Origin of the sequence: Rhodanobacter ginsengisoli, assembly GCF_042657065.1 — a bacterium.
GTDB classification, from domain to species: domain Bacteria; phylum Pseudomonadota; class Gammaproteobacteria; order Xanthomonadales; family Rhodanobacteraceae; genus Rhodanobacter; species Rhodanobacter ginsengisoli.
The window spans coordinates 589,492-647,162 of sequence record NZ_JBHSNF010000002.1 but is presented as its reverse complement, the minus strand read 5'-3'; the positions used below and the strand labels follow the sequence as shown (position 1 = coordinate 647,162).

Sequence of the window (57,671 nt, the reverse complement as noted above, 5' to 3'; positions counted from 1 at the left end):
CATGCCCGGCAGCAGCCACAGGCCGCTGGCGTCGATCACCTGTTCGCCGGAGCGGCCATCCAGGTCGCCGGCGATCGCCTCGATCCGGCCGTCCTTCACGCGCAGGTCAGCGTGGAAACGGCGGCCCTCGTTGACGAGTTCGGCGTTCTTGATCAGCCAGTCAGTCGGCATCGGTGGAATCTCCTGGACAGCGACAGCGAGGGAAATGGATCCGTTCAGGCACCGGATCTTCGCCGCCGGTACACAGGGGCTGGCAACGCAGCAGCCGCCAACCGGCCAGCAGGCTGCCGCGCCACGGGCCGAAGCGGGTGACGGCAATCCGTGCATAATCAGAGCAACTGGGGTGGAAGCGGCAACTCGGGGCCAGCAGTGGGCTGATCCAGCGCTTGTACAAACGGAGCAACCACAGTATCAATCGGGTCAGGGCATTCACGTTGCCGGAGCGGCTTGCAGCATGTAGTGGTACAAGTATTCCAGAAGCGGGCTTGCTGGTGTAGAACACATGGGATATAACACCCGGCCGTCATGGCCAACCACGGTGAAGGGATATGGCGAAAACTACAGGTAGTTCCAACGCCGCCAAGGCGCAGAAGGGCAAGACTGCGGCCAGGGCGCACGCCGCCAGGGCCGGCACGTCGAAAACAGCTGCCACAAAGGGACGGATCGTGAAGAACGCCAGCAAGGCACCCGCAAAGACCAGTCGAGCCGCAGCCAAGCCAGCCAGCAAGGCGGTGGCGAAGAAGGTCGTAGCCAGCAAGAAGGCCGCCAGCAAGCCGGTGGTCCGGAAGGCAGCTGCCAAACCGCAGCCGAAGAAGGCCAGTCCTGCAGTCAGGAAGGTGGTCGCGAAGAAAGCCGTGGTCAAGAAGCCGGCAGTGAAAAAGCCGGCGGTCAAGAAGCCGGCGGTCAAGAAGCCGGTAGCAAAGAAGCCCGTGGCAAAGAAGGTCGCGGCGAAGAAGCCGGCGCCGAAGAAGGTCGCCGTCGGGAACAGCAAGATCAAGAGCGGTAAGCCGGCAGCGAAGCCCCAGGCCAAGCCGGCCCCCAGCAAGAAAGTGGTCAAGTCGGCCAAGCCGGTGGCGAAACAGGCCGTCAAACCGGTGACAAAACCGAGCAGCAAACCGAGCAAGCCGGCGAAACCGGCGAAGCCGGCCAAGGTCTCCACCAAGCCAGTTGCCAAGCCGGCACCGGCACCGGTAGTCAAAAGCGTATCCCCGTCACCCGCCAGCAGGCTCTTCAAGGGCAAGGTAGCGAGTGCAACCGCCATGGTGACACCGCAGGCAGCTCCGGCCGCTGCGCGTCATGCTCCCCCTCACGCAAATCAGAAAAATTCGTCGTCCTCAATGAATAAACTCGCTACAAAAAAACTCGATAACGGTGTCACCCGTGAAGACGGGCGCTACGCATTGCCTTCCACCAGCACGATCACGTTGCCCAAGGGATATCGCCCCTCGAACGACGAGGAGTACATGAATCCGCAGCACCTGGCCTACTTCCGCAACAAGCTGCGCGATTGGCGCGACCAGTTGGTGGAAGAGTCGCGCCAGACCATGGACAACCTGCGCGATGAAGTGCGCGACGTCGGCGACGAAGCCGAGCGCGCCACGCGTGAAACCGAAAACTCGCTGGAACTGCGTACCCGCGATCGTTACCGCAAGCTGATCTCCAAGATCGACAAGGCCCTGCGCCGGATCGAGGAAGGCAGTTACGGTTTCTGCGAGGAGACCGATGAGGAGATCGGCATCGACCGGCTGGATGCGCGCCCGATCGCGACGCTGTCGCTGGATGCGCAGGAACGTCGTGAGCATCTGCAGAAGCAGATGGGCGACTGATTTCGGCCGTTGGCCAGTGCCAGTCGACGAAACCCCGCCGCGTGCGGGGTTTCGTCTTTTCGGAGTCGCGGGCCGTGCACGCGAGGCGGGCGGCAAGAGCCCCGGTTAGGGCGGTGCGGGTTCCCGGGGCGCCGCCTCGTTACGCCTGCCGCCCTGCCTTCGTCGCGGTGTCTTCCAGGGCCCGTGCCGCGTAACCCTTCAACTTCGCCAGCATGGCGGCCAAGCCGTTGGACCGGGTCGGCGACAGGTGCTTGGCCAGGCCGATCGTGGCGATGAAGCGCGGCTCGGTGGCGACGATTTCCCGTGCGGAACGATCCGAATACACCCGCAGCACGAGGGCGATCAGGCCGGAGACGATGGCCGAGTCGCTGATCGCCTCGAAATGCATTTTTTCCGCATCGCCGGTAGGGACCAGCCAGACCATCGACTGGCAGCCGTGCACGCGATATGCCTCGGTCTTGCCTGCTTCGGGAAACGGCGGCAGCTGCTTGCCGAGATCGATCAGGTACTGGTAGCGCTCGGTCCAGTCGCCGAAAAAGGCGAATTCCTCGGCGATATCCTGCTGCGCCTGCTCGATGCTGGTTGTGACGGGTGTGTTCATGCCGGCCATTATCGCCCGAGCGGACCGATTTAACGAACGCGCACGAACGCCGCTCAGCTTTGCAGCACGCTCCAGCGCGTGCCCTGGGCACCATCCTCGATCGCGATACCCATGGCGGTGAGCTCGTCGCGGATCGCATCGGCGCGGGCAAAATCGCGGGCGGCGCGGGCGGCACGGCGTTGCTGCAGCAGATCTTCGATGCGTGCCTCGTCGACCGCGCTCTCGCCACGTTTGAACCAGGCCTCCGCATCCTGTTGCAGCAGGCCGAGCAGGGCGCCTCCCCCGAGCAGCGCGGCCTTCGCCTCGGCACTGCCCGACTGACGCGCGGCATCGGCCAGCACGGACAGCTCGGCCAGTGCCTGTGGCGTATTGAGATCGTCGCACAGGGCCTGCTCGACCCGCTCGGGAATCGGCAGATCGCCGGCCGGCAGTTCGACGTGGGCCAGGTCGCGCAGCACGCGATACCAGCCGTCCAGCGTGCTCACGGCTTGCTGGATGGCGCCGCCGGACCAGTCCAGCGGCTGCCGGTAGTGACCGCTCAGCAGGCGCAGGCGCAGCGCTTCGGGCGGGTGCGATTGCAGCAATTCGTGCACCAGCAGCACGTTGCCCAGCGACTTGGACATCTTGCGACCGTCGAAGGTCAGCATGCCGTTGTGCATCCACCAGCGCGCGAAGACCTTGCCGCCGTGGGCGCAGGTGGACTGGGCGACCTCGTTTTCGTGGTGCGGAAACAGCAGGTCGATGCCGCCAGCATGGATATCGATGGTCTCGCCCAGATGCGCCGCGCTCATCGCCGAGCATTCGATGTGCCAGCCGGGGCGGCCGAGGCCCCACGGGCTGTCCCAGCCCGGCAGCTCGGGTGTCGAGGGCTTCCACAACACGAAGTCGGCCGGATTTTTCTTGTACGGTGCCACTTCGACCCGCGCGCCGGCGATCAGCTCCTCGGTATCGCGACCGGACAGGTTGCCGTACGGCGCATACGAACTGACGTCGAACAGCACGTGCCCTTCGGCCGCGTAGGCATGGCCACCGGCAATCAGCTGCTCGATCATCACGATGATCGGCTGGATATGCGCGGTTGCATGCGGCTCGAGATCGGGGGGGGCGATGCCGAGACCAGCCATGTCCTCGCGATAGGCCTGGGTGAATTTCCCCGTGATCGTGCCGATCTCCACGCCCTGTGCCTGGGCGGCGGCGTTGATCTTGTCGTCAACGTCGGTGATGTTGCGGGCATAGACCACTCGCGGGTAATGCCGGCGCAGCAGCCGGGCCAGCACGTCGAACACCACCGGGCCGCGGGCGTTGCCGATGTGCACGTAGTTGTAGACGGTCGGGCCGCACAGATACATGGTCACCCGGTCGGGATCGAGCGGGCTGAACGGTTCGGTGCGTCGGGTCAGGCTGTTGTAGAGCGATATCGGCATCGGTGAAAAATCCGCGGCGTGGGGCCGCGCACCGGCAGGGCGTGACCAGCCACGCATCTTAACAAGGTGTGAGCGGGATGGTGGGAAAGCGGCGCCTGCCTTGATCCTAAAGGATGTATTCAGCGTGAATTTGTTCCAATGCAGTCAGCCCGCGCACAAGCGCATCGAAGTTCGCAATGGGAGCTCGCAATGACCAAGATATGGTTCTCTGCACTGGTAATGGCCTTGATGGCCACCGGTGTGGTCCACGCACAGGACGCGCGCTATCCCGGCAATGGCGATGACAATGCCCATTACGGCTGGGCCGATGTGCTGCGTGCGGATCCCGTGCAGGGCGTCACCCGCACCAATGTGCCGCAGCAGCAGTGCTACGACCAGCAGGTGGTGCAGCGTGATCGCGGCAACAGCGCCGCCGGGACCGTGCTGGGTGCGGTGATCGGCGGCGTGCTCGGCCACACCGTGGGCAAGGGCGACGGCCGCACGGCTGCCACCGTGGTCGGTGCCGTGGCCGGCGGTGCGGTCGGCAACCGGGTATCGGACCATGGCGGCGATTACGCGACCACGCAGACCCGTTGCCGTGAGGTCGATACGGTCAGCGAGCAGCGCCGGATCATCGGCTATGACGTCGAGTACCGTTATCGCGGCGAGGTTTACATGTCCCGGCTCAGCTACGACCCGGGCGAGCGCCTGCGCGTTCGCGTGCGGGTCGACCCGGCCGATTGAGTCGCCGTGTGCCATCCGACGCCGCCGCCCCGGGGCGGCGGCGTTGTTTTCAGGCTTCGAATTTTTTGTTGCATGGCAGCGGAATTATCGCCATCATGCGAGCCAACTACCTGGAATCTGCATGTCCGCAGCCGTCTATACCGCCACCGTACTCACCAGCGCCCGCGCGGCTGCTGGCATGACGTCGCGTGCGCGCCGACCGTTGTATCGATACTCGGCCGGGTAGGCTGTCGCACGCGTTTCATGTGTATCGACGATAAAACCCGGCCTGCGTGCCGGGTTTTTTGTGTTCTGGATCGGGATAAATCATGACCATCAGGCATTTCATCACTACGCAGGACTGCAGTCGCGCCGAGATCGACGCGTTGCTGGCACAGGCTGCCGAATTCAAGCGCTCGCCGCGCGGGGCCCAGCTTGCCGGCCGGTCGATCGCCCTGCTGTTCTTCAATCCCTCGATGCGCACGCGGACCAGCTTCGAGCTGGGCGCCTTCCAGCTCGGCGGGCACGCGATCGTGCTGGCGCCCGGCAAGGATGCATGGCCGATCGAATTCGAGGTCGGCAGCGTGATGGACGGTGATACCGAAGAGCACATCGCCGAGGTGGCGCGGGTGCTCAGCCGCTATGTCGACCTGATCGCCGTGCGCGCCTTTCCGAAGTTCCAGGACTGGGCGGTGGATCGCCAGGACACGGTGATCAAGGCGTTCGCCCGATACGCCACGGTGCCGGTGATCAACATGGAGACGATCACCCATCCCTGTCAGGAGCTGGCCCATGCGCTGGCCCTGAAGGAGCACCTGGGCGACCTGCAGAACCGCAAGTACGTGCTGACCTGGACCTACCATCCGAAACCGCTCAACACCGCCGTGGCCAATTCGGCGCTGCTGATCGCGACCCGGATGGGCATGGACGTGACCCTGCTGTGCCCGACGCCCGACTACGTGCTGGACGAGCGCTACATGGCGTTCGGTCGCCAGAATGCCGAGGAGAACGGTGGTTCGCTGAAGGTCAGCCATGACATCGAGGAGGCCTATGCCGGCGCGGACGTCATCTACGCGAAGAGCTGGGGCGCCTTGCCGTTCTTCGGCCGCTGGGAACAGGAGAAGCCGATCCGCGAGGCCAGCAAGCACTTCATCGTCGACGAGGCGAAGATGGCGTTGACCAACAACGGCCTGTTCAGCCACTGCCTGCCGCTGCGCCGGAACATCAAGGCCACGGATGCGGTGATGGACTCCCCTGCCTGCATCGCCATCGACGAGGCGGAGAACCGCCTGCATGTGCAGAAGGCGGTGATGGCTTCCCTGCTCGGCGCCGGAGTCTGAAATGTACCTGCCGGGCTCTTTTCGCGAGACACGCAGCGAGGCGCTGCACGGGCTGATCCATGCGTACCCCTTCGCCACACTGGTCGTCCACACGGTGGACGGACTGAGTGCCAACCACCTGCCGTTCGAGCGGGTGGGCGAGGTGCTGCGCGGCCATGTGGCCCGCGGCAACGAACTGGCGCGGATGGATGGCGCCGAGGTACTGCTGATCTTCCGCGGCCCGGACGGCTACGTCAGCCCGAACTGGTACCCGAGCAAGCACGAGACCGGGCGCGAGGTGCCGACCTGGAATTACGCGGTGGTGCACGTGCATGGGCGGCTGAAGGTGATCGACGATGCCGCCTGGTTGCGCCGCCTGCTCGAGACGCTGACCGATCGCCATGAGGCGGCTCAGGCGCCGGCATGGAAAGTCAGCGATGCGCCGGAAGACCATATCGAAAAGTCGCTGCGGGCGATCGTCGGCCTCGAGGTCGCGGTCGAGCGCATCGAGGGCAAGTTCAAGCTCAGCCAGAACCATCCCGCACGCAATCGCGCGGGCGTCATCGACGGCCTGCGCGCGCGGGACGGCGACGGCGACACGGAGCTGGCTGCACTGATGGCACAGCAGGAGGATTCCGCGCCGTGACCCACCAGCATCGTTATCGCGTCGACGTGGAGTGGACCGGCAATCTCGGCAGCGGCACCGACGGCTATCGCAATTACAGCCGGGATCACGAGATCCGCATCGCGGGCAAGCCGACCCTGGCCGGCTCGTCCGATCCCACCTTCCGCGGCGACGCCGCCAGGCACAACCCCGAGGACATGCTGGTGGCCGCGCTGTCGACCTGTCACATGTTGTCCTACCTGCACATGGCGACCGTGGCCGGCGTGGTGGTGACGGGCTACAGCGACGCCGCCGAAGGCCGCATGGCGACCGAGGGCAACAGCGGGCGCTTCGTCGAGGTGGTGCTGCGTCCCACCGTGACGATCAGCGCCGCCAGCGACCCGGCGAAGGCCGAGGCGGCCCACGCGGATGCGCACCATGCCTGCTTCATCGCCAACTCCGTCAATTTTCCGGTGCGCTGCGAACCGCGCATCGTCGTCGCTTCCGTCTGACCGACTTCTTCAGGATCTGCAAACCATGAGCAAAGACATCGTCCTCGCCTTTTCCGGTGGCCTCGACACCAGCTTCTGCGTGCCTTACCTGCAGGAGCGCGGCTGGGCCGTGCACACGGTGTTCGCCGATACCGGTGGCGTCGATGCCGAGGAGCGTGCCTTCATCGAGCAGCGTGCGGCGGAGCTGGGCGTCGCCTCGCACGTTACCGTCGATGGCGGTCCGGCGATCTGGGCCGGTTTCGTCAAGCCGTTCGTGTGGGCCGGCGAGGGGTACCAGGGGCAATACCCGCTGCTGGTGTCGGATCGCTACCTGATCGTCGAAGCCGCGCTCAGGCGCGCCGCCGAACTGGGTACCCGGGTGATCGCGCACGGCTGCACCGGCATGGGCAACGACCAGGTGCGCTTCGACCTGGCGGTGAAGGCGCTGGGTGACTACGAGATCGTGGCGCCGATCCGCGAGATCCAGAAGGAGCATACGCAGACCCGCGCCTACGAGCAGGCCTATCTGGAAGAGCGCGGCTTCGGTGTGCGCGCCAGGCAGCAGGCCTACACCATCAACGAGAACCTGCTCGGGCTGACCATGTCCGGCGGCGAGATCGATCGCTGGCAGGCGCCGGGCGAGGGCGCGGTGGGCTGGTGCAAGCCGCGCGCCGAATGGCCGTCCGAAACGCTGCGGGTGAAGATCGGCTTCGTCAACGGCGAGGCGGTGACGCTGGACGGCGAGACGATCGCCGGGCACACCATGCTGGCCCGGCTCAACGGACTGTTCGCAGAGTACGGGGTCGGTCGCGGCCTCTACACCGGCGACACCACGATCGGCCTGAAGGGCCGCATCATCTTCGAGGCGCCGGGCCTGACCGCGCTGCTGGCGGCGCATCGGGCGCTGGAGGAGGCGGTGCTGAGCAAGCAGCAGAACCGCTTCAAGCCCGACGTGGCGCGCAAGTGGGTGGAGCTGGTCTACGAGGGTTTCTTCCACGATCCGCTGAAGACCGACCTGGAAGCGTTCCTGGCGTCGAGCCAGTCCACCGTCAACGGCACGGTGACGCTGGAGACGAACGGTGGCAGCGTCGGGGCGGTTGCGGTCGAGTCGAAGCACATCCTCAATGCCAAGGGGGCTACCTACGCGCAGTCGGCCGACTGGGGCGTGGCTGAGGCCGAGGGCTTCATCAAGCTGTTCGGCATGAGCAGCACGCTGTGGGCGGAGGTCAACCGCGGATGAGTGCCTTGCTCGACGCCACGCTGGAGCACCTGCGGGCGCTGGTCGCGTTCGACACGCGCAACCCGCCGCGGGCGATCGGCACCGGCGGGCTGTTCGATTACGTGCGTGCGCAACTGCCCGGCTTCGATGTCCGCGTCACCGACTACGGTGCTGGCGCGGTGACCCTGCACGCGGTGCGCGGGGAGCCGAAGTACCTGTTCAACGTGCACATGGACACGGTGCCCGATTCGCCGCACTGGAGCGCCGATCCGCATGTGCTGCGGGTGACCGGCGACCGTGCGATCGGCCTCGGCGCCTGCGACATCAAGGGGGCGGCGGCCGCCTTGCTGGCGGTGGCGCGGGCCACCGACGGCGACATGGCGCTGCTGCTGTCCACCGACGAGGAGGCGAACGACGCGCGTTGCATCGCCGGTTTCCTGGCTCGTCCGTACGACTACGAGGCGGTGATCGTGGCCGAGCCGACCCGCGGCGAGGCGGTGCTGGCGCATCGCGGCATCCAGTCGGTGCTGATGCGTTTTGCCGGACACGCCGGGCATGCTTCCGGCGAACAGAAGCCCAGCGACAGCGCGCTGCACCAGGCCGTTCGCTGGGGTGACGCGGCGCTGGATTTCGTGGCGGCGCAGTCGCATCAGCGCTTCGGCGGGCTCACCGGACTGCGCTTCAACATCGGTCGCATCGAGGGCGGCATCAAGGCGAACATGATCGCGCCGAGCGCCGAGCTGCGCTTCGGTTGCCGGCCGCTGCCGTCGATGGACCCGGAGCTGTTGCTGGAGAACTTCCGCACGCTGGTCGAGCCGTTGCCGGTGGAGTTCTCCGAAACTTTCCGCGGCGCCTCGCTGCCGGCCGGCGACATCGCCAATGCCGAGGCGAACCGGTTGGCCGCGCGTGACCTGGCCGACGAACTGGACATCCCGATCGGCAACGCGGTGGACTTCTGGACCGAGGCGGCGCTGTTCTCCGCCGCCGGCTATACGGCCTTCGTCTACGGCCCCGGCGACATCGCCCAGGCGCACGCCGCCGACGAGTGGGTGTTGCTCGACCAATTGCAGAATTACGCAGAAACCATCTACCGGATCGTCAATCGTGCAAGCGCATAAGAATACCCGTCAGACCATCGTGCGCCTGCTCTCGAGCATGGGCAGCGCCAAGGAAATCCAGCAGTACCTCAAGCGCTTCTCGCAGCTCGACGCCAAGCGCTTCGCCGTGGTCAAGGTCGGCGGCGCGGTGCTGCGCGACGAGCTGTCGGACCTCACCTCGTCGCTGACTTTCCTGCAGCAGGTCGGGCTCACCCCGATCGTGCTGCACGGCGCCGGTCCGCAGCTGGACGAGGAGCTGGCCGCCGCGGGGATCGAGAAGCAGACCGTCAACGGCCTGCGGGTGACCTCGCCGCGCGCGCTGGCGATCGTGCGCAAGGTGTTCCAGGAGCAGAACCTGCGCCTGGTCGAGGCGCTGCAATCGATGGATACCCGCGCCACCTCGGTGCCGTCGGGCGTGTTCACCTCCGAGTACCTGGATCGCGACGTCTACGGCCTGGTCGGCAAGGTCAGCAGCATCAACCTGGCGCCGATCGATGCCAGCCTGCGCGCCGGCTCGATCCCGGTGATCGCCAGTCTCGGTGAAACGGAGGAGGGGCAGATTCTCAACATCAATGCCGATTTCGCCGCCAACGAACTGGTGCGGGTGCTGCAGCCGTACAAGATCGTGTTCCTCACCGGCACCGGTGGCCTGCTCGACGACAAGGGCGAGGTGATCGACTCGATCAACCTCAGCACCGAGTTCGAGCACCTGATGGCGCAGCCGTGGCTCAACGGCGGCATGCGCCTGAAGATCGAGCAGATCGCCGAGCTGCTGGCCGACCTGCCGCTGACCTCGTCGGTGTCGATCACGCGGCCGGCGGAGCTGGCCAAGGAGCTGTTCACCCACAAGGGCTCGGGCACCCTGGTGCGGCGCGGCGAGAAGGTGTTCACCTTCGACTCGTGGGACGGCATCGACCGGGAGCGCATGCGCGAGCTGATCCAGTCCAGCTTCGGCCGCACCCTGGTGGCGGACTATTTCGAGCGCACCCGGCCGCACCGCATCTATGTCAGCGAGAACTACCGCGCCGCGATGATCCTGGTCGAGGCCGAAGGCCTGATCTACCTGGACAAGTTCGCCGTGCTCGACGACGCGCAGGGCGAGGGCCTGGGTCGCGCCGTGTGGCAACTGATGCGCGAGCAGAATCCGCAGCTGTTCTGGCGCTCGCGCCATGGCAACACGGTCAACCCGTTCTATTACGCCGAATCCGACGGCTGCCTGAAGCAGCCGCGCTGGAAGGTGTTCTGGTACGGACTGGACAGCTTCGACACGATCGCCCGCTGCGTGGCGCACTGCGCCGTGCGTGAACCCACCCTGCAGGACTGAAGCTCATGAACGTGAACAGGAAACGCGTGGGGATCGTCGGCGCGCGCGGTCATGCCGGCGCCGAGCTGATCAAGCTGGTGGCGGCACACCCGGCACTGGAGCTGGCGTTCGTCTCCTCGCGCGAACTGGATGGACAGCGCGTGGATGCGCAGGTCGCCGAGTACGTTGGCGAGCTGCGCTACAGCGCGCCGGCGCACGAGGCGCTGCCGCAGCTGGGTGCCGACGTGGTGGTGCTGGCCCTGCCCAACGGCAAGGCGGCGCCCTGCGTGGAGGCTTTCGATCGGGCCGGCGTCGATCCGCTGATCGTCGACCTGTCGGCCGACTACCGCTTCGACGAGCGCTGGTACTACGGACTGCCCGAGCTGACCCGCGGGCGCTGGCGCGGCCAGCGACGCATCAGCAACCCCGGCTGCTATGCCACCGCGATGCAGCTGTCGATCGCCCCGCTGAAGGATGTGCTGGCCGCGCCGCCGGTGTGCTTCGGCGTATCCGGTTATTCCGGTGCCGGCACCACGCCGTCGGACAAGAACGATCCGGACAAGCTGCGCGACAACCTGATGCCGTATGCGCTGACCGGCCACCTGCACGAGAAGGAGGCCAGCCGCCATCTCGGCGTGCCGGTGGAATTCATGCCGCATGTGGCGCCGCACTTCCGCGGCCTCACGGTGACCACCAACCTGTACCTGGCGCACAAGATGACGCGTGAGGAAGTGATGGCGCGCTTCCGCGGCGCCTATGGCGACGAGCCGCTGGTCAGGGTGGTCGACGACGCACCCTGGGTCAGCCGCATCGCGCACCGGCACCACGTCGAGATCGGCGGCTTCCCGGTTTCCGTCGACGGCAAGCGGGTCGTGATCGTGGCGACCCTGGACAACCTGCTCAAGGGCGCCGCCACCCAGGTGATGCAGAACATCAACCGGGCGATCGGCGTCGACGAAACCACCGCCATTCCGCTGGAGCGAGGAGTGAGCGACAAGGGGTGAGAAATGAGAGGACGGCCGGCAAGCGCCGCGTTCTCTCGACTCCCACTCCTCTCCACTCACTTCTCCAAGCCGTACCACGATTGCGAAGGACCCTCCCCATGACCCAGCCGCTGTGGCAGAAATCCGACATCAAGATCGACGCGAAGATCATGCAGTTCCTCGCCGGCGACGACGTGCTGCTTGACCGCGAATTCTTCCTGCACGACATCGCCGCCAGCCAGGCGCACGTCGAGGGACTGGCGAACATCGGCGTGGTCGGTGCCGACGAGGCGATCGCGCTGAAGCGGGAGCTGGACGCGCTGGCCGAGGATTTCCGCAGCGGCGCGTTCGTGCTCGACGATCGCTACGAGGACGGCCATTCCGCCATCGAGGCCCGGCTCACCGAGCGACTCGGCGATGCCGGTCGCCGGGTGCACACCGGGCGCAGCCGCAACGACCAGATCCTGGTCGCCACGCGGCTGTGGCTGAAGGAGCAGCTAGCCACGCTGCAGACGCATTGCCGTGCGATCGCCGAAGTCTGCCTGGCGCGCGCGGCGCAACCGGCGCTGCCGTTGCCCGGCTACACCCACCTGCAGCGCGCGGTGGTGTCGTCCACCGGGATGTGGTTTGCCGGTTTCGCCGAGGGCTTCATCGACAACGCGCTGCGTGCGCGGCAGACGTGCGCATGGATCGATGCCAACCCGCTCGGCACCGCGGCCGGCTACGGCGTCAACCTCAAGCTCGATCGCGAACACACCACCCGCACGCTGGGCTTCGCCCGGATGCAGATCTCGCCGATCTATGCGCAGCTGTCGCGCGGCAAGTTCGAGATGGCGGTGCTCGAGGCGATCGCCAGTGCCTTGCTCGATCTGCGCCGGCTGGCGTGGGATTTGTCGCTGTTCACCACCGCCGAATTCAACTTCGTGCAGCTGCCGTCCGAGTACACCACCGGCAGCTCGATCATGCCGAACAAGCGCAATCCCGACGTGATCGAGCTGTTGCGCGCCAGCTACGCCAGCGTGGCGGCCGCGCGCACCGAGATCGAGCAGCTGCTGTCGCTGCCCTCGGGCTACCAGCGCGACCTGCAGTTCTCCAAGGGTTCGCTGTTCCACGGCTGCCGCCATGGCCTCGGCGCGCTGGCGCTGGTGCCCGACCTGCTGGCGCGGATGCAGTGGAACGCGCCGGCGATGCGCGCGGCGATCGAGCCGGCCATGTACGCCACCGACGTGGCGATCGAGCAGGCCGCCGCCGGCGTGCCGTTCCGCGATGCCTATCGTGCCGCGGCCGAAACGGCAGGCTCGGCGGGCGAAGGGCGCACGCCGGAAGACAGCCTCGCCGCGCGCACGTCGCCCGGTGCCGGCAATGACCTGCGGCTGGACGAATTGCGCAGCCGCCTCGAGCAACTGGACGTCTGACCGGAGCGACACATGGGCGCCAATGACCACATCGCCGCGCAGCCGCTGCCAGCATGGCGACGCGCCGTGCTCAAGGTCGGCAGCAACCTGCTGGCGGCCGATGGCGGTGGCCTGACCCCACGTTTTGCCGAGGCGCTGGCCGCCTTCGTCGCGGCCAGCCACGCCGACGGGCGGCAGGTGGTGCTGGTGTCCTCCGGTGCGGTCGCCGCGGGCCGGGCGCTGTTGCATGCACGTGCGACGGTGGGTCGCGATCTCGCGGCGCGGCAGGCACTGGCGGCGCTGGGCCAGGCGCCGATGATCGCGTTGTGGCAGTCGCTGTCGTCGCGGCCGGTGGCGCAGGTGCTGCTGACCCATGACGACCTGCGCAACCGCCGCCGTTACCTCAATGCGCGCGCCACCCTGCACGGGTTGCTGGCGCTGGACGTGCTGCCGGTGGTCAACGAAAACGATACCGTGGCAGTGGACGAGCTGAAGCTGGGCGACAACGACAACCTGGCGGCGATCGTTGCCGCGCTGATCGACGCCGACCTGTTGCTGATCGCTTCCGACGTGGCTGCGCTTTACGCCGCCGATCCGCGCCGCGATCCGGCAGCGGCACCGATCGCCCGGGTCGAGGCGATCTCGCCGGCGGTGATGGCGATGGCCGGCGGCAGCGGCAGCACGGTCGGCACCGGCGGCATGCGCACCAAGCTGGAAGCGGCGGAAAAGGCCGGTGCGGCGGGCATTCCCACTGTGCTGTTCGATGGCCGTGACGCGGCCACGGTGCAGGCGCTGGGGCGGGGGAGCCTGCACGGCACCCTGGTCTGCGCGCCCGGCACGCGCATGCAGGCGCGCAAATACTGGTTGCGCCACGCACCGCCCGCGGGCGGAAGGATCCGCATCGATCACGGTGCGGCACGTGCGCTCGGGGGAGGACGCGCCTCGCTGCTTCCGGGCGGCATCCTCGGTGCCGAGGGCGAGTTCCAGCGTGGCGACCTGGTGGAGATCGTGGATGATGCCGACCGCGCCGTGGCGCGCGGCCTCAGCCAGTATGCCGTGGCCGAAGTGCGTCGACTGGTCGGGCGCCACAGTCGCGAGATCGAAACGGTGCTCGGCTACAGTCACGGTGCCGAAGTCGTGCATCGCGATGACCTGGCGACGGTGCTCGGGCCTCCCGCTCCAGCCTCCCCGTGAGCGGGATGAAGCGGTTTTCCATGGTTCGTTTGTTCGCATCGTGTTCCGCGCTGGCTTGTATTTCGATAGCGGCGCCCCCATCTTTCGAAGGATAAGCCACCCGCGTTGACCACGTCAGAGGACGATGACCCAGCTCAGAAAGTTTCGCCAGCAAACCGTGCCGCCATGGCGGCGTGCCGTCCTGAAAGTCGGAAGCAGCCTGCTTGCCGCCGACAGCGGCGGACTCAGTACCCGTTTCGCGCTGGGCCTCGCGCAGTTCATCTCGTCCTGTCATGCCTCCGGCCGCGAGATCGTGCTGGTCTCCTCCGGCGCGGTCGCCGCCGGACGGATGCTGTTGCAGGACCACTCCCCGGAAGACACCAGCAATGCCGCGCGCCAGGCGATGGCCGCGCTGGGGCAGACACAGACGGTGGCCTTGTGGCAGCGCCTGTTCGACCGCCCGCTGGCGCAGGTGCTGCTGACCCATGACGACCTGCGCGACCGTCGGCGTTATCTCAATGCACGCGCCACCCTGACCGAGTTGCTGCGTTACAACGTGTTGCCGGTGGTGAACGAGAACGACACCGTGGCGGTGGACGAGCTGACCCTGGGTGACAACGACAACCTGGCCGCGATCGTGGCCGCGCTGATCGACGCCGACATGCTGCTGATCGCCACCGACATCGACGGCCTGTACACCGCCGATCCGCGCAGCAATCCCGATGCCGAACCGATCGACGAAGTGCACGAACTCACCGCCGAGATCATGACCATGGCCGGCGCCGCCGGCAGCAGCGTGGGCACCGGCGGCATGCGCACCAAGCTGGAGGCGGCGGAGAAAGCCGCGGCGGCGGGTATCCAGACGATCCTGTTCAACGGTCGCGATGGCGAGGTGGTCAGCCTGCTGGCGCGCGACCTGTTGCACGGCACCTTGCTGCGCACCACCGCCACCCGCATGCAGGCGCGCAAGTACTGGCTGCTGCACGTGCCGGCCGTGCCCGGATGCATCCACGTGGATGCCGGCGCGGTGCGGGCGATCAGCGACGAGGGTGCCTCGCTGCTGCCCAAGGGCATCATCGACGCGGTGGGCGATTTCCAGCGTGGCGACATGGTCGAGATCGTGGGCGACAGTTGCTCGGGCGAACCCTACGTGGTCGCCCGCGGCATCACCCAGTACGGCGCGGCCGAGATGAACCAGATCGCGGGCAGCCATACCCGCGACATCAAGGAGCGGCTCGGCTACAGCTACGGCGAAAACGTCGTGCACCGCGATGACCTCGTCATCACCACCGACTTTGGAGTGAACCCATGAACGCATCCGTGCGCGATTCCGCGCTGCTGTGCCAGCAGGCGGCCATCCAGATCGCCGAGCTGTCCACCGACAGCAAGAACGCCTTGCTGCGCTCGATGGCCGATGCGCTGCAGGCGCAGTCGGCGACGATACTGGCGGCCAATGCCGAAGACATGAGCGCGGCGCGCGTAAAGGGCATCAGCGAGGCCATGCTCGATCGCCTGGCGCTGGACGACAGCCGGGTCGGCGGCATCGCCGAGGCCTTGCGCCAGGTCGCGGCACTGCCCGACCCGGTCGGCCAGGTGACCCGCAGCGAGCGCTCGGACAAGGGTTTCAGCATCGAGCGCGTGCGCGTGCCGCTGGGCGTGATCGCGATGATCTACGAGGCTCGCCCCAACGTCACCGCCGATGCTGCCGCACTGTGCATCAAGGCCGGCAACGGCGTGATCCTGCGCGGCGGCTCGGAGGCGGTGCGCTCGAACCAGGCGATCGCCGCCTGCCTGCGCGGCGCGCTGCGCGATGCCGGCCTGTCCGAGCATGCACTGATGCTGCTGGACGACCTCAGCCGCGAGGCGATGCTGGAACTGATGCAGCTGTCCGACATCGTCGACCTGATCATTCCGCGCGGCGGCGAAGGCCTGATCCGCTTCGTCACCGAGAACGCCCGCGTGCCGGTGATCAAGCACTACAAGGGAGTGTGCCATCTTTACGTGGACGCCCGCGCCGATCTGGACAAGGCGCTCGATATCCTGGTCGACGGCAAGGTCTCGCGGCCGTCCGCCTGCAACTCGCTGGAAACCGTGCTGGTCCACGCCGACGTGGCCGCCGGATTCCTGCCGCGCGCGGTCCGCGCATTGCGCGAACGCGGCGTGGAACTGGTGGGCGACAGCCGCGCCCGCGAACTGTGTCCGGACATGGCGCCGGCCACCGACGAGGATTTCGCCGCCGAATTCCTCAGCCTCAAGCTGGCGGTGGGCATCGTCGACAGCGAGGATGCCGCGATCGCGCACATCCGCCGTTTTGGCTCCGACCACACCGAAGTCATCGTCACCGAGGACAAGGTCGCGGCCGACCGCTTCATCCACGCGCTGCGTTCGGCCGTGGTGATGGTCAACACTTCCTCGCGTTTCAGCGACGGTGGCGAACTGGGCCTGGGCGCCGAGATCGGCATCTCCACCACGCGCCTGCATTCCTACGGTCCGATGGGCGCCGAAGCGCTGACCATCGAACGCTTCGTGCTGCGCGGGGACGGGCAGGTGAGGCACGCCGAAAGCCGGGTGTGACGTTGTCGGGCTTCCTGACAGCAGGTGCCTGAAGGCGCACTCTGGCCATACGTCCTGACTTCCTGGTTCGTCACTCCCGCGACTCTCGACAGCTGAAGGGCTGGTCAAACTGGGGCCGGCGTCTTGGGCGGTTCCGTGGTTTTCGGTGCATTGCAGAGCCAGACAGCAAGAGCGTTTCGACCCGCTTCGCGGCCCGGGGTAATTCCCTTTTGCTTGTCCACATGCGCGTGGGAGCGTGTGTGGACAGCGAAGCTGGCCCGAAGAGTGGAGGGCAGGATGCCCGGAGTAAAAGAGAAGTACCCGGGAGAAACCGACACCCTCGTCTGGCGCTTGCCGGGTAGAGCACGCACCATCCTGGCCCGCCACCCTGCGCGATGACCAGGGTCGAAGAGCCAAGAGAGTTATCCCGCTTCGAGCGGGATCTTCGAAAGTTGCGACTGTCTCAATTCGGCGGCGGCAATGGCCTGTCGGCTGCCGCAAATACGCACTGAAAAGCGGTCACTCCGCTAGCGCGGCGCACTTCAAGCGGTAGCACGTACAGAGCGCCCAAGGCAGAGACTCAACAGGCACGTCGGTGGAGCTCTGTAACAGGACAATAGGTTGCGACCATCAGTCAACTTCGACAGGTCTTGGTTTGCTCGTGCCCATTACCGTGAGCCACAAGCAAATCCCAATTTCCCCCAGCGCCGCTGGCAGCGTGACAACACCCGGTACAGAGTAGTGAGGGATGAGCATCCGGACGAAGAAGTCGATCAGGTAGCTGAAGCAACCCAACATCAATAACACGCCGAGGAATTTGGGAAGAAAGCCTGACTTGAATACGAGATAGCCGAAGGGAAGTAGCCACAGTCCCCAGAAAAGTTCAGACACGAAGACCAGATTTTCGTAAGCGCCCATCAGCAGCATGACGCGCGCGCGCAATTCGTCGGGTGTGAACAGCTTTTGGTAATGGGCTCCCTCCAGCAGCGACAGGACATCAAGCTGGTTCGCGAGAGCAACAAAGTAGATGGGTACCTGGACCACGGCAAGCGCCACCATTAGCACAGCAGCATCCTTGTTCACCGGGCCGAGCAATTTGTAGAGCGCCAAGGGCAGAATCAAGAAGGCGACGTAACCTAGAGCACCTATGGCGATGCCAAAGCGAAATAGCGACTCAAATGTCGCGATGTTGGCGACCGCCAGCGTTGCGTCGCCGTGTGCGCCGATACGTGACGGAACGTACATGAGGCTGAATATGCCGGTCACTACGGTGAACAAGTACAACAATCCAGCCACTCTCGCCGTCTTGCTGCTCGTATTCATGTTCCAGGGCTCCCCAAGTGCTGAAGAACAGAAAATATGATCGTGTTGGCTATGCCGGGATTGAGTGACGGGCCCAGCGCTTGGCCTGGTTGCCAAGCTCGACGTAACCGCCAAGCGGATATCGAATGTTCCATTTTCCTATCTGACGTTACGCGTGCCAGAAGTATCAACATGCCATTGGTCATCGCCGCACGACAAAAACGGGGTCACCAAAAACGGGGTCAGGTTCAGTTACTCACCAAAAACGGGGTCAGGTTCAGTTACTGAAATATCCGCTTCGGGTCGACCTCTGACCCTCGTCAGCTTGCCCGGCTGTCATTGAGCCCGCAAGGACAACATGCATTCAGTCGCCGCCGTTGGGAGTCATGAAAGCGATCTGCAGGCGAGCCGCAGGTTGTGACTTCTTCCAGGTCAATTCCGGGCCATTCACCTGCTCGTCGCCACTCATGCGGTGAAGTAAGCGGGAGGTGTGTAAGCGGACGCCCTTCTATTTTGTAGGCGAATGCTTACTCACTCGGATAAACTGTCATTTCCCACTCACTGCCAAAGAGCGCAATCATGTCCATTAGTCTTGAAACGCTGTCCCCCGCCGAACTGAAGGCTCTCATCGCAAATGCTCAATCGCAGATGCAGGCCGCGCATGCCAATCACGTCCAGGCGGTGCGGGAAAAAATCGAGCGCTTGCTGAAAAGCAGTGGTCTGACCCTGGCCGACGTGTATCCGACCCGTGGTGGCAAGGGTGCCAAGGGGCCGAAGTCGGTAGTTGCCCCCAAGTATCGCAACCCCGAGAATGCGACCCAGACGTGGTCGGGTCGTGGCAAGCGCCCGCTGTGGTTCGTGCAGGCCCTGAAGAAGCGCGGTGTCACCGCCGAGAGCCTGCTGATCGAAGGCGCAGTCAAGGCGGCTGCTCCGGCGAAGGCCGTCAAGAAGGCCGTGAAGAAGGGTACCGCCAGGAAGGTGGCAAAGACCGCCGCCAAGAAAGCGGGCTGAGACCTGGGCGCACCACGTTCCGCGGCGCAGATGAAGGTCTGCGCCCGGAATGCGGGCCTCTTTCCCGGGGGCGGACAGCGTCTGAATCGAGATTCCGATAGCTGCTGGCCCTTGTCGGGCGACGCCATTTACTGGCTACAATTCCGTTCCTGCGCTGGATGACCGGCAGCCATGACCGCGAAAGGTTCCGTGGGGGCGACATTTGCAGCCCTGGCCGTGGAGCAGGCCGACAAGGCCGCGCGCGCGCTGGCGAGGCGACGGGACCGGCACCTCGCGGTGCACGCCGCGCGCAAGGCGATGCGAAGGTTGCGCAGTATTCTGTGTCTTTGCCGGGATGCGCTCGGACCGGATGTCGCGGGCATCGATCGCAAGTGCAAGCGCCTCGCCGCGGGTCTGTCGGATCTGCGTGACGCCCATGTCGTGGCGAGCACTGCCCGCGGGTTGGCGAAGAAACACGACGACGATCTCTGGCGCGAGGTGGCGACGCAACTGGAAGCTCGGCGCAGGAGACTGCTCGAGGACGTATTGTCCCGGGATCCGGACTTCGGCAAACGGCGCGCGCGACTCGGTGTGCTGGCGCAGGCGATCGCCGCGCTCCCCTGGGACAACCTCACCATGGACGATCTGCGCGAGGGGATCAGGCGCAGCAGGCATCGTGTCGCCAGGGCGCAACGTGCCAGCGAGCAGGTGTCGAGCCTCGCCCATCGTCATCGTTGGAGACGCCGTCTCCGTCGCCTGCGCATGCAGTTGCAGGCGATCCAGGCCGCGGGAGTGCCGGCACCGGTATTGAAGAAAATCCACGCCGGCAAGGGGCATGCTTCGATCCGGGCGTTGAGCAAGCTGTCGGACGAGCTGGGGCGACGTCAGGATCTGCGGATGCTCGGATCGAGCCTGAAAGTGCTGGACAAGTCCTTGCCGCTGGCGCTGTTGCGCAGCCGCATCCGAACCGAGATGCGTCGCGCATCGCATTGACGAGTGCACGCAGAGTCGCTACGCCATGCCACGTTGAATCGCCGTGGCGTCAGCCGGCCTGGCGCCATGCCCGCACCGCTTCGGCAAAGGCCAGGCAATCGGCGAAGCGGTTGTACAGCGGCGCGGGCGAGATGCGGATCACGTCCGGTTCGCGCCAGTCGCCGATGACGCCGTGTTCCATCAGGTACTCGAACAGGGAACGGCCGCGCGCGCGGCCACCGCTCACGCGGATGGACAGCTGCGCTCCGCGGCGGGCCGGGTCGGCCGGCGTGACCACTTCCAGCACGTCCGGCAGCTGGTGGTTCACCAGCCACTCCAGGTAGCCGGTGAGCTGCAGCGACTTCGCGCGCAGGCGATCGATGCCGGCGCGGCGGAAGATTTCCAGCGACACGCGCAACGGGGCCAGCGCCAGGATCGGCGGGTTGGACAGCTGCCAGCCATCGGCGCCCGCGGTGGGCACGAACTGCGGCCCCATCTGGAAACGGGTGACCTTGTCGTGGCCCCACCAGCCGGCGAAACGCGGCAGCGTGGCGGTGGCGTGGCGTTGATGCACGAACGCGCCACCGACCGCACCGGGGCCGCTGTTGAGGTACTTGTAGCTGCACCAGATCGCGAAGTCGGCGCCGCTGTCGTGCAGCTGCAGCGGCAGGTTGCCCACGGCATGGGCGAGGTCGAAGCCGACCACGCAGCCGTGCTGGTGAGCCAGTGTGGTGATCGCCTTGAGGTCGAAGGTCTGGCCGTTGCGGTATTGCACCCCGGGCAGCATGACCAGTGCGATGCGCGAGCCGTGTTCGGCCAGGGCGCGCTCGATCGCCTGCAGCGAGATCGTGCCGTTCGGTTCGTCGGCCTCCAGCTCGATCAGCGCGGTGGCCGGGTCGAAGCCGTGGAAACGGACCTGCGACTCCACCGCGTAGCGGTCGGTGGGAAACGCGCCGGCCTCGATCAGGATCGCCGGACGCTCGGCGGTGGGGCGGTAGAAGCTCACCATCATCAGGTGCAGGTTCACGCCCAGCGTGTTCATCGCCACCACTTCGCCGGGCTGCGCGCCGACGATGGCGGCGAGGTCGTCGCGCACGTACTCGTGGTAATCCATCCACGGCAGGCGGCCCTTGAAGTGGCCTTCCACCGCCAGTTCGCCCCAGTAGTCCAGTTCCGCGTTGACTGCGTCCCTCACGGCGCGCGGCTGCAGGCCGAGCGAATTGCCGCAGAAGTAGACGCTGTCGCGCCCCTCGTGCGGCGGGATCAGGAACTCGTCGCGGAACGCGCGCAGCGGGTCGGCGGCGTCCTGGGCGCGGGCCCAGTCGGCGGTGGCCTGGTAGTTGGGCATGGTGATTTCCTGCGGGGAATTATTTCAGGCTGGCGGCGATCGCTTCGCAGCCCTTGTCGAACTCGGCCGTCCATGCGGCGCCGGCCAGGCTCCGGCTGGGACGCACGCAGCGCAGCTGGATCGCGTGACCGTTCTTGAACCAGTAGTGTTCGGTGTAGCTGAATTCGGCGCCGTTTTCCTGTGCGGAATAGACATTGCTGTTCGGGCCGGGCGGCAGCTCCGACGCCTTGTAGCCGGGCAGGGTCAGCGCCTTGGCAGTGGCTTCGGCCATGTACTGGTGGAAGCTGCTGATGTCGGGCACCTGCTTCACCGTCACGGTGACGCGGGCCAGGCTGCTCTTGCCGGTGGGCGAGGGATCGGGCACCTGGAACACACGCGCTTCCGGGTCGCCCTGGGTTTCCATGATGCCGAGCCAGTTGTTCGGCGTGCTGAAGTTGACGCTGCCGTCGGCCATGCTGACTTCGGTGGCGTGGACGTGGCCGGCCAGCAGCAGGGCGGTGGCCAGGGCGAGGGCGATCATGGTCGTGCTGCGCAGGAAACTCATGCTGATTCCTTGGAGATGGGGTCGGGGACGAAGCGATGCCTGGGCAGGCCCAGCCATTCCAGCGCGGTGCCGTGAAACAGCCGCGCCCGCGCGCTGTCACTGAGGCCGAGTGCCTCGATACCGCTGCCGGGTTCTTGCTCGCCCAGCGGGAAAGGATAGTCGGTGCCGAGCATCACCTGCTCGACGCCCGTCACATCCAGCAGATAGCGCAGCGCCTGATCGTCGTGCACGCAGGAATCGAAATAGAACCGCTTGAGGTATTCGCGCGGGTTGCGCGGGTTGTCGGTGGCGACCAGATCCGGGCGCATCTTGAAGCCGTGCTCGATGCGGCCGATCGTCGAGGGAAAGCTGCCGCCGCCATGGGCCAGCATCACGCGCAGTTTCGGCAGCCGTTCCAGCACGCCGCCGAAGGCCAGGCAGCAGGCGGCGCGCGCCTGCTCGGCCGGCATGCCGACCAGCCACGGCATCCAGTACTTCGGCATGCTCGCCGCACCCATCATGTCCCACGGATGCACCAGCACCGCCGCGCCCAGGTCGGCGGCCGCCTCGAAGAACGGGAACAGCTCCGGCGCATCCAGGTTCCAGTCGCCGCAATGCGAGCCGACCTGGACGCCCTGCAGGCCCAGCTCGTCGATGCAGCGTTCCAGTTCGCGGATCGCCAGCTCCGGTGCCTGCAGCGGCACCGTGCCGATGCCGGCGTAATGACGCGGATAGTCGCGGCACAACTCGGCCATGTGGTTGTTCAGGTGGCGATGCAGCTCCAGTGCCTGATGGCCCGGCGCCCAGTACGAGAACAGCACCGGCACGGTCGAGATCACCTGCACATTGACGCCGAAGCGCGCGTAGTCGTCGATCCGCTTCTGCGGGTCGAACGCGGAATCCCAGACCTCGCGAAAGAACCGGCCATCCTTGTAGATGCGGTGCCGGTCGTCGGTATGGGTCATCACCGGAAAGCGATCGTCGCCGTACTTGGCCGCCAGGTTCGGCCAGTCGCGGGGGAGGATATGTGCGTGGGAATCGATCTTCAGCATCCCCGCAGTGTAAAACCTCTGCGCCACGGCGTCGCGCCCGGGCGCCATGCGCGTCGCCGGGGCATTTCAGGCGGGTGACGGTTGCGGACCGGGCGGGGCAGCGTAAGGTCCCTTGCGCTGGATCACGTGCGCCAGCGTGTCCACGTTGTCGACCAGGCGGTCGCTGATGCGTTCCAGCAGCTCGGTCGCCGAACGATCGCCGGACCGGTGCGCCGACGCCACCAGCGCGCGCTGCAGGCCGCGCAGGTCGGGCAGGGGATCGGGTGCACGGCGCTCGCGCAGGGCGGTGGCGAGCTGCTGCACGGTGTCGGCCACGGTATTGATGAAGTGTCTGATCTCGTCCTGCACGGGCAGGGCGGCCAGGTCGTCGAGCAGTGCCTCGAGCGTCATCGCGCTGCGCGCCAGGCGATTGCCGTTGGCAAACAGGGCACGGGCCAGTGCCAGCAGCGCCGCCGGGGTGGCCGGCTCGCTGCGCATGCGCTCGATCGAGGCCTGCGCATTGGTGCGCGCGGTCCGCGCCGCGGTACGGCTGTCGCGCCGGGCATGCACGCGTGCGGGGAGTACCAGGGCATGCAGGTAGCCGGCATAGGCTTCCAGCATCCGCACCAGTGCTTCCCGTGCATGGGTACGTTCCCAGGTCGGCCAGGCCACATAGGCGAGCAGGGCCATGCCACACCCCAGGCCGGTGTTGATCACCCGGTCGACCACGGCGGTACCGGGATTGACCCCTTCGAACGACAACAGGATCACCACGGTGCCGGTCAGCGCGGCCACGGCGAAGCCGTAATGGGCGGTGGCCAGGTAGCGGAAGCCCATGCACAGCACCGTCATCAGGGCCAGGTGCGCCCACGGCTCATTCGGCGTGATGTGCAACAACACCGTGGTGAGCACCAGTCCGAGCACGGTGCCGAGCACGCGCAGCAGGCCGAAATTGAAGGTGGCGGCGAAGTCGGGACGCAGCACGATGGCGGCGGTCATCGGCAGCCAGTAACCGTGCGGCAGTTGCAGGACGCGCGAAAGCCACAGCGCGGTGCTGAGGCACACAGCGGTGCGCACGGCATGCCGGAACGCTACCGAGCGCGGGGTGATGCTGGCCCGCAAGGTGGCCCACGCCGAGCCGCTGCGCAGCGACTGTGGCAGTGCGGTTTCCGCCGTGCTGGCGCGCAGTTCGCCGCGACTGCCGGCCCAGTCGGCGTTGCGCACGGCCGCGGCCAGCTGACCGGTCATGGCGTGGATGTGCGCGGCGAGGCCATCGGTACCGGCACTGCCGTCGAGGACCGCCTGTTCGCTGGCGCGCAATGCCTGCAGCATGCGGCCGGCCTGCTCGGGCGAGTCGCCATGCTCCAGTGCGTCGGCGATCGCCGCCAGCACACCGGCCGCGTCGTCGCGGAACATCGCGTGGATCGCCGGGTCGGCGTGAAGCTCGGCCATCGCAGTGAGTTCAAGCCGGATCCGTTCGGCCAGTTCCAGCAGTACGCCGAACGCTTCCATCGCGCGGCCCTGGGCGCGATGGCGGCCCAGCAAGGTCTGCTGCAGCGTGGTCATGGCTTCGCTCATCGCCGGCGCATCGGTGTCGTCGTGCGTCCGTTGCCGGGCCAGCGCGGCCAGGCCCTTGTACACCACGGCCAGCGCGTGGCGTTCGGGCCAGTAGCGTTGCAGTGGCCACCCGGCCAGCGAGAACGCGGCGAGCAGCAAGCCGCCACAGAAGATCAGTGCGGCACCGTCCAGGGCGCCGCTCAGCGACGTGGGCGTGGAAGCGGTGACCACCAGCAGGATCATGCTGGTCATGCCGACGCGGGCGGTGTCCGTGCCGAAGACCACCAGCAAGCCGCCGAGGAACCCGCATGTGGTCGTGGCGGCCAGCATCGGCAGCAACTGGCCGCCGATGAGGAAGCCCACCAGGGAGGCCAGTGCGGCGGCCAGTGCGGCCAGAAGCAGCTGGCGCAGGCGCTGGCGATACGGTCCGGGCTGGTCGGAGAACATGGTGTTCAGCGCACCGGCTCCCACGCCCAGTCCGATTTGCGGATGACCCGTGAGCAGGCCGATACCCAGCGGCAGGATCACTGCTGCGGTATTGCGCAGGACCACCCGCAACGGCACGTCCGGCCGCTTGATGCCGGTCAGGCTCTCGATCGCATGGGTACGTAGCGAATAGTCGCTGGGGGGCATGGGGGGGGAGAAACGAGTGGAGAGGAGTGGGAAAAGAGAGTAGAGCAAAGTGGTGCGTGGTTCCCGCCACTTGCGCCTCTCCCTCCTCTTCGCTCACTCCTGCCCTCAGGCGCGGCCGGCGAATTCGCCGGTGAGCGTATTCACCCAGACCTTCTCGTCGTTGCTGATGTACTCGGGCACCTGCACTTCGATCCCGGTGTTGAGTCGGGCCGGCTTGTTGCGCTTGGTGGCGCTGGAGCCCTTCATTTCCGGTGCGGTGTCGACCACGGTCAGGACCACGCTGGTCGGTACCTGCAGGCCCACCGGGGCGTCGTCGATCACCTGCACGTAGTAGCCCTCGATGCCTTCCACGATATAGCCGGCGTTGTCGCCGACCAGCTCGGGCGAGAGCAGGTACTGGGTATAGTCCTCGGCGTCCATGAACACGAACGCGTCGCCGTCCATGTACGAGAAGTTCGCGGCGCGGCGTACCAGATCCATTTCCCTGAGTTCATCGTCGGCGCGCAGGCTGAGGTCGAACTTGCGCCCGCCGGGGATCGAATACAGGGTGAAGCGGAACGTGACGTTGCCGCCACGGGCGCTGGGCGAGCTGCGTTCGATGTCACGCACCTGATAGACCGTGCCGTCGTGTTCGACCACGTTGCCTTTCTTGACGTCGGAAGCTTTCATAGGGCCAGGAGTGAGTTGAGAGGAGTGATAGGTGAGAGAAGTGCTGCGGATTCGGAGCGAGGCGAGCCTTGACTCGTTTCTCACTCCTGCCCGCTCACTCCTCGTTACCTGGGCTGCAAGCGTACCGCGCCGTCCAGGCGGATGGTCTCGCCGTTGATGTAGCGGTTGCCGAGGATGAACGCGACGGTGTCGGCGTATTCGCTCGGCTGCCCCAGCCGCGACGGAAACGGGATCGAGGCAGACAGCGACTGCTGCACGGCTTCGGGCATGCCGTCGACCATCGGGGTCCAGAAGATGCCCGGCGCGATGGTCGCCACGCGAATGCCGAAACGGGCCAGCTCGCGCGCCATCGGCAGGGTCATGCCGACCACGCCGCCCTTGGAGGCGGAGTACGCGGCCTGACCGATCTGGCCCTCGTAGGCGGCGATGCTGGCGGTGTTGATGATCACGCCGCGCTCGCCGTCTTCGCCCGCTTCGTTGGCCTGCATCAGCGCCGCCGCCGCCTTGGCCACGTTGAAGCTGCCGACCAGATTCACCATCACGGTGCCGGAGAATGTGGCCAGCGGCATCGGCCCCTCCTTGCCCAGCACGCGGCCGGCGCCGAGGATGCCGGCGCAGTTGATCAGCACATTGAGCCCGCCCATCGCGTGGTGCGCGGCAGCCGCGTTGGTGGCCACGCCATCCTCGGAAGTGACGTCGGTACGGAAAAAGCGCGCGGTGTCGCCCAGTGCCTTCGCGGCGGCGTGACCCTTTTCCTCGTTGACGTCGAACAGCGCCACCTGGCCGCCATGGGCGACGAAGTGCTGCGCCACCGCATGGCCGAGACCGGAGGCGCCGCCGGTGATGATCGCCTTGACCTGATTGAGCTGCATGAGGGGTTTCCTGCCAAAAACCTGAATGGTAGCCCAGTGGCACGGCGACGGCGAAGCTGCCGGGAGTTAAACGTGAAACCCGCGGCACTGGAACGTTCACATGGCGTTCCATGTGGAATGGTGATGGTGCACACAGGGCATCAATGCCGCGATCGTCGCGGCTGTCCTGACAATCCGGAAGTCTCAAGCAACGGGATGCCGGCACTTGTCTTGCCATCGAAGCAGGAGTGGACAGCTTGTGAAAAAGCAAATGAAGGTATGGATGGTCTGCGGAGCGATGCTGTTGACCGCCAGCGTCGCGGCAAGCGCCCAGCCCATGGGGCAGGACCATCACGGGCAGGATCAGGGCGACCACGGCAAGCATGGCGACAAGCACAGCGACAGGCGTGGCCATGATGGCGGCGGCGATCATTCCAGCCGGGATCGGGGCGACCACGATCGTGGCTACAGCGAGCGGGATAATCGCCATCACGGAGATCGCGATCATGGCTATGGCTATCGCGATCGCGGCTACCGCGATCATGACCGTCGCTACTATGGCCACGGTCATGCGTATGCCTATGGTCATGACCGCGGTCATCGCGGCATGTACGACCGGGGTCGCGAGGAAGGCTGGTACCGCCGCGGTGGCTATGTGCCGGTCGAATACCGGCGTGGTTCCTACGTCGTGAACGACTGGCGTGACGAGCATTTGCGCCGGCCGCGTCGCGGCTACCACTGGGTGCGCAGCGACAACGGCGATTTCCTGCTGGTCGCGATCACCACCGGCGTCATCGTGGACCTGCTGCTGCATCATTGAGCGACGGTTCGTCTGCTCTGCAAACAGAAAGCCCCGCCCTCACCGGCGGGGCTTTCTTTTTCACGTTCCGTCCTTGTGCTCAGCGGGTCCCCGATCTGGAGTGCCGAGCAGATCCTGCAGGCTGCGGGAGTCCAGCAACTGCGGAAACGGGATGAACGGCGGCGGTGGCGTGGCGGCGGGTTGCAGCTGCATCTGCCAGACGCCCACATCCCACCATCGCCCCAGCTTGTAGCCGGATTGGCGCCACACGCCGGCGGGGCGGAAACCGATGCGCTCATGCAGTGCCACGCTGGCCTCACCGGGCAGGGTGATCACGCCGACGGCCTGGTTGATCCCTTGCAGGCGCATGACATCCAGCAAGCAGCCGTAGAGCTGGCGGGCGATGCCCCGGCGCTGCGCATCGGCCCGCACGTAGATCGAGGTTTCGGCGATCCAGTCGTAGGCGGCACGCTCGCGGAAGCGACCGGCATAGGCATAGGCCAGGATCTCGCCGGCGTCTTCCCATACCAGCCAGGGGTAGTGCAACAGACGCGTACGCAGGCGTTCCTGCATCGTGTCGATGGCCGGCACGGCGGTTTCGAAGGTGGCGACGCCATCGGTGACCGACGGCGCATAGATGTCCCGCATGGCTGCGGCATCTGATGCCTGGGCAATACGGATCATCGAGGGGGTGCCTTCAACATTTCTGGTACTTCCAGTGGCGTGACTTGCCCTCGGCCAGCCATTCCAGCGCCGTGGCGATACGCTTCCGGCGGGTGGCGTCGGTTTTCGCCTCGACGATCCAGTCGACGTATTCGCGCTGCGCACCGGGGCCGAAGTCCTGGTAGGTCTTGCGGGCTGCCGCATGCTGCTTCTGCGCGAGCAGCGCGGCGAAATCGTCGGGCAGGACCGGGGCCGGCTTTTCGACCCTGGCGCGTGCCGGCTTCACGCCCGTCTCGTTCAGCACCATCGCCTTCTTCACGTAGGCGACGAGTTCCTTCTTCGGCGGCAAATCCTTCAGCGAGGCAAGCTTGCCGAACTGGCCCATGCCGTCTTCCGCCGTGTCGCCGACGACTTGCCCGGACAGCCAGAAGCCAAAGCCACAGTGCTGCTTGAACGCGGCCATCATGCACATCGGTGCGCCCTTGTAGCTGAAGAACGGCATGCTCCATTTCAGGCCCTCCTCCACCTCGGGGCAGGCCATGTGGATCACGCTGCGCAGGTGTTCGAGGATGGGTTGCGCGAAGGCGGCGGACTTCGCGATATAGGCATCGATGCGTGGGTCGCGGGTCGCCATGGCCTGCCTCACAGGTTGCGGATGAAGTAACGGTCGCAGCCATGGTGGCCGGTGCCGCCCATCGGTGCGCACAGCGGCGTGAAGCCGCTGCGCCGGTACAGCGTCTGTGCCGCATCCATGCCGGTCAGTGTCTCCAGGTAGCAGCGCCGGAAACCGTGTGCACGCGCCGCGTCGAGGCAGTGCTGCATCATCGCGGCGCCGGCGCCGATACCGCGTGCCCCGGGCAGGAAGTACATCTTGCGCAGTTCGCAGACATCGTCGTCACCACCTTCGAGCGGTGCGACGCCGCCACCACCGATCACCACGCCGTCGCGCTCGACCACGAAGTAACTGCAGCGCGGTTGCGCATACGCCTGGTACATCGAGTCCACTTCGCTGTCGTGGATCGCGAAGCCGGGGCCATCGGCGCCGAATTCGGGCATCACGCTGCGGATGATCGCGGCCATCGTGGCGTCGTCGCCGGGGGAGATCGGGCGGATCAGGAACGTGTCGGTCATGGGGTGGTTTCGGGCGTGAGGTAAGGGAGGCCATTCTTCATCACGAAGACCGGATGCCGCAGGGCGTCGATCTGCCGGGCCGGGTCGCCGGTGAACGCGGCGAGGTCGGCATCCATGCCAGCAGCGATGCGACCCAGATGCCGCGACTGGCGCAGGATCTTCGCCGCCACATCGGTGGCCGCGTGCAGCGCCTGTGCCGGCGTCATGCCGTAAGCCACCATCGCGGCCGGCTCACGCCAGTTGTCGCCGTGGCGGAACACGCCGACGTCGCTGCCGTTGCCGATCGTCACGCCGAGCTTCAGCGCGGTGCGGAACGCGCGCTCCGCTTCGCGCATGCGTTCGGTCGGTGCGCTCTTGCCCGGCACGTAGTGCTCGAAGTACCCGGCGGTGGATTCGACCGCGGTCAGCGTGGGCTCGTAGGCGATGCCGTGCTGCTTGAGTAGCCTGAACGTCGCCGCGCTGGCGCCGTAGCCGTGTTCGACGCTGTCCACGCCGGCCTCCACCGCCATGCGCACCCCGGCGTCGCTGGCGGCATGGGCGGCGACCGGGCGGCCGATCTGATGGGCGGTATCGACGATCGCTTGCAGCTCGCTCGCATTGAGAGTCGGCTCGGTGTCGCCGTCAGGGCCGACGCGGTAGTCCGCATAGAGCTTGATCCAGTCGGCCCCGCGCGCGGCCTGCTCGCGCACGGCCGCGATCGCGGCGTCGACGCCACTGACCTGCTGCGCACCGCTGGGCAGGTCCAGGTCCGGACGAAAGCCCCGTGGGCCGGGGCCGTAGCTGGCGGTGGCGACGATCGCGCGGGTGGCCACGAACAGCCGCGGGCCGGGAATCAGGCCCTGCTCGATCGCACGCTTCACCGACACGTCGGCGTAGCCGGCGCCTTCGGTGCCCAGGTCGCGCAGGGTGGTGAAGCCGGCCAGCAGGGTGGCTTTCGCGTGCGCGGCGGCTTCCAGCGTGCGGTAGTCCTGCGGCTCGGTCAGCACCTGGTCGTTCCACGATGTCTCGTTGTACGGGTGCAGGAACAGGTGCGAGTGCAGATCGATCAGGCCGGGCGTGAGCGTGGCGCCGGGCAGGGCCACGCGCTGCGTGCCAGCCGGTGCGTCCAGCGACGTGGCGGGCCCCACGGCCGCGATCAGGCCGTCGTGCACCAGCACGGCCCAGCCGCGGTGGGCGACATCGCCGTCGCCGGTCCATACCCGGTCGGGCAGCAGCAGCCAGTCGCCCTTCGGCGTGGCCGCGATCGCGGGCAGGCTGCACAACAGGATCAGCAGGACGGCCGCCGGGGACCACCAAGTCATCAGGTTCTTGCGCATCGCTTCACCCCTCAGCCGAAAGCCGATGATAGCGAGCGGGCAGGGGGTTCCGCGAGACGCTCAGGCCGTGGCGGTACGGGCGCGGGTGACCCGACTGGCGGTCTCCTTGTGCAACTGCCCCGAGAGCCACGCGCCGGTGGCGATCAGCAGGTCGAGATTCACGCCGGTGCTCATGCCCATGCCGTGCAGCATGTACACCACATCCTCGCTGGCCACGTTGCCGGTGGCGCCTTTGGCGTAGGGGCAGCCGCCTGTGCCGGAGACCGCGCTGTCGACCACGCGCACGCCTTCCTCCAGGCACGCCAGGATGTTCGCCAGCGCCTGGCCGTAAGTGTCATGGAAGTGCACGGCCAGCGCCGCCATCGGCACCTCCTGCGCCACCGCGCGCAGCATCGCGCGGGCTTTCGCCGGCGTGCCGACACCGATGGTGTCGCCCAGCGAGACCTCGTGGCAGCCCAGTTCGTACATGCGGCGCGCCACGCGCACCACGTCGCTCACCGGCACCTCGCCCTGGTACGGGCAGCCCAGCACGGTGGAGACGTAACCGCGCACCTGCACGCCATCGGCCCGGGCCTGTTCGATCACCGGGATGAAGCGCTCGATCGATTCGTCGATCGAGGCGTTGATGTTCTTGCGGTTGAACGCCTCCGAGGCAGCGGAGAACACCGCGATCTCGCGGGCGTCCACTTCGCGGGCACGCTGATAGCCCTGCAGGTTCGGCACCAGCACCGGATAGCTCACTCCCGGCAGCTTGCGGATGCCGCGGAACACCTCGGCGGCATCCGCAAGCTGCGGCACCCATTTCGGGCTGACGAAACTGGTCGCCTCGATCGTCTGCAGCCCGGTCGAGGAGAGGCGATCGATCAGCGCGATCTTCACCTCGGCCGGCAGCAGCGTCTTCTCGTTCTGCAGGCCGTCGCGGGCGCCGACCTCGACGATGCGGACGTGATCAGTTCCGGCGGACAAGGGGGTGTTCATGGTGTGCTTCCGTGATGTTCGCGATCAGGAGTGATCGCCGGTAACGAAGGTAACCAGCACGGCGTCGGCCTCGACGAACTCGCCCTGCACGGCGCTCACGCTTTCGATGGTGCCGGCGCGCGGCGCCTTCAAGGCCAGCTCCATCTTCATCGCCTCCATCACCAGCAGATCCTGGCCTTGCTCGACCGTGTCGCCGGGGCTGGCCTTGACCAGCACGATGCGGCCGGGCATCGGCGCGATGAGCTGGTGGCCGCCGGCGGCATCGGTCGATTCCCACGCGAACGCGGCGGCGCGGGTGAAGCTGTAGCGCTGGCCGTTGACGTCGTGCAGCAGGACCCTTCGCGCATCGCTGCGCAGCGGCAGCCGCCACGACTCGCCGTCGAAGCGGGCGCTCAGCGTGGCGCCGTCGTGGCGGGCGCCGCGCACGTCGCAGTCGGTGCTTCCATGGCGCAACTGGTAGTCGCCATCGTGGCCGCGCGCCTCGACTTCGAAGCGCTGCTCACGCCACGACAAGGCCACGATGCGCTTGCCGGCGTGGCCGATGCGCCAGGCGTCGCCCAGCGCCCACGGCGAATGCGGGTCGCTGCTGGCGGCGACCTCCTCGCGTGCCGCGTGCTCGTCCTGCAGCAGGGCTGCCACGGTGGCGGCGAACAGCACGCGGTCGGTCGGCGCGGCGTCGCCGGTGAGGAATTCCTCGAGATGGCGATCGAGGTAACCGGTGTCGATGCGGCCCTCGACCACGGCCGGGTGCCGCGCCAGCCGTTCGAGAAAACCGATGTTCGATTTCGGGCCGACGATCTCGCATTCGGCCAGCGCCCCGCGCAGGCGTTGCAGTGCCAGGTCGCGATCGGCATCGAACACGATCAGCTTGGCGATCATCGGGTCGTAGAAGATCGTCACCGTGTCGCCTTCGATCACGCCGCCGTCGATCCGCACGTGGGCCGAAGGCGCGGGCAGGCGCAGCATCTGCAGCTTGCCGGAGCCGGGCAGGAAGTTCTGGTCCGGGTCCTCCGCGTACAGGCGCACCTCGATCGCATGGCCACGGGCCTGCACCTGCTCCTGGCGCAGCGGCAACGGCTGGCCGGCCGCCACGCGCAGTTGCCATTCGACCAGATCCAGCCCCAGGGTCAGTTCGGTGACCGGGTGCTCGACCTGCAGGCGCGTGTTCATTTCCATGAAGAAGAATTCGCCGCTCTGCGCCACGATGAATTCCACCGTGCCCGCACCGACGTAGTCGACGGCCCTGGCGGCGGCGACCGCGGCCGCCCCCATGCTGGCGCGCCGTGCTTCGTCGAGGAACGGCGAGGGGGTTTCCTCGAGGACTTTCTGATAGCGGCGCTGGGCCGAGCATTCGCGCTCGTTCAGATGGATCACGTGGCCCAGGGTGTCGCCGAACACCTGGAACTCGATGTGCCGGGGATGTTCGACGTAGCGCTCCAGGATCACCCGGGTGTCGCCGAACGCGCTGGCCGCCTCGCGCTGGGCCGAGGCCAGCGCATCGGCGAATTCGTCGGCGTTGCGCACGATCCGCATGCCCTTGCCGCCGCCGCCGGCGGTCGCCTTGATCATCAGCGGGAAGCCGGTGAGGCGGGCTTGTTCGGCCAGGTGCGCGGGCTCCTGGTTTTCGCCGTGATAGCCGGGTACCAGCGGCACCTGGTGGTTCTCCATCAGTGCCTTGGCGGCGGCCTTGGAGCCCATCGCGTCGATGCTCTCCGGCTTAGGCCCGACGAAGGCGATGCCGGCCTCGCTGCAGGCACGGGCAAAGCCGGTGTTTTCGGAGAGGAAGCCGTAACCCGGATGGATCGCCTGGGCGCCGGAACGTTTCGCCACGTCCAGGATCACCTCGCCGCGCAGATACGAGTCCGCCGGCCGCGGACCGCCGATCGGCCACGCCTCGTCCGCCAGCCGCACATGCTGCGCATCGCGATCGGCTTCGGAGTACACCGCAATGGTGTGGATGCCGAGCCGTCGACAAGTGCGGATGACGCGGCAGGCGATCTCGCCACGGTTGGCGATCAGTACGCGTTCGAACATGCAGGATCCTTGAGGCATTCGTTGCGATGCAGGCCGATCAAACTAACAGATCAGCCGATGGCGCCGAAGCGCGGGGGCGGGGCATCGGCGCGTCGAATCGCCCGGCCTCGGGTGGGGCCGATGAACTCCGGCCGGGTCACCGGGCGCCGACCCATGCCGGCGCGCGCTTGTCGAGGAAGGCGGTCAGGCCGTGCTGGCCTTCCGCCGAAACGCGCAGCCGGGCGATCAGCTCGGCATTTGCGGCATCGATGCGTGCGGCCTGGGCCGGATCCGCCCCGCCGATGCGCAGCGCCAGCTGTTTCGCCTCGCGCTGGGCCTGCGGGCCGGCCTTGGCCAGCAGGTACAGCTGGCGCTCGATCGCCTCGTCCAGCTCGGTGGCCGGCAGGCATGCATGCAGCAGGCCGATGCGTGCCGCCGTGGCGGCCTCGAAGACCTCGCCCGTGATGAACAGGCGGCGCGCCTCGCGCAGGCCGATCGCGGCGATCACGTAGGGCGAGATCACGGCGGGCACCAGGCCCAGCTTCACTTCCGACAGCGCGAACTTGGCCGTATCGACGCCGATGGCGATGTCGCAGCAGGCCACCAGGCCGACGCCGCCACCATAGGCGGCGCCGTTGACCCTGGCGATGGTCGGCTTGGACAGGAATTGCAGGGTGCGCATCAGTTGCGCCAGCCGCAGCGAATCGTCGCGGTTCTCCTGCTCGCTGGCGCCGGCCATGCCGCGCATCCAGTTGAGGTCGGCGCCGGCGGAGAAGCAACTGCCGTTGCCGGTCAGGACCACGCTGCGTACCGCGGGATCGGCGTCGGCCTGTTCGAGCGCGCTGGTGAGCGCGGCGATCAGGGTGTCGTCGAACGCGTTGTGGATCTGCGGGCGATTGAGGCTGAGCCACAGGACCTGCCCGCGGCGCTCGCTGAGAATGGAATCGGTCATCGATCGTCCCTGCAAATAGCCCCATCATAAACGCAGCCTGTGTCGGGAGTTCCTGCGTGGTGCAGGGCGGCGGGCAAAGCATTACAATGCGAACAATTCTTATTTGAGAAACCGCCCGTGCGTCTGTCCGATTTACCCAGAGGAGCACCTGCCGTGGTCGTCCGCGTGGACGATGCGCATGCGGCGGATCCGATCGCCCAGCGGCTGCGCGACCTGGGTTTCGTCGACGGCGAGCCGGTGCGCGTGGTGGCGGTAGGGCCGATGGGTGGCGATCCGGTGCTGATCCAGATCGGCTTCACCCGGTTTGCCCTGCGTCGGGCCGAGGCGGCGCGGGTCAGTGTGCGGGAGGAGGCTGCATGAGCGCCTCAACCAAGGGATGGCCTGATCTACTCAGCGCAGGCGGCATGATATCCAGAAGGTTCGCAGGTGGGAGTGCGCGGCGCAGGCAAGGCTGGCCGCCTTGGCAAGCCGCGCGCTGCCGCCTGCGGGACTTCTGGATATCACCCCATCATTTTCTTATGGTCGTTGCGGCCGGCTCTGTCTGTCCGCATCTTCGCGGCGCGCCTCCTCGTCAGGCGGACGCCTGCCTTCGTCCACGCACCACGAATCTGCGAACAGACAGAACCGGTGACGCCTGTGCTGAGTAGGTCAGGACACCCCTTGCGTATCGCCCTGGTGGGCAATCCGAACTGCGGCAAGACCGCGCTGTTCAACCAGCTCACCGGCGGTCGGCAGAAAGTGGCGAACTACGCCGGCGTCACGGTGGAACGCAAGGAAGGCCGGTTCACCGCGCCGTCGGGCCGGGTGCTGCAGATCCTCGATTTGCCGGGTACCTACAGCCTCGAGGCGAACAGCCCGGACGAGCAGATCACCCGCGACGTCTGTGCCGGCAATTTCCCCGGCGAGGCGGTGCCGGATCTGATCGTCTGCGTGGCCGACGCCACCAACCTGCGCCTGCACCTGCGTTTCGTGCTCGAGGTGAAGCGCCTCGGCCGGCCGGTGGTGCTGGCACTGAACATGATGGATACCGCCCGTCACCGCGGCATCGTCATCGACGTGCCCGAGTTGCAGCGCCGGCTGGGACTGCCGGTGGTGGAGACGGTGGCGGTGAAGCGTGGCGGTGCGCGCGCGCTGATCGAGCGCGTGGACGGCGAGGTTCCGGTGGCGGCCCCGGCGCAGGCGGACGACGCGGCCAGCCGTGCCGACCTGCACGGGCAGGTGCGCGCATTGCTGGCGGCCACGGTGACCATGCCGCGCACCACGGCGGCACTGGACGATGCGCTGGATCGCTGGGCGCTGCATCCGGTGTTCGGCCTGGCGATCCTGGCGGTGGTGATGTTCCTGGTGTTCCAGGCGGTGTATGCGGCCGGCAAGCCGATGAGCGACCTGATCGGCGGCGCGTTCGGCTGGATGGGCGAGCACGTGGCCGTGCTGATGCCGGCCGGCCCGCTGCAGAGCCTGGTCGTCAATGGCCTGTTCGGCGGCCTGGGCACGGTGATCGGCTTCCTGCCGGTGATCCTGGTGCTGTTCCTGTTCATCCTCACGCTGGAGGAATCGGGTTACCTGCCGCGCGCGGCGTTCCTGCTGGACCGGCTGATGCTGTCGGTGGGCCTGACCGGGCGCTCGTTCATTCCGCTGCTGTCGAGTTTTGCCTGTGCCATCCCCGGCATCATGGGAACGCGCAGCATCCAGGACCCGCGCGATCGCCTGGCGACCATCCTGATCGCGCCGTTGATGACCTGTTCGGCCCGGCTGCCGGTGTACGCGCTGCTGATCGGCGCGTTCATCCCGATGCACAAGGTGTTCGGCATCTTCAACCTGCAGGGCATCGTGCTGTTCGCGCTGTATTTGGCCGGCATCCTGGGCGCGATGGCGGTGGGCTGGGTGATGAAGCACATCCGCCGCGACAAGAGCGAGCATGCGCTGCTGATGGAGTTGCCGTCGTACCGGTTGCCCAGGATCCGCGACGTGGCGATCGGCCTGTACGAGCGCGGCGCGATTTTCATGAAGCGGCTGACCGGCGTGATTCTCGGCCTGACCGTGCTGATGTGGTTCCTCTCGACCTTCCCGGGGCCGCCGGAGGGCGCCACCGGCCCGGCCATCAACTACAGCTTCGCCGGCTATCTGGGGCGCGGCCTGCAGTACATCTTTGCGCCGATCGGTTTCAACTGGCAGGTCAGCCTGGCGCTGATCCCGGCGTTTGCCGCGCGCGAAACCGCGGTGGCCGCGCTGGCCACGGTCTATCTGGTCGGCGGCGATGCCGCGGGCGGGCTGGGGCACGCGCTGGCCGGTCAGCTGTCGCTGGCCAGCGCGCTGTCGCTGCTGGTGTGGTTCGCCTATGCGCCGCAGTGCATGTCCACCCTGGCGATCATCCGCCGCGAGACCAACTCGTGGCGCAACGTGGCGATCTCGTTCGGCTACATGTTCGCGCTGGCTTACACGGCGTCGTTCATCGTCTATCAGGTCACCAGGATGCTGACATGAGCACGGGTCTGCTGGCGCAATATCTGCTGATCGGCCTGGCCGTGCTGGGCAGCGTGCTGATCGTGCTGCGCAAGCTGGCACCGCAACTCACCAGCCGCTGGCTGGCCGCCGCATCGATCCGCTGCAACCAGCCCGGACGCGCGGCGTGGCTGCGCGCCGTCGGTCGGCGGCTGCAGCCGAAGCAGGCCACCGGCGACTGCAGCGACGGCTGCAGTACCTGCGGTGCCTGCGGAACGAAGCCGCCGGCAGGGGCGAAGGTCGAGGCGACACCGCTGGAGTTTCGTCCGCGGAAGTAAGGCGCTCCGGTGCCCACGGGAAAAAGACACTTCCGCAGGAAACACAAAAAAAGCCGGCTTGCGCCGGCTTTCCAGTCAACCCGAATCGCGCCGCCGGCTTACGCCAGCTCGCGGATCTTCGCGTTGAGGCGGCTCTTGTGGCGAGCGGCCTTGTTCTTGTGGATCAGGCCGCGGGCGGCGTAACGATCCATCACCGGCTGGGCGATGGTGAACGCGGCGATCGCACCGGCCTTGTCCTTGGCCTCGATGGCCTTGACGACCTTCTTCAGGGCGGTGCGGACCATGGAACGTGCGCTGATGTTGCGCAGGCGGCGCTGTTCGGACTGGCGCGCGCGCTTCTTCGCGGACTTGATGTTGGCCAAGGTAGAACTCCGGAATGCAGTGTTAAGGGTGGAAAAAGACGCCAATTATGCGGTCGATTCGCCGTTGCGTCAATCATTTAGCCGGCGACGGATGACCGGGGGATGGGCTTCACTCCATCCGGGCGGCGGCGGTGTCCCCATTCTGCCACATCGCGGGCTGTCATCTTGCCGCTGGCGACTGTCAAACTACGCGCCCCGCGCCCGATCGCCACAGAAGGTATCGACAGTCACATGAAGTCCCCCAGCATGTTCCGCGGGCTGCTCTCATTCAGCGGCATGACGATGATCTCGCGGGTGCTGGGGCTGGTGCGCGATATCTCGATGAGCCATGTGTTCGGCGCCAGCGCCGCCACCGATGCGTTCGTGATCGCGTTCCGCATCCCCAACTTCATGCGCCGGCTGTTTGCCGAAGGCTCGTTTTCCACCGCCTTCGTCCCGGTCTTCACCGAAGTGAAGGAAACCGGCACGCATGAGGATCTGAAGCAGCTGATGGCGCGGGTATCCGGCACGCTGGGCGGGGTGGTGCTGCTGATCACCGCGCTGGGGCTGATCTTCGCGCCGCAGGTGGCCGGAACGTTCGCGCCGGGCGCGCTCGACCAGCCGCACAAGTTCGATCTCACCACCGACCTGGTTCGCCTGACGTTCCCGTTCATCCTGTTTGTCTCGCTCACCGCGCTGGCCGGTGGCGCCCTGAACAGCTTCCACCGCTTCGCCCTGCCGGCGCTGGCGCCGGTGATCCTCAATGTCTGCATGATTGTCGGGGCGTTGTGGGTGGCGCCGCGGCTGGGCACGCCGATCATGGCGATGGGCTGGGCGGTGCTGCTGGCGGGCATCCTGCAGTTGCTGTTCCTGCTGCCGGCGCTGCGGCGCATCGACCTGCTCAGCATGCCGCGCTGGGGCTGGAACCATCCGGCGGTGCGCCGGATCATGCGGCTGATGGTGCCGACCCTGTTCGGTTCGTCGGTGGCGCAGCTCAACCTGTTGCTGGACACGGCGGTGATCTCGCTGCTGATCACCGGCTCGCAGACCTGGCTGTGGCAGTCGACCCGCTTTCTCGAGTTGCCGCTGGGGGTGTTCGGGGTCGCGCTGGGTACGGTCATCCTGCCGGCACTGTCGCGCCACCACGTGGGCACGGACCGGCCCGGATTCTCCAGGGCGCTGGACTGGGGGCTGCGGCTGACCCTGCTGATCTCGTTGCCGGCGATGCTTGCGCTGCTGCTGCTGGCGGGGCCGCTGGTGACGACGCTGTTCCAGAATGGTCACTACACGGCGTTCGACGCGCACATGACGACGCTGTCGACCGTTGCACTGAGCTTCGGCTTGCCGGCATATGCCATGGTCAAGGTGTTGTTGCCGGCGTTCTACGCGCGGCAGGACACCCGCACGCCGGTGAAGGCGGGCGTGGCGGCCTTGATCGCGAACATGCTGTTCAACGGCCTGTTCATCGTGCTGCTGTTCGAGCTGTGGGCACCGCCGGCTGCGAAGCAGGCCGGCTGGCTGGACGGCATTGCCCAGGTGCCGGGACTGCACGTGGCGCTGGCGGTGGCCAGCAGCCTGTCCAGCTATCTCAATTTCCTGCTGCTGTGGCGCTGGCTGAAGCGGGCGGGGGTCTATCAGCGCGAGCCGGGCTGGGCCCGGCACTGGTCGCGGCTGGCGCTGGCCTGCGCCGCAATGGTAGCGGTCCTGCTGCTGGGACGCTGGCTGTGGTCGGACTGGGCCACTGTGCGGGTGCTCACCCGGGTCTGGCATCTGGCCGTGCTGGTGCTGGCCGGGGGGCTGAGCTATGTCGGGATGCTGTTTGCCAGCGGCTTCCGCTTGCGCGATCTGCGCAGCGCGTGACGAGGCCGGTCGGCGGGTGCGGCGGTCCTGACCGGCACCGCGCGCCCGTTATACTCGGCGCCATGATGAAACTTTCCAGGGATGTCGGCGGCCCCTGCCTGGCGCCGCGCGGCAGCGTGATGGCGGTCGGCGCGTTCGATGGCCTGCACCGCGGGCACCAGGCGTTGCTGACCCAGGTGCGCGAACGGGCGCAACTGCTCGGTTGCAGCCCGGTCGTGGTGAGCTTCGAGCCGTTGCCGCGCGCATTTTTCTCCGCCGAGCCGGTGCCGCGGTTGTCCGGCATACGCGAAAAGCTGCTCGGTTTCGCGGCGGCCGGGATGGAGCACACCCTGCTGTTGCGCTTCAACAAGGCGTTGACGTCGATGCCCGCCGAAGACTTCGTGCGGCGCGTGCTGGTCGATCGGCTGGCCGCGCGCGAGGTATGGGTCGGCGGTGATTTCCGCTTCGGCCACAAGCGCGGCGGCGACATGGCCCTGCTGGAGCGGATGGGCGCGGAACTCGGTTTTGCCGCCTGCGCCATGCCGCCGGTGCAGCTCGATGGTGCCCGCGTCTCGGCCAGCCGGGTGCGTGCCTTGCTGGCGGCCGGCGAGTTTGCCGGCGCCGAGCCCCTGCTGGGCCGGCCCTTCGTGATCGAGGGCAAGGTGGAATACGGCAACCAGCTCGGTCGCACGCTGGGCTATCCCACCGCGAATATCCACCTGCGCCAGCGGGTCACTCCGATCCACGGCATCTTCGCGGTGCGCGTGGGGCTGGGCGATGGCGAGTGCAGCTGGCCCGGCGTGGCCAGCCTCGGCGTGCGTCCGACCGTGAATCAGGTCAGCGAGCCGCTGCTGGAAGTGCACCTGTTCGATTTCGACGGCGACCTGTATGGCCAGCGCATGGCGGTGGAGTTCGTGGCCAAGTTGCGCGACGAGCAGAAATTCGACGGACTGGAACCGCTCAAGGCGCAGATGGCGCTGGATTCCCGCCTGGCGCGCGAGCTGCTGGGCATGAATCCGCGGCTGGTCGGCGCGTGAGCCATTCCTGTGCGCGCGCGTATCGTTTAACGTTGCATCCTTTGTCCGCCAGCTGGCGGACCGCAATACTCCAGTGATGGCATCCAGGCAATGACCCACGACTACAAGAGCACGATCAACCTGCCGCAGACGGCATTCCCGATGCGCGGCGATTTGCCGAAGCGCGAGCCGGTCTGGCTGGCCGAGTGGGAGCGGGTCGACCGCTATGCGCAGATCCAGCAAAAGACCGCCGGTCGCGACAGCGTGTTCGTGCTGCACGACGGCCCGCCGTATGCGAACGGCTCGATCCACATCGGTCACGCGGTCAACAAGATCCTCAAGGACATGGTGGTCAAGTCGAAGCTGCTGGCCGGCCACCGTGCGCCGTACGTGCCGGGCTGGGATTGCCATGGCCTGCCGATCGAGATCGCGGTGGAGAAGAAGTTCGGCAAGCCGGGCGACAAGCTCGACGCGGCCGGATTCCGGCAGAAATGCCGCGAGTACGCCGCCGAGCAGGTCGATACCCAGCGCACCGATTTCAAGCGGCTCGGCGTGCTCGGCGACTGGCAGCGGCCGTATCGCACGATGGATTTCAGCTACGAGGCGGACATGTTGCGCGCGCTGGCGCGGATCGTCTCGAACGGTCACGTGGTGCGTGGCGCCAAGCCGGTGTACTGGTGTTTCGATTGCGCCTCGGCGCTGGCCGAAGCGGAGATCGAGTACGGCGACAAGGTGTCGCCGGCGGTCGACGTGGCCTATGACGCGGTCGATCCACAGGCGTTGGCGAACCGGTTCGAGGTGGAGGCGGGCGACGCCATCGTGGCCATCCCGATCTGGACCACCACGCCGTGGACGCTGCCGGAAAGCCAGGCGGTTTCGCTGGGCGCGGAGCTGGAATACGCCCTGATCGAAGGCCCGTCGCGCGAAGGCCGGCGCGTGTTGCTGGTGATCGCCGGGGCGCTGGCCGACAAGTGCGCCCAGCGCTTTGGCCTGGAGCAGGCCACCATCCAGGGCCATGCCACCGGGCGGGCGCTGGAAGGGCTGCTGCTGCGCCACCCGTTCTACCCGCGCGAGGTCCCGGTGATCCTCGGTGAGCACGTCTCGGCCGAGGACGGTACCGGTGCCGTGCACACCTCGCCCGATCACGGCGTCGAGGATTTCGTGGTGGCGCGCGAGTACGGCATCGACCTGCTCAACTACATCGAGCCGCGCGGCACGTACCGCGCCGGCACGCCGGCCGCCGACGGCACCGAACTGGGCGGCATGCACATCTGGAAGGCCAACGACGCGATCGTCGACGTGCTGCGCCGGCGTGGCGTGCTGCTCGCGTTCGCGAAGATCGAGCACAGCTATCCGAACTGCTGGCGGCACAAGACACCGGTGATCTACCGCACCACGCCGCAGTGGTTCATCTCGATGGAGCAGGCGGACCTGCGCGAGACCGCACTGACCTCGATCAAGACCGTGCGCTGGGTGCCCAGCTGGGGCGAGGAGCGCATCGCCGGCATGGTGGCCGGGCGGCCGGACTGGTGCATCTCGCGCCAGCGCACCTGGGGCGTGCCGATCGCGCTGTTCGTGCACAAGGTCAGCCAGGAACCCCATCCGCATTCGGTGGAGTTGCTGGAGCAGGTCGCGCAGCGAGTGGAGCAGGGCGGCGTCGATGCCTGGTTCGCGCTGGATCCGGCCGAACTGCTGGGCGACGAGGCCGCGGAGTACGAGAAAGTCACCGACGTGCTGGACGTCTGGTTCGATTCGGGGGTGACGCACTTCGCGGTGATCGGCGAGCGTCCTGAACTGCATCAGGGCACCGCGAGCCACTACAAGGTGATGTACCTGGAAGGCTCCGACCAGCATCGCGGCTGGTTCCAGTCGTCGCTGCTGACCTCGTCGGCGATCTTCGGTCGCGCACCCTACCGCGAAGTGCTCACGCACGGTTTCGCGGTGGACGCGAACGGCCGCAAGATGTCCAAGTCGCTGGGCAACGTGGTGGCGCCGCAGAAGGTGATGGATACCCTCGGCGCCGACGTGCTGCGCCTGTGGGTGGCCTCGGCCGACTACCGCAACGAGATGACCGTTTCCGACGAGATCCTCAAGCGCGTTTCCGATACGTACCGGCGCATCCGCAACACGGCGAAGTTCCTGCTCGGCAACCTGGACGGCTTCGATCCTCAGAAGCACCTGCTGCCGGTCGAGGACAGCCTGTTGCTGGACCAGTGGGCGGTGCAGCAGGCCTACGACGTGCAGCAGGCCGTGCTGGCGGCGTATGAGCGCTACGACTTCCCGGAAGTGGTGACGCGCGTGCAGAACTTCTGCACCAACGAGCTGGGCGCCCTGTATCTGGACATCACCAAGGACCGGCTCTACACCATGCCCGCCGACAGTCGCGGCCGGCGCAGTGCGCAGAGCGCGATGTTCCGCATCGCCGAGGCGCTGGTGCGCTGGCTGGCACCGGTGCTGAGTTTCACCGCCGAGGAAATCTGGCAGGCGATGCCGGGTCAGCGCGACGAAAGCGTGCTGTTCGAAACCTGGTACGACGGTCTGGCCGCCACGCAGGGTTCGCCGGAGCAGCGGCGCTACTGGGCCGATCTGCTGGCGATCCGCGACAGCGCCTCGCGCGTCCTCGAGGGCATGCGCAAGGCCGAGCAGATCGGCGCAGGGCTGGAGGCGAAGCTGGTGATCCATGCCGACCAGGCCATGGTCGAGCGCTATGCGCCGGTGGCGGACGAGCTGCGCTTCTTCTTCATCACCTCGGAGCTGCGGCTGGATCTGGCCGGTGGCCAGCCGGACAACGCCGTGCTGACCGAAGTGGAGGGCGCCGATGCCTGGGTTTCGGCTACGGTCAGCGAGGCTGCCAAGTGCGTGCGTTGCTGGCACCGCCGTGACGACGTCGGCAGCCACGCGGAGCATCCCGAACTGTGCGGTCGCTGCGTCAGCAATGTCGAAGGCCCCGGCGAGGATCGGCGCTGGTTCTGAGCTCGATCCCCATTTTCTTCGGGCCCTTCTTCCCTTACGCATGAGCACGATGACTACCAAACCCAATGCACTCGTCTGGCTGTGGCTGTCCGCCGCCGTCATCGCGCTCGATCAGCTCAGCAAGTGGTGGGCGGTGCACGCGTTGCAGCCCGTCGGGCTGCCGCATGCGGTGATCCCGGGGTTCCTGAACTGGACGCTGGCGTTCAACAGCGGTGCCGCCTTCAGTTTTCTGGCCGGCGGCACCGGCTGGCAGCGCTGGTTCTTCGTGCTGCTGGCGCTGGTGATCAGCGCGGTGCTGGTGGGGTGGCTGGCACGCACGCCGCGGCGTGACTGGCGCACGGGCGTGCCGCTGGCTTTCATCATCGGCGGCGCCATCGGCAACCTGATCGATCGCCTGCACGCCGCCCGGGTCACCGACTTCATCCAGGTCTACTTCCACCAGTGGAGCTACCCGGTGTTCAACCTGGCCGACTGCGGCATCACGGTCGGTGCGGTGATGCTGATCGCATTCGGCCTGTTCGCCGGCAAGCCCGCGGACAGCGTGCGATAATTCGAGGAACGAGACAGACAGCGGAAGCGAAAGACGAGTGACGGCCTGTTCCCGTTTCCCGCTTCTCTCCACTCATTCCCGAGACATCGATGGACATCCTGCTTGCCAACCCCCGTGGATTCTGTGCCGGCGTCGATCGCGCGATCGCCATCGTCGATCGCGCGCTGGAATCGTGGGGTGCGCCGATCTATGTGCGGCACGAAGTCGTGCACAACCGCTACGTGGTCGACAGGCTGCGCGCCGATGGCGCGGTATTCGTCGAGGAGCTGCATGAGGTGCCCGACGGGGCCACGGTGATTTTCAGTGCGCACGGGGTGTCGCAGGCGGTGCGCGAGGAGGCCGACCAGCGCCACCTCAAGGTGTTCGACGCGACCTGCCCACTGGTCACCAAGGTGCACATGGAAGTGGCGCGACTGGGCCGCATCGGCCGCAGTGTGGTGCTGATCGGCCATGCCGGGCACCCCGAGGTCGAAGGCACCATGGGTCAGTGGAATCCGGTCAATGCCGGCGAAATCCTGCTGGTCGAATCGCTGGAGTCGGTCGCCCGGTTGTCGCCGAAATTTCCGGGCCAGCTGTCGTATGTCACCCAGACCACGCTGTCGGTGGACGATACCAAGGCGATCATCGAGGCACTGCGCGAGAAGTTTCCCGATATCGAGGGGCCGCGCAAGGACGACATCTGCTACGCCACGCAGAATCGCCAGGACGCCGTGCGTCGACTGGCCGATGCGGTCGACCTGATGCTGGTGGTCGGTTCGATCAACAGCTCCAATTCCAACCGGCTGCGCGAGCTGGCGGAGAAGCAGGGCGTGCGCTCGTTCCTGATCGACGGCGCGGAGCACATCGAGCGCAGCTGGCTCGATGGCGTGAACCGCATCGGACTCACCGCCGGCGCTTCCGCCCCGGAAAAACTCGTGCGCGACGTGATCGCCCGCCTGCAGTCTTGGGGTGCCGGCGAGGTGCGCGAGCTCGATGGCGAGCGCGAGACCATCACCTTTGCCTTGCCGAAGGAGCTGCGCGTGGTCGGCGGCAAGACCTCAGCCGACTTCTGACGAAGGCGGCGTGCTTGCGCCATAGCGCTGCGCATCGTAAAATCCGCGGCTCTTTGCCGGAATAGCTCAGTTGGTAGAGCGGCGCATTCGTAATGCGTAGGTCGTAGGTTCGATTCCTATTTCCGGCACCAATATCAATGACTCACGAAAAAGGCCTGCCGTCAAAAGCAGGCCTTTCTCGTGCCCTAGCGTCCCCGTTTTGTCTCGTCGCACGCGGCGGAGCCCTAACCGAAGCGGATACCTTGATTTGAGTCTGGCTGAGCAAGGTGTATGGCAGTGCGTAACGTGGCAGAATCCAGGCGCTAGAGTCACAGATATGGCGCCAGTGGCCGCCAACAAGCCGCAAGATGCGAAGTCTTCGGGCGTAGCCGTCATTCCTGTTAGTGACGTCACCGCGTCCGTCCAGCAGGAAGATCTGGCGTCTGCCGCGCGCGGGCGTTGGACGCTTCGAGCCGCGCTGCGGTAGGCGCATAAAATTACGTTTATAGCAAGAACCTGCTTGTTGACCAGGCTGTTGAATTCGACCTTAATGTCCATGTGACCGGGCAAGCCGGAACACGACAGGGACAGGGGCTAGGGATGGCGACAGGGGATTTCATGTCGACGAAGATTTGCGTGGTGTCTGGCGCCGGAGATGCACGTGCGGCGCATTCCTGGCTTTCGGTCGGGTCCAAGCGTTGGCGTTTCCTGCGCGCCGCGGACGCTGCGGTTGGCAGAGACGGCGAACGGGTGGCGGTTGCCCGTAATCAGTCGGGGTTCGCTGATCGAGGCTGGCGTTTGGCGTTGCGGGGACTGACAGATTGCGATGCCGGAAGGCAAGGATCAGGGGCGACCTGTCCAGCAACAGAAAGACCAGGGGCTGATTGCTTCCGGCAAGGACAGGAGTGCGCGCTGACCCCAGTTCAAGGAGTTTAAAGGCATGAAAAGGAACTTGGGTCTTTTCGCTTTGGGGGTTGCCGCATTGGTATTCACGCAAGGCGCATGCGCTGGCGTGAGCTATCAGGAGGTCGCTAACTGGAACGATCGGGAATGCAATCGCTTCCTCGATATCGTCAAGGCATCGCGTATCAAGGACATGACAAACAAGCAATTATGCGACGCAATCACTATGCCGGTCACCGAGCTATTGCAAAGCGCGCAATTCAAGGAACTGGATTGGACCTTGGATCCCACGGCCAACGTAGCCGAAGTAGCCAAGAGCACTATCGAGGCATCTGAGCCAATCGACAGGCGACCGCAACTGGAAAAATCGGACGACGAGTGGTTGCGGGAAGTGATGAGGTTGAACGCGGCTCATCAGGTGACCGTTGCCTACGGTCGCGTCCAGCTAGTGCATAAAGCGTATTATGTGGTTCAGTTGACCGAAAAGGTCTGCGATGCAAGTTATAACGAGTACGGTCCACTCCCGATGTTTGGCTTTTTCTCAGATGCTAATCATCTCCATGGTGTGCCCCTATACCCGCCGGCTGGTGGACAATTAGTCTATTACGCTGGACACCCGGTGGCCTTTGTGTTGCAGCCAGAATGGGTGTCGGTACTGCGAAAGCATAGTCTTGCTGTATACATACAGTACATGGTAGATAACCACGATGGCTCTTTATCGCCCGGTGGAAAGTCGTGCCAAATTATCATTAAGAAATAGCATCAAAAAGGATTTTGAATCATGGCCAATGATTATCATTTGATTCCATCAAATGAGGCTGGTGATACGACGCCAGGCAATGAGGCAGGGTTCGTTGACCCGACCGCGCTCACAAACAACGGTAAGGGGTTCCTTGAGGCCTTCGAGGGTGATAGCCTGAAAGCCTATCCAGATGGTAATGGCGCGGCCACTGTCGGGGTCGGCTTCTTATTGAAGGGTAAGCCAATCTCTGAAAAGGACTACTTGGCGGAATTAAATATTCGTTTTGGCAGTGCAAACTACAGCGCTATAGTTAAAGCCTTGGATGGATCTTACCGTACAACCAAGGTTAATGGAATAACAACGACAGGATACGCAAAGTTGCAGGCGGCTTTGACGACGGCCAATGGCGGCAGCCCCTTGCCTTCGCTGACCGACGCTGAAGTGAAGGACTTGTGGAAAGAAATCGTTTTGACGAAGTCGTCGTCCGGTGAGTACGAAACGTTTAATAGATTGATATCTAAATCAAAATATCAAATCGACTCCGCAAATTTGTTGAACTCTACTGAGGGGGTTGCACTCTTCTCGCTTTCTTATAATGGGCTTCTAGCAAAGAGTCCAACCCTGCTGAGTGACCTAAATCAGTATTCATTCAATCGCCCCGATGCCTGGTTCCAAATTCGTTACGGTTCGAATCCATCATATTCAGGTGGCGTGGCGGCAAGACGATATGCTGAGAGTCAGTTATTTGGCCTCTATGCATCCACCGACCAGTCAGCGGCTGACGTAACGAATGTTGAGGCGTTGTCAATATATGCGGAATTTTCCAAGCAGAAGGCTGGTGACCCAAGCGCTACAAATAGGGCGGTCGCATTTAGCTATGAATATTCGCTATCCAGAGAAATAGGCCTGGCAAACGAAACGATCTCAGGCTCTCAATCGCCGATACCACAAGATGCTCCTGCCGTTGCTGGCCTACAGGTGCAGACACTTGAGAACGCGTTAGGGTGGGCCGCTCAAGAGCTCATCTCGAATTACATAACGAATGCATCATTAAATCCTTGGGTGGGGGATTTTGCGAACACGACGATCGATCCACTCGACGTGCAGGTTGCGGGCTCGCAATTATTTCTTGGGACTGACCTTCAGGCTTCGCACCGGAACGGATATGATTTATTCCAGAGCATTGACCCGAGTCGGTCTCTCGAGTACCAGAACTCCCTGCTGATCGCCCAGGCCGGCAACGATACCCTGGACGGCACAGGTACTGGCAACGACGCCCTGATCGGCGGCACTGGCGACGACACCATCATCGGTGGCACTGGCAACGACTATATTGTCGCAGGCACCGGCAACGATTCGATATCCCTGACTGGCGGCAACGATACGGTAGTGCTTGGTGAGGCCAGCAATCCTGGCGCCGGTGGACAGGATACCGTGTATGCCTCGGACGATACTGGATCGGTCACCTACTACGTCGGGCAACATGCACACGATACGTTGTACCTGAGCAACCTCGGTTCGACCCAGATCAACATCGTTTCGCAGCTGGGGGTTTCCAAGGCGCTGACGATCACCGCGCAGTCGATGGGCAACGGCACATGGTTTGATCCAACAACGAAAGACTGGATCACCAAGTCAGGCGCCACGCTGACGGTTCACTACGACATTGTGGATGCGGCGCCAGCAACCGGCGCTTCGACCAGCTCCGGCGGCTTCCTGCAATCCCTCGCCGACGCGCTCATTCCCACCGCGTCGGCGAGTGACTTGTCCAGCAGCAGCCTCGAACAGCTCAACGCTGCGGCCGCGCAAGGCGCGGGTGTGCTGACGCTGTACAACTTTACCGGCAGCAGCGGCGACGGCATTACGCTGGACACGGCACCCACCCCGGTTACCCCCACGCTCGCCGCCTCCAACCTCTCCGCCCTCGACCGCTACGCCCCCGGCGACACGTCCATCGTATTCGATAACTTTTACGGCGACGACGGCAAGCACGGCACCCAGCTCCTAGACAGCATCTATGGCTCGAACACGAACGGTGGCATCGCCAGTTATATCGATGGTTTCGGCAATGCCAGCTTCATCTATGCCGGCGACGGCGACAACACGGTGGTCGGCGACAACGGCAACTTCGACACCGTCACCCAGGGCTATGACAACGGCCCCAACCCCAACCTGTACGTACTGGCCGGTACCGGCAACCAGCTGATCTTCGGCAACTCGTCCGGCAAGGAGACGCTTCAGGGCGGCAGTGCTGGTGCGCTGGGCGAGTTCGAAACCATTTTCGGTTCCGGCGCCGACGCCTCGATCAGCCTGGGTACGGAAGATGGCTATGTGTTTGGCGGCACCGGTGCCGACACGCTGGATGCGGGCAGCGCGCAGTCCTACAACGTGGCGGGCATCGACACGGTGGATGCGGCGCTGATTGCCAGCGTCACCTATGATCAAAACAGCGACACGATCAGTACCGAGTCCGTTTCGGGTGGCACCCCAGACACGTACCAGATCTATCTGAACGGCAGCGCGCTGCTGGGTTCCTCGCTGGATCCGGGCGTGGCCGGTGCGACGACGCTGCCCGGCTCGCTGCTGATCGGCGGCACCGGCAACGACGCGCTGGTCGGCAACGTGGGCAACGATACCCTGATTGGTGGCACCGAGTCGGTCATTACACCATCCACGGGCGGCGCCAGCGTCACGATCCATGATGTTCTCATTGGCGGCGCTGGCAGCGACCTGCTGATCGCGGGCGATGGCAACGATGTGCTGTACGCCGACATGAATCCGGTGGTGTCCAACTGGGCGGACCTGGATCCGACCCAGTCCGACACGATCTACGGCGGGGCTGGTTACGACTTGGTTTATGGTTCCGGCGGCAGCGACTTTTTCTATGGCGGTTCCGGCAGCTTCAATGTGCAGGTTGGCAACGGCGCCAGCTACGTGTTTGCCGGCAGCGGTGCCACCACGGTAAAGGGTGGCAGCGGCGGCGACTATATCGAGGGCGGCTCGGGGGTGGACCTGCTGGTCGGCGGCACGGGCAATGACACGATTTTCGGTGGTTCCGGCGCCAGCTCGCTGTATGGTTGGGGCGGTAATGACTACATCAATGGCGGCGGCGGCGACGACTACCTGATGGCCAATGCCGGCCCGGCGGACAACAGCGACTGGGCGGACGCCGGCTCGGCCGATTCGGTCACCATCGATGGCGGTGGCGGCAATGACACGATCTTTGGTTCGGGCGGCTCGAACCTGATCTTTGCCGGTTCAGGCAACGATGCGATCGAGCTCGGCGATGGCTCCAGCACAGTCGATGCCGGTTCGGGCTCGGACACGTTCTATGCCGGCACCGGTGACGAAACCTTCGAGGTTGCCGACAACGGCGAACAGGATGCCATCGTCAATCCGACCTCGGCGTCCTCGATTACGCTGAACATGCAGGGCTTGAGTGCGGACGGAGTGTCATTTTTCAATGACGGCTCCGGCGACCTCGTGGTGGGCTTCGGTGGATCCTCGGTCACCCTGGTCGGGTATATCTCAAGCGGTGAATCCAACGTCTCGCTGACCTTCGCCGACGGCAGCTCGCTGGGCGCCGGCAATATTGCCAAGGCGCTCAGCGAGCCCGATGGAACGGTGGCGTGGGGCAGCAATGGCGCAACGGACACGATTACCGCCAACGATGGCAACGACAGCATCGGCAATTTGAGCGGTTACAACGTGGTATTCGGTGGTGCAGGCTACGACACGATCTACGGCGGCACTGGCTCGGACACCATCGAGGCGGGCTCCGGCGGTGCTTCCGTGATTGGCGGGATCGGCAGCGAGACCTACGTCTACAACCGCGGCGACGGCAACCTGGATATCGCCGAAGACACTACCAGCGCGGGGTCCGACCTGCTCGAATTGGGGTCCAGTCTCAGTGAATCGGACATCTCCTTCACGCGCCAGGGAAACAACCTGGTGATGTTGGTCGACGGCGGCGCAGCCGGCAGAATCGGCATCACCAACTACTTCGCCGCGCCGTCAGGGCCGGCGCATGCCGTGACCAGCATCGCGTTTGCGGACGGCACCTCGCTGGATCTGGCGGGCGTGACCGCAGCCCTGGTCTACAACAACGCCTATATCACGGGCGCCACTGGCAGCAATCTGTATCGCTTCGACGACTACTCCGGCAGCAACACGATCGATCAGGTCAGCGTCACGTCGAGCAACACGATCCAGTTTACCGCCGGTATCGACAGCAGCCTGATTGTCGCGCGGCGCGACGACAACAACAATCTGGTGCTGACGGACAGCCTCGATGGTGTGTCGGTGACCGTCGGCGGCTATTTCAACAACTCTCTCGGTGCGATCGACAGTAACTTCAGCATCAGCTTTGCCGATGGCAGTACATGGAATGCGCAGCAGATCCTGGCCGCCACCATGACCCCAAGCAGCGGCAACGACGAGCTGTGGGGCTCGGACGGCAGCGACACGATTACCGGCGGGCCGGGCAACGACACCATCATCGGCGTCTCCGGCAACAATGTGCTGACTGGCGGCAGCGGCAGCAACACGATCCAGGGTGGTTCCGGGGCGGACACGATTACCGGCGGCGGCGGCAGCAACCTGTTGCAGGGTGGCACGGGCGCTGAGACCTATGTGTTCCAGCTCGGCAACGGTTCGGACACTATCGTCGAGAACGGGGCAACGCCGGGCACCGACACCCTGCAACTGGGTGCAGGCATCCAGCCCTCGGACGTCACCTTTTCCCACTTGGGCGGATCGAATGATTTGCTTGTTCGGTTTGGCGCTGCGACCGATTCGACCGTCGTCGTGCAGGGCTTCCTCAACAGTGGGGGCAACGGCGTTCACCAGCTGGGTTCCATCAGCTTTGCCGACGGCACCAGTCTCACCGCTGCTCAGGTGCAGGCGATCGCGGCCAACGTCTATGCCAGTGACAATGGCATAGACACCATCCAGGGTGGCCCGGGCAACAACACGATCTACGGCGGCAGCGGCAGCGACACGCTGATCGGCGGCTCCGGTACCAACCTGATCATCGGTGGCTCCGGCACCGAGCTGATTGAAGGCGGCAGTGGCTACAACACGCTGATCGGCGGCGCCGGCAGCGACACCATCATCGCCGGCCCCAACGGTGACTTGATCGATACCGGAACAGGCAGGGCGCTGGTGGAAACCGGTGCCGGCAACGACACCGTCGACACCACGGGCGGGGTCGATACGCTGCAGCCAAGCAATGGCAATGACACCTACCAGTTTGGCGTCGGTTCGGGTCAGGATACGCTGCAGGATTACGCCTACTATCCGAAGACTGGCGCCGACACATTACTTATCGGCGCAGGACTGACCGCCAACGATCTGACCTTTACTCGGGTAGGCACGCCAGGCAGCAGCAATGACGCTCTGGTAGTGGGGGTCAAGGGCACCAAGGATTCCTTCACGATCGAAGGCTATTTTTCGTATCAGGACCTTGCCAAGAACAGCTCGCCACTGAGTCTGCAGTTTCAAGATGGCAGCTCGCTGAGCTTCGGTCAGGTGCAGACACTGGCCAACGCACAGTCGGACTGGAATGGGGCGGTCAGTTCACTCGATCCGGCACCGAACTCCGCTCAGCCTGCAAACGTCCTGCAGGGTCGGGAGTTCGCCCGCGGCGACGGCGCGATGGTGCTTGATCCAGGGTTGAACATCAGCGCCGACAATGTGGCGAATGGCTTTGGCTCGAATTTCTATCTTGCCCCAGGGATACGCCCGCAGGACGTGTCGTTGACGGCCGATGGCGACAGTGTGCTGCTGAGCATCAAGGGCACCAGTGACTCTCTGTATATCCCGGGCTTGCTCGACGCCGGTGTCGACGGCTACGCATTGACCGATATCAACTTCTATGATGGCACGGTGTGGGATCTGCCCGCAGTGCTGCAACACATCAGTTATGGAACGGGTTCGCTTTCGGCCGCCGGCCAGGTGATCAACGCGACCACCGGCGCTGAAACTTTGGCAGCGGCCGGGCCCAACGACACCATCAACGCGATCGCTGGCGACACGGTCGGCTTCGGCTATGGCGATGGTCAAACTGTGCTGAACATGGCGCCCGACAACTCGGGCGGCAATAGTGGCCTCAGTACAGTAGTGCTGGGTGCAGGGATTTTGCCGAGTGACGTGGGCATCAGTCTTTCCGATTTCGGTATCTCCCTCACGCTCAAGGATACGGGGGAAAGCCTCGCGGTCGATGGTGAATCCTGGGATGCTTGGTACCCCTCCATTGGACAAGTGCAGTTCGCGAATGGCACGGTGTGGGACGGCAACAACATTCAGGCGATGATCGATATAGGTCAGCCGGTTGAGCTGACGGATAACAGCGAATCGCCGCAGCTATCGGCAATCATCCAAGCCTTGCCGGTTGGTACCAGCGTGCTGTTCGGCGGCGTCAACGGGGCCACGCTCGATCTAGGTCCCAGCAATGCGCTTGTTGTCATCGATGATGGCTATGGTTACCAAAACGACAACGCCAGTACGACCCTGAACTATGGGATAGACGACGGAAACGTCACCATCGATGACATACACGCAAATCAAGGTTACAGTTTCGGTAACGTCAGTGGTCCAAACACGATCCAGTTTGGCAGCGGCTTGATCGCATCCGACATCGCAGTTTCGGGCACCGTTGACCATAGCCAACATCTTGATTCGTATGACAGCACCTTTGCTTCGGATGGTGAAGGTACCGGAAACCTTCTTCTGACTATCAAGAGCACCGGCAAAACCATCACGATTCCGTACTTTCTCAACCTCGATGCCAGTGGTCAACTCGCGGTCGCGAGCTCGATATCCAATATTGCATTTCAGGATGGTGAGACGATCGATCTGGCCGCCCTGATACTCGGGGGCGATGCGAACATCACGGCCATGCCCGGCGTGGTCGTCGGGACGCGTGGTGCTACCACCCTCTCGGGTACTGCCGGTGACACCATCGACGCGGCGATCGGCAATACGGTGGTCTTGGGCAGCAACCAGGTCATTACCGCTGACGCCTCCTCGCAAGGCAGTTCAACGCCGCCGGCCGAATCCACCTATATCTTCAACACTTCGACCAACGGTGACACCCTTTCGGCAAACGTCGCCAGCACGCTGGAATTCGCGCCGGGCATCGATGTGAGTGACGTCAGGGCTGTCAATTCGGACTATGGAACGACCGTCTATCTTCGGAATACTGGCGCGTATGTATTTCTTCCGAACAATGGCCTAACTACTACATTCTCTTTCGGCGACGGCCAATCATTTACGCCTCAAGAGAACGGGACCACTTTCACCGGAGCATTCGGAGCTGCCTTTTCGCCAACCACTCCTTTTGTGACGAGTGATGCATCAGGTGACCTTGGGTACTATGCGGCCGGCGTCAATGTCAACTATACCCAAGCCGCGTTTGTGCGCGGGCATGTGACCAATGCGGTATTCGGTGGCAGCACATGGAACGCATTCGACGCTTCCGCGACGGATATTAGTCAGCTTCCTCTCTCCATGCAGGCAGGCATTGACTCGTCGCTACTTTCGCAACCGGTCACCTTTACATTCGCGCCGGGCGCGACCGGGCTTTTTTCCAATCAGGAGGTGATTGCCAACTACGATGCCAATGAACTGATTGTCGACCTGTCAGCCGGCGTCACCGCTCAAAACCTGATGGTTTCTGAATCCCTTGGCGATATAATACTTTCTGTCGCGGAACCGGATGGAACGGTCAGCAGGCTGACCATTGACGGTTTCTACAGTCAGGTCGACGGTGCGTTGCAGGAAAAGCCGCTGACGATCCAGTTCGCCGATGGCAGCAGCTGGAACGACCAGGATATCAAGCAGGCGATCTGGCAGCGTAGCGGGGGCAATACCGACACCAGTCCGGACATGTGGATCGTCTCCCCCTCAGCGCAACCGATCGATCTGACAAAATCCGGCAATGGCACGTACTACCAGTACGTGGAAATCAAGAACGACGGGCCAAACGTCTTGCAACTCGGGCAGGACCAGGTGAATGCGGCCCAGGGCAGCGATACCTTCATCATTGCCACAAACAGCAATTCGCAAATCAAGAATTTTGACCCGAGCCAGGACATCATCCAATTTGCCGCCGGGATCGACCCCAGTGACATCGAGGTCGCCCAAGGATATGGCTTCGCGAATGCGGGGGCCAACACTTACAGCTACATGTTCAAACTCCGCAGCACCGGAGCGACGCTGCTGACTGTCAGTGGCAGCGGGCTCAATCCCAACGACAGTGCCGACGACTTCGTGCAATTTGCCAACGAGGTCACCTGGTCGTCGGGCGATATGGTGGGCACGCAAACCGTCGCCCCCAACTCGGGGCTGGTCATCAGCCAGGCGATTCGCGGCACCGTTGGTGATGAGTCCTTGTCGGGAGACATCGGCGACGACGTGATTGCCGCGGGCGTAGGCAACGACACGCTCAATGGTGGCGGTGGCCATGACACGCTTTATGGTGGTGTGGGCAACGACACTTTTGTGTTCGGGCCCGGTTCGGGCTACGACACGATCGTGGCAAGCAATGACGGCGTGCATGTCAACACCCTGGTCGTCACGTCCGATGTGACCCCGGCGAATGTTTCAGTGGTACGCCCCAACTCAGGCAACGACTTGGAGCTGATCCTCAACGACACAGGCGAAACGGTGTTGCTGCCCAACTATCTGGCCAGCAATGCCGCGCAGGCAGTGCAGGCAGTGACCTTCGCCGACGGCACGAGTTGGACCGTGGCGGATCTCGAAAGCATGGCACATCAGGGTTCCCAATTTTCTGCTTATCTGGCGGCAAATGCTGCGGACGAGTCGATCGCCGGCGGTGCAGGCAATGACACGATCGTGGGCGACGAAAACGCCGATACCTTGGCGGCTGGTTCTGGCAATGACCTGATTCAAAGTGGGAACGGCGACAACACGATCATCGGCGGCGCTGGCCTGGATACGATCGCCGGCGGTTGGGGCAGCGATCTGATAGTTGCCGGTACGGGCGACACATCGATCCTCGGTGGGCTGGGCGATGAAACCTATCGGTTCGGCGCGGCTTTTGGTCACGACACGCTCGTCGCCGACGTTTCCAGCGATGGCATAGGTAGTAACGTCATTGGGTTTGAAGCTGGCATCAATGCCAGTGCGGTGTCGTTCTCCCTGACCGGCGATGGTGGCCTGCTGATTTCGCTGGACAGCAATGGCGATTCGATCCTGCTGCCGGATCACTATGTCAATGGGGTACCTGTTGCCGACGTTGATCAAATTGTTTTTGGTGACGGCAGCATCGTGTCCATGAATCAGATCAACCAACTGTTGGTTGCATCGGGTGGCACGTCGATTCACTACGTGGGCGGGACGGTGATTACCGGCGGTGATGGCAATGTCGAGATATTGAGCGACAACGGCAACGACGTGCTCGTTGCGGGCGCCGGTAAGGACACACTGGTGGGTGGCAGTGGCACCGACGTACTGCAAGCGGGGACCGGAAACGATCAGCTCATCGGTGGTAGTGGTAGCGAGACGTATTTGTTTGGAATGGGCTTTGGTCACGACTCATTGACCATGAACGCCGCTGGCGTCAGCAATATGATTCAATTTTCAGCGCGTATCAGAGCAGCCGATGTGCGCTACCGGGTCAGCGGCAATGATCTGGTGATCAGCGTGGCCAGTTCGACTGCGGCCAACGGCAATCCAAGTACGCTGACGTTGACCAACTATTTCACCAACGGCGTGCCTTCGACTGCACTGAATCAGGTGGTGTTCGACGACGGAACCGTGGTGCCGATGGCGCAAGTCAACCAGGCACTGACGTCATCGTCCGGCCTGGATGGGACCGTGGTCCGGGTGTTGCCGGGAAGAGGTGTTGTGATCACGGCGCCCGCGGGGGATGACACGTTGACCGCCGATACTGGCAATGACACTTTGATGGGTGGCAGTGGCAACGAGACGCTGGTCGGAGGCAGCGGCAATGACACCTACATGTTTGGCCCCGGGTTTGGCCAGGACCGGGTGATAGTCAACGCCGCGTCGATCAGCAATACGATCGCGTTCGCGGCGGGGATCACGGCGGCGGACGTGAGCTTCAAGGCCAGTGGAAATAGCCTGGTGATCGGTGTGGCTGGCTCGATCGGCGCCGATGGCCAGCCGAGCACGTTGACACTGACGAACTACTTCAGCGCCGGCGTGCCGGTGGGCAAGATAGGTCAGGTCGTCTACAGCGATGGCACGACGGTGGCGATGACGCAGGTGAATCAGGCGTTGACGGGTTCCTCGAGCCTGAATGGCACGGCGGTGAAGATCCTGCCGGGCGGTGGTGTCGTCATCACGGCGCCGGGCGGAGCGATCACGCTGACCGGTGATGATGGCAGCGACACGCTGATCGGTGGGTCAGGTCCGGACACGCTGCAGGCAGGCAGTGGCAGCGATGATCTTCAGGCGGGTGCCGGAAGGGAGACCCTGATCGGTGGTACGGGCATCGACTTGTTTGAAGCCGGGACAGGGAATGATCTGCTGGTGGCCGGCAGCGGTGTCGAGACCTATCTGTTCGCCACGGGTTTTGGCCACGACACGCTTGCAAGCGCAAGCGATGCGACAAGCAATACGATTCAATTTGCAGCCGGTATCAGAGCAGCCGATGTGCGCTACCGGGTCAGCGGCAATGATCTGGTGATCAGTGTGGCCAGTTCGACCGCCGCCAACGGCAATCCAAGTACGCTGACGTTGTCGAATTACTTCACCAACGGCGTGCCTTCGACTTCGGTGAGCCGGGTCGTGTTCAATGACGGAACAGTGGTGCCGATGACGCAAGTCAACCAGGCACTGACGTCATCCTCCAGCCTGGATGGGACGGTGGTCCGGGTCATGCCGGGCAGCGGCGTGGCGATCACCGCACCTGCGGGGGACGACACCTTGACTGCGGACACCGGCAACGACACGTTGATCGGAGGCAGCGGCAATGACACCTACATGTTTGGCCCCGGGTTTGGCCAGGACCGGGTGATAGTCAACGCCGCGTCGATCAGCAATACGATCGCGTTCGCGGCGGGGATCACGGCGGCGGACGTGAGCTTCAAG

45 protein-coding genes and 1 tRNA gene (1 of these 46 running past the window's edge) are annotated in these 57,671 nt (G+C 65.0%); 27 read left to right on the top strand and 19 right to left on the bottom strand.

The annotated features are described in order from the left end of the window. On the bottom strand, positions 1–171 hold the beginning of the coding sequence (locus tag ACFPPA_RS12090; RefSeq protein WP_377320176.1) for a dihydroorotase. 1,167 nt of this gene lie to the left of the window's left edge; only the first 171 of its 1,338 coding nucleotides appear in the window; it begins with the start codon at positions 169–171; its stop codon lies off the left edge, out of view. After that, on the bottom strand, positions 161–433 hold the full coding sequence (gene yidD / locus ACFPPA_RS12085) for a membrane protein insertion efficiency factor YidD (protein WP_377320174.1): 273 nt from the start codon (positions 431–433) through the stop codon (positions 161–163). Before yidD ends, ACFPPA_RS12090 begins: the two co-directional genes overlap by 11 nt. A 115-nt stretch (positions 434–548) precedes the next feature. Between yidD and dksA the strand changes: the two genes are divergently transcribed. Continuing rightward, on the top strand, positions 549–1,826 hold the full coding sequence (gene dksA / locus ACFPPA_RS12080; RefSeq protein ID WP_377320172.1) for an RNA polymerase-binding protein DksA: 1,278 nt from the start codon (positions 549–551) through the stop codon (positions 1,824–1,826). Between the two features lie 139 nt (positions 1,827–1,965). Here dksA and ACFPPA_RS12075 read toward each other — a convergent pair whose 3' ends face one another. Beyond that, a complete protein-coding gene (locus tag ACFPPA_RS12075) occupies positions 1,966–2,436 on the bottom strand; it encodes a SufE family protein (protein WP_377320170.1) in 471 nt (156 codons plus the stop codon). A 44-nt stretch (positions 2,437–2,480) separates the two neighbouring features. Continuing rightward, on the bottom strand, positions 2,481–3,851 hold the full coding sequence (gene cysS / locus ACFPPA_RS12070; RefSeq protein WP_377320168.1) for a cysteine--tRNA ligase: 1,371 nt from the start codon (positions 3,849–3,851) through the stop codon (positions 2,481–2,483). Between the two features lie 189 nt (positions 3,852–4,040). Here cysS and ACFPPA_RS12065 point away from each other — a divergent pair, with 189 nt between their 5' ends. From ACFPPA_RS12065 to ACFPPA_RS12010, 12 genes are all read left to right on the top strand, one after another. Then, entirely contained in the window at positions 4,041–4,574 is a 534-nt protein-coding gene (locus ACFPPA_RS12065; protein ID WP_377320166.1) for a glycine zipper 2TM domain-containing protein, read from the top strand. Positions 4,575–4,882: 308 nt separating this feature from the next. Beyond that, positions 4,883–5,893 (top strand): N-acetylornithine carbamoyltransferase, encoded by a 1,011-nt coding sequence (locus tag ACFPPA_RS12060; RefSeq protein WP_377320164.1) that lies wholly within the window; start codon positions 4,883–4,885, stop codon positions 5,891–5,893. Between the two features lies 1 nt (position 5,894). Beyond that, the gene (locus ACFPPA_RS12055; RefSeq protein ID WP_377320162.1) at positions 5,895–6,518 is read left to right on the top strand and encodes an FMN-binding negative transcriptional regulator; all 624 of its coding nucleotides are present in this window, start codon (positions 5,895–5,897) and stop codon (positions 6,516–6,518) included. Continuing rightward, on the top strand, positions 6,515–6,988 hold the full coding sequence (locus ACFPPA_RS12050; protein ID WP_377320160.1) for an OsmC family protein: 474 nt from the start codon (positions 6,515–6,517) through the stop codon (positions 6,986–6,988). Before ACFPPA_RS12055 ends, ACFPPA_RS12050 begins: the two co-directional genes overlap by 4 nt. Positions 6,989–7,013: 25 nt before the next feature. Continuing rightward, the gene (locus ACFPPA_RS12045; RefSeq protein WP_377320158.1) at positions 7,014–8,207 is read left to right on the top strand and encodes an argininosuccinate synthase; all 1,194 of its coding nucleotides are present in this window, start codon (positions 7,014–7,016) and stop codon (positions 8,205–8,207) included. Beyond that, complete coding sequence (locus tag ACFPPA_RS12040) at positions 8,204–9,304, top strand: acetylornithine deacetylase (RefSeq protein WP_377320156.1); 1,101 nt, start codon at positions 8,204–8,206, stop codon at positions 9,302–9,304. Before ACFPPA_RS12045 ends, ACFPPA_RS12040 begins: the two co-directional genes overlap by 4 nt. Before the next feature lie 37 nt (positions 9,305–9,341). Beyond that, positions 9,342–10,607 (top strand): acetylglutamate kinase, encoded by a 1,266-nt coding sequence (locus tag ACFPPA_RS12035; RefSeq protein WP_377320701.1) that lies wholly within the window; start codon positions 9,342–9,344, stop codon positions 10,605–10,607. A 5-nt stretch (positions 10,608–10,612) separates the two neighbouring features. Then, positions 10,613–11,590 carry an N-acetyl-gamma-glutamyl-phosphate reductase gene (gene argC, locus ACFPPA_RS12030; RefSeq protein ID WP_377320154.1) on the top strand — a complete coding sequence of 326 codons (978 nt, stop codon included), beginning with the start codon at positions 10,613–10,615 and terminating at the stop codon, positions 11,588–11,590. Between the two features lie 98 nt (positions 11,591–11,688). Next, positions 11,689–12,984 carry an argininosuccinate lyase gene (locus ACFPPA_RS12025; protein WP_377320152.1) on the top strand — a complete coding sequence of 432 codons (1,296 nt, stop codon included), beginning with the start codon at positions 11,689–11,691 and terminating at the stop codon, positions 12,982–12,984. Positions 12,985–12,996: 12 nt separating this feature from the next. After that, entirely contained in the window at positions 12,997–14,157 is a 1,161-nt protein-coding gene (proB, locus tag ACFPPA_RS12020; RefSeq protein ID WP_377320150.1) for a glutamate 5-kinase, read from the top strand. 124 nt (positions 14,158–14,281) lie between these two features. Further along, on the top strand, positions 14,282–15,448 hold the full coding sequence (proB, locus tag ACFPPA_RS12015) for a glutamate 5-kinase (RefSeq protein ID WP_377320148.1): 1,167 nt from the start codon (positions 14,282–14,284) through the stop codon (positions 15,446–15,448). Then, entirely contained in the window at positions 15,445–16,710 is a 1,266-nt protein-coding gene (locus tag ACFPPA_RS12010; protein WP_377320146.1) for a glutamate-5-semialdehyde dehydrogenase, read from the top strand. The genes proB (ACFPPA_RS12015) and ACFPPA_RS12010 overlap by 4 nt, the downstream gene beginning before the upstream one ends. A gap of 609 nt (positions 16,711–17,319) precedes the next feature. Here the strand turns inward: ACFPPA_RS12010 and ACFPPA_RS12005 are convergent. Next, positions 17,320–18,012, bottom strand: coding sequence for a DUF4386 domain-containing protein (locus ACFPPA_RS12005; protein ID WP_377320144.1), 693 nt, complete (start codon positions 18,010–18,012; stop codon positions 17,320–17,322). Between the two features lie 558 nt (positions 18,013–18,570). Here ACFPPA_RS12005 and ACFPPA_RS12000 point away from each other — a divergent pair. Next, positions 18,571–19,002 carry an H-NS histone family protein gene (locus ACFPPA_RS12000; RefSeq protein WP_377320142.1) on the top strand — a complete coding sequence of 144 codons (432 nt, stop codon included), beginning with the start codon at positions 18,571–18,573 and terminating at the stop codon, positions 19,000–19,002. 171 nt (positions 19,003–19,173) lie between these two features. Then, positions 19,174–19,974, top strand: a complete 801-nt coding sequence (locus ACFPPA_RS11995) for a CHAD domain-containing protein (RefSeq protein ID WP_377320140.1) — start codon at positions 19,174–19,176, stop codon at positions 19,972–19,974. A gap of 49 nt (positions 19,975–20,023) precedes the next feature. On the opposite strand, the gene kynU is transcribed toward ACFPPA_RS11995, so the two are convergent. The 6 genes from kynU to ACFPPA_RS11965 all read right to left on the bottom strand — a co-directional run bounded on the left by kynU (position 20,024) and on the right by ACFPPA_RS11965 (position 26,586). Continuing rightward, positions 20,024–21,301, bottom strand: a complete 1,278-nt coding sequence (kynU, locus tag ACFPPA_RS11990) for a kynureninase (RefSeq protein WP_377320138.1) — start codon at positions 21,299–21,301, stop codon at positions 20,024–20,026. A 19-nt stretch (positions 21,302–21,320) separates the two neighbouring features. Beyond that, positions 21,321–21,845: a hypothetical protein gene (locus tag ACFPPA_RS11985; RefSeq protein ID WP_377320136.1), complete on the bottom strand. Its 525-nt coding sequence runs from the start codon at positions 21,843–21,845 to the stop codon at positions 21,321–21,323. After that, positions 21,842–22,876, bottom strand: a complete 1,035-nt coding sequence (locus tag ACFPPA_RS11980) for an amidohydrolase family protein (protein WP_377320134.1) — start codon at positions 22,874–22,876, stop codon at positions 21,842–21,844. Before ACFPPA_RS11980 ends, ACFPPA_RS11985 begins: the two co-directional genes overlap by 4 nt. A gap of 66 nt (positions 22,877–22,942) precedes the next feature. Continuing rightward, positions 22,943–25,045 carry an FUSC family protein gene (locus ACFPPA_RS11975; RefSeq protein ID WP_377320132.1) on the bottom strand — a complete coding sequence of 701 codons (2,103 nt, stop codon included), beginning with the start codon at positions 25,043–25,045 and terminating at the stop codon, positions 22,943–22,945. A 105-nt stretch (positions 25,046–25,150) separates the two neighbouring features. Beyond that, positions 25,151–25,714: an elongation factor P-like protein EfpL gene (gene efpL / locus ACFPPA_RS11970; RefSeq protein ID WP_377320130.1), complete on the bottom strand. Its 564-nt coding sequence runs from the start codon at positions 25,712–25,714 to the stop codon at positions 25,151–25,153. A 104-nt stretch (positions 25,715–25,818) separates the two neighbouring features. Further along, the gene (locus ACFPPA_RS11965; RefSeq protein ID WP_377320128.1) at positions 25,819–26,586 is read right to left on the bottom strand and encodes an SDR family NAD(P)-dependent oxidoreductase; all 768 of its coding nucleotides are present in this window, start codon (positions 26,584–26,586) and stop codon (positions 25,819–25,821) included. A 238-nt stretch (positions 26,587–26,824) separates the two neighbouring features. Between ACFPPA_RS11965 and ACFPPA_RS11960 the strand changes: the two genes are divergently transcribed. After that, positions 26,825–27,385 carry an RcnB family protein gene (locus ACFPPA_RS11960; RefSeq protein ID WP_377320126.1) on the top strand — a complete coding sequence of 187 codons (561 nt, stop codon included), beginning with the start codon at positions 26,825–26,827 and terminating at the stop codon, positions 27,383–27,385. A gap of 60 nt (positions 27,386–27,445) precedes the next feature. On the opposite strand, the gene ACFPPA_RS11955 is transcribed toward ACFPPA_RS11960, so the two are convergent. From ACFPPA_RS11955 to ACFPPA_RS11925, 7 genes are all read right to left on the bottom strand, one after another. After that, complete coding sequence (locus ACFPPA_RS11955) at positions 27,446–28,048, bottom strand: GNAT family N-acetyltransferase (protein ID WP_377320124.1); 603 nt, start codon at positions 28,046–28,048, stop codon at positions 27,446–27,448. Positions 28,049–28,061: 13 nt separating this feature from the next. After that, positions 28,062–28,661, bottom strand: coding sequence for a YdeI/OmpD-associated family protein (locus ACFPPA_RS11950; protein WP_377320122.1), 600 nt, complete (start codon positions 28,659–28,661; stop codon positions 28,062–28,064). 8 nt (positions 28,662–28,669) lie between these two features. Further along, complete coding sequence (locus tag ACFPPA_RS11945) at positions 28,670–29,158, bottom strand: GNAT family N-acetyltransferase (RefSeq protein ID WP_377320120.1); 489 nt, start codon at positions 29,156–29,158, stop codon at positions 28,670–28,672. After that, a complete protein-coding gene (locus tag ACFPPA_RS11940) occupies positions 29,155–30,474 on the bottom strand; it encodes a metal-dependent hydrolase family protein (RefSeq protein WP_377320118.1) in 1,320 nt (439 codons plus the stop codon). The genes ACFPPA_RS11945 and ACFPPA_RS11940 overlap by 4 nt, the downstream gene beginning before the upstream one ends. A 60-nt stretch (positions 30,475–30,534) precedes the next feature. After that, positions 30,535–31,452 carry a hydroxymethylglutaryl-CoA lyase gene (locus ACFPPA_RS11935; RefSeq protein ID WP_377320116.1) on the bottom strand — a complete coding sequence of 306 codons (918 nt, stop codon included), beginning with the start codon at positions 31,450–31,452 and terminating at the stop codon, positions 30,535–30,537. Between the two features lie 24 nt (positions 31,453–31,476). Next, on the bottom strand, positions 31,477–33,486 hold the full coding sequence (locus ACFPPA_RS11930) for an acetyl/propionyl/methylcrotonyl-CoA carboxylase subunit alpha (RefSeq protein WP_377320114.1): 2,010 nt from the start codon (positions 33,484–33,486) through the stop codon (positions 31,477–31,479). A gap of 136 nt (positions 33,487–33,622) precedes the next feature. Beyond that, entirely contained in the window at positions 33,623–34,417 is a 795-nt protein-coding gene (locus tag ACFPPA_RS11925; protein WP_377320112.1) for an enoyl-CoA hydratase/isomerase family protein, read from the bottom strand. Between the two features lie 117 nt (positions 34,418–34,534). Between ACFPPA_RS11925 and ACFPPA_RS11920 the strand changes: the two genes are divergently transcribed. The 3 genes from ACFPPA_RS11920 to ACFPPA_RS11910 all read left to right on the top strand — a co-directional run bounded on the left by ACFPPA_RS11920 (position 34,535) and on the right by ACFPPA_RS11910 (position 37,197). Then, on the top strand, positions 34,535–34,777 hold the full coding sequence (locus ACFPPA_RS11920) for a FeoA family protein (RefSeq protein ID WP_377320110.1): 243 nt from the start codon (positions 34,535–34,537) through the stop codon (positions 34,775–34,777). Positions 34,778–35,053: 276 nt separating this feature from the next. Further along, the gene (feoB, locus tag ACFPPA_RS11915; protein WP_377320108.1) at positions 35,054–36,901 is read left to right on the top strand and encodes a ferrous iron transporter B; all 1,848 of its coding nucleotides are present in this window, start codon (positions 35,054–35,056) and stop codon (positions 36,899–36,901) included. Then, on the top strand, positions 36,898–37,197 hold the full coding sequence (locus ACFPPA_RS11910) for a DUF6587 family protein (protein ID WP_377320106.1): 300 nt from the start codon (positions 36,898–36,900) through the stop codon (positions 37,195–37,197). The genes feoB and ACFPPA_RS11910 overlap by 4 nt, the downstream gene beginning before the upstream one ends. Positions 37,198–37,295: 98 nt before the next feature. Here ACFPPA_RS11910 and rpsT read toward each other — a convergent pair whose 3' ends face one another. Then, positions 37,296–37,559, bottom strand: a complete 264-nt coding sequence (gene rpsT, locus ACFPPA_RS11905; protein ID WP_140650179.1) for a 30S ribosomal protein S20 — start codon at positions 37,557–37,559, stop codon at positions 37,296–37,298. Positions 37,560–37,790: 231 nt separating this feature from the next. On the opposite strand from rpsT, the gene murJ reads away from it, so the two are divergent. From murJ to ACFPPA_RS11865, 8 genes are all read left to right on the top strand, one after another. Further along, complete coding sequence (murJ, locus tag ACFPPA_RS11900) at positions 37,791–39,398, top strand: murein biosynthesis integral membrane protein MurJ (RefSeq protein ID WP_377320104.1); 1,608 nt, start codon at positions 37,791–37,793, stop codon at positions 39,396–39,398. A gap of 62 nt (positions 39,399–39,460) precedes the next feature. Beyond that, entirely contained in the window at positions 39,461–40,414 is a 954-nt protein-coding gene (locus ACFPPA_RS11895; protein WP_377320102.1) for a bifunctional riboflavin kinase/FAD synthetase, read from the top strand. Between the two features lie 90 nt (positions 40,415–40,504). Then, positions 40,505–43,366 carry an isoleucine--tRNA ligase gene (ileS, locus tag ACFPPA_RS11890; protein WP_377320100.1) on the top strand — a complete coding sequence of 954 codons (2,862 nt, stop codon included), beginning with the start codon at positions 40,505–40,507 and terminating at the stop codon, positions 43,364–43,366. 49 nt (positions 43,367–43,415) lie between these two features. Next, on the top strand, positions 43,416–43,916 hold the full coding sequence (gene lspA, locus ACFPPA_RS11885) for a signal peptidase II (protein ID WP_377320098.1): 501 nt from the start codon (positions 43,416–43,418) through the stop codon (positions 43,914–43,916). A gap of 89 nt (positions 43,917–44,005) precedes the next feature. Further along, a complete protein-coding gene (gene ispH / locus ACFPPA_RS11880) occupies positions 44,006–44,968 on the top strand; it encodes a 4-hydroxy-3-methylbut-2-enyl diphosphate reductase (RefSeq protein ID WP_377320096.1) in 963 nt (320 codons plus the stop codon). A 55-nt stretch (positions 44,969–45,023) separates the two neighbouring features. After that, positions 45,024–45,099 (top strand) — tRNA-Thr (locus ACFPPA_RS11875). A 788-nt stretch (positions 45,100–45,887) separates the two neighbouring features. Beyond that, positions 45,888–46,610 carry a hypothetical protein gene (locus ACFPPA_RS11870; protein WP_377320094.1) on the top strand — a complete coding sequence of 241 codons (723 nt, stop codon included), beginning with the start codon at positions 45,888–45,890 and terminating at the stop codon, positions 46,608–46,610. Positions 46,611–46,631: 21 nt separating this feature from the next. Then, on the top strand, positions 46,632–57,671 hold an 11,040-nt coding region (locus ACFPPA_RS11865; protein ID WP_377320092.1), incomplete at its 3' end, for a calcium-binding protein.

Coding starts and splice junctions, on each gene's coding strand:
- ACFPPA_RS11995 (WP_377320140.1), top strand. CDS start 19,174: ATGACCGCGAAAGGTTCCGTGGGGGCGACATTTGCAGCCCTGGCCGTG.
- proB (WP_377320150.1), top strand. CDS start 12,997: ATGGGCGCCAATGACCACATCGCCGCGCAGCCGCTGCCAGCATGGCGA.
- ACFPPA_RS12055 (WP_377320162.1), top strand. CDS start 5,895: ATGTACCTGCCGGGCTCTTTTCGCGAGACACGCAGCGAGGCGCTGCAC.
- ACFPPA_RS11940 (WP_377320118.1), bottom strand. CDS start 30,474: ATGCGCAAGAACCTGATGACTTGGTGGTCCCCGGCGGCCGTCCTGCTG.
- murJ (WP_377320104.1), top strand. CDS start 37,791: ATGAAGTCCCCCAGCATGTTCCGCGGGCTGCTCTCATTCAGCGGCATG.
- ACFPPA_RS11980 (WP_377320134.1), bottom strand. CDS start 22,876: ATGCTGAAGATCGATTCCCACGCACATATCCTCCCCCGCGACTGGCCG.
- ACFPPA_RS11950 (WP_377320122.1), bottom strand. CDS start 28,661: ATGGCGACCCGCGACCCACGCATCGATGCCTATATCGCGAAGTCCGCC.
- argC (WP_377320154.1), top strand. CDS start 10,613: ATGAACGTGAACAGGAAACGCGTGGGGATCGTCGGCGCGCGCGGTCAT.
- ACFPPA_RS11910 (WP_377320106.1), top strand. CDS start 36,898: ATGAGCACGGGTCTGCTGGCGCAATATCTGCTGATCGGCCTGGCCGTG.
- ACFPPA_RS11925 (WP_377320112.1), bottom strand. CDS start 34,417: ATGACCGATTCCATTCTCAGCGAGCGCCGCGGGCAGGTCCTGTGGCTC.
- lspA (WP_377320098.1), top strand. CDS start 43,416: ATGACTACCAAACCCAATGCACTCGTCTGGCTGTGGCTGTCCGCCGCC.
- dksA (WP_377320172.1), top strand. CDS start 549: ATGGCGAAAACTACAGGTAGTTCCAACGCCGCCAAGGCGCAGAAGGGC.
- ileS (WP_377320100.1), top strand. CDS start 40,505: ATGACCCACGACTACAAGAGCACGATCAACCTGCCGCAGACGGCATTC.
- cysS (WP_377320168.1), bottom strand. CDS start 3,851: ATGCCGATATCGCTCTACAACAGCCTGACCCGACGCACCGAACCGTTC.
- ACFPPA_RS12000 (WP_377320142.1), top strand. CDS start 18,571: ATGTCCATTAGTCTTGAAACGCTGTCCCCCGCCGAACTGAAGGCTCTC.
- ACFPPA_RS12075 (WP_377320170.1), bottom strand. CDS start 2,436: ATGGCCGGCATGAACACACCCGTCACAACCAGCATCGAGCAGGCGCAG.
- kynU (WP_377320138.1), bottom strand. CDS start 21,301: ATGCCCAACTACCAGGCCACCGCCGACTGGGCCCGCGCCCAGGACGCC.
- proB (WP_377320148.1), top strand. CDS start 14,282: ATGACCCAGCTCAGAAAGTTTCGCCAGCAAACCGTGCCGCCATGGCGG.
- ACFPPA_RS11965 (WP_377320128.1), bottom strand. CDS start 26,586: ATGCAGCTCAATCAGGTCAAGGCGATCATCACCGGCGGCGCCTCCGGT.
- ACFPPA_RS12060 (WP_377320164.1), top strand. CDS start 4,883: ATGACCATCAGGCATTTCATCACTACGCAGGACTGCAGTCGCGCCGAG.
- ACFPPA_RS11945 (WP_377320120.1), bottom strand. CDS start 29,158: ATGACCGACACGTTCCTGATCCGCCCGATCTCCCCCGGCGACGACGCC.
- ACFPPA_RS12065 (WP_377320166.1), top strand. CDS start 4,041: ATGACCAAGATATGGTTCTCTGCACTGGTAATGGCCTTGATGGCCACC.
- ispH (WP_377320096.1), top strand. CDS start 44,006: ATGGACATCCTGCTTGCCAACCCCCGTGGATTCTGTGCCGGCGTCGAT.
- ACFPPA_RS12035 (WP_377320701.1), top strand. CDS start 9,342: ATGGGCAGCGCCAAGGAAATCCAGCAGTACCTCAAGCGCTTCTCGCAG.
- ACFPPA_RS12010 (WP_377320146.1), top strand. CDS start 15,445: ATGAACGCATCCGTGCGCGATTCCGCGCTGCTGTGCCAGCAGGCGGCC.
- ACFPPA_RS12025 (WP_377320152.1), top strand. CDS start 11,689: ATGACCCAGCCGCTGTGGCAGAAATCCGACATCAAGATCGACGCGAAG.
- ACFPPA_RS11895 (WP_377320102.1), top strand. CDS start 39,461: ATGATGAAACTTTCCAGGGATGTCGGCGGCCCCTGCCTGGCGCCGCGC.
- ACFPPA_RS11935 (WP_377320116.1), bottom strand. CDS start 31,452: ATGAACACCCCCTTGTCCGCCGGAACTGATCACGTCCGCATCGTCGAG.
- ACFPPA_RS11870 (WP_377320094.1), top strand. CDS start 45,888: ATGAAAAGGAACTTGGGTCTTTTCGCTTTGGGGGTTGCCGCATTGGTA.
- ACFPPA_RS12005 (WP_377320144.1), bottom strand. CDS start 18,012: ATGAATACGAGCAGCAAGACGGCGAGAGTGGCTGGATTGTTGTACTTG.
- ACFPPA_RS11975 (WP_377320132.1), bottom strand. CDS start 25,045: ATGCCCCCCAGCGACTATTCGCTACGTACCCATGCGATCGAGAGCCTG.
- efpL (WP_377320130.1), bottom strand. CDS start 25,714: ATGAAAGCTTCCGACGTCAAGAAAGGCAACGTGGTCGAACACGACGGC.
- ACFPPA_RS11985 (WP_377320136.1), bottom strand. CDS start 21,845: ATGAGTTTCCTGCGCAGCACGACCATGATCGCCCTCGCCCTGGCCACC.
- ACFPPA_RS11955 (WP_377320124.1), bottom strand. CDS start 28,048: ATGATCCGTATTGCCCAGGCATCAGATGCCGCAGCCATGCGGGACATC.
- ACFPPA_RS12040 (WP_377320156.1), top strand. CDS start 8,204: ATGAGTGCCTTGCTCGACGCCACGCTGGAGCACCTGCGGGCGCTGGTC.
- ACFPPA_RS11930 (WP_377320114.1), bottom strand. CDS start 33,486: ATGTTCGAACGCGTACTGATCGCCAACCGTGGCGAGATCGCCTGCCGC.
- ACFPPA_RS12045 (WP_377320158.1), top strand. CDS start 7,014: ATGAGCAAAGACATCGTCCTCGCCTTTTCCGGTGGCCTCGACACCAGC.